Origin of the sequence: Fibrobacter sp. (genome assembly GCF_045131395.1) — a bacterium.
GTDB lineage: Bacteria > Fibrobacterota > Fibrobacteria > Fibrobacterales > Fibrobacteraceae > Fibrobacter.
The window spans coordinates 57,672-115,342 of the sequence record NZ_JBGUQY010000046.1 but is presented as its reverse complement, the minus strand read 5'-3'; the positions used below and the strand labels follow the sequence as shown (position 1 = coordinate 115,342).

General features: G+C 52.1%; 48 protein-coding genes and 1 tRNA gene (2 of these 49 cut by a window edge). 18 read left to right on the top strand and 31 right to left on the bottom strand.

The genetic code is table 11. The features are described 5' to 3' along the window. The 5 genes from ACJMNB_RS11675 to ACJMNB_RS11655 form a co-directional block, all read left to right on the top strand. Positions 1 to 982, top strand: partial view of a hypothetical protein gene (locus tag ACJMNB_RS11675; RefSeq protein ID WP_405342635.1) — the 3' portion only. 77 nt of this gene lie to the left of the window's left edge; 982 of the gene's 1,059 nt are visible here — the last part of the coding sequence; the start codon falls outside the window, past its left edge; the stop codon is at positions 980 to 982. 12 nt (positions 983 to 994) lie between these two features. Further along, positions 995 to 1,981 carry a YihY/virulence factor BrkB family protein gene (locus ACJMNB_RS11670; protein WP_405342633.1) on the top strand — a complete coding sequence of 329 codons (987 nt, stop codon included), beginning with the start codon at positions 995 to 997 and terminating at the stop codon, positions 1,979 to 1,981. A gap of 102 nt (positions 1,982 to 2,083) precedes the next feature. After that, positions 2,084 to 2,665: a hypothetical protein gene (locus tag ACJMNB_RS11665; protein ID WP_405342631.1), complete on the top strand. Its 582-nt coding sequence runs from the start codon at positions 2,084 to 2,086 to the stop codon at positions 2,663 to 2,665. Beyond that, a complete protein-coding gene (locus ACJMNB_RS11660) occupies positions 2,665 to 5,049 on the top strand; it encodes an ABC transporter (RefSeq protein WP_405342629.1) in 2,385 nt (794 codons plus the stop codon). The genes ACJMNB_RS11665 and ACJMNB_RS11660 overlap by 1 nt, the downstream gene beginning before the upstream one ends. A 196-nt stretch (positions 5,050 to 5,245) precedes the next feature. Beyond that, positions 5,246 to 5,692: a hypothetical protein gene (locus ACJMNB_RS11655; protein WP_405342627.1), complete on the top strand. Its 447-nt coding sequence runs from the start codon at positions 5,246 to 5,248 to the stop codon at positions 5,690 to 5,692. A gap of 102 nt (positions 5,693 to 5,794) precedes the next feature. Here ACJMNB_RS11655 and ACJMNB_RS11650 read toward each other — a convergent pair whose 3' ends face one another. From ACJMNB_RS11650 to argJ, 4 genes are all read right to left on the bottom strand, one after another. Beyond that, positions 5,795 to 6,868, bottom strand: coding sequence for a hypothetical protein (locus tag ACJMNB_RS11650; RefSeq protein WP_405342625.1), 1,074 nt, complete (start codon positions 6,866 to 6,868; stop codon positions 5,795 to 5,797). 69 nt (positions 6,869 to 6,937) lie between these two features. Then, positions 6,938 to 7,954: an SDR family oxidoreductase gene (locus tag ACJMNB_RS11645; protein ID WP_405342623.1), complete on the bottom strand. Its 1,017-nt coding sequence runs from the start codon at positions 7,952 to 7,954 to the stop codon at positions 6,938 to 6,940. A 4-nt stretch (positions 7,955 to 7,958) separates the two neighbouring features. After that, positions 7,959 to 9,137, bottom strand: coding sequence for an iron-containing alcohol dehydrogenase (locus ACJMNB_RS11640; protein WP_405342621.1), 1,179 nt, complete (start codon positions 9,135 to 9,137; stop codon positions 7,959 to 7,961). Positions 9,138 to 9,256: 119 nt separating this feature from the next. After that, the gene (gene argJ / locus ACJMNB_RS11635) at positions 9,257 to 10,474 is read right to left on the bottom strand and encodes a bifunctional glutamate N-acetyltransferase/amino-acid acetyltransferase ArgJ (RefSeq protein ID WP_405342619.1); all 1,218 of its coding nucleotides are present in this window, start codon (positions 10,472 to 10,474) and stop codon (positions 9,257 to 9,259) included. 98 nt (positions 10,475 to 10,572) lie between these two features. Here argJ and greA point away from each other — a divergent pair, with 98 nt between their 5' ends. Next, positions 10,573 to 11,037, top strand: a complete 465-nt coding sequence (gene greA, locus ACJMNB_RS11630) for a transcription elongation factor GreA (RefSeq protein ID WP_163438246.1) — start codon at positions 10,573 to 10,575, stop codon at positions 11,035 to 11,037. A 3-nt stretch (positions 11,038 to 11,040) separates the two neighbouring features. Then, on the top strand, positions 11,041 to 12,012 hold the full coding sequence (gene holA / locus ACJMNB_RS11625; protein WP_405342617.1) for a DNA polymerase III subunit delta: 972 nt from the start codon (positions 11,041 to 11,043) through the stop codon (positions 12,010 to 12,012). A gap of 147 nt (positions 12,013 to 12,159) precedes the next feature. On the opposite strand, the gene ACJMNB_RS11620 is transcribed toward holA, so the two are convergent. The 9 genes from ACJMNB_RS11620 to pyrR form a co-directional block, all read right to left on the bottom strand. Then, the gene (locus tag ACJMNB_RS11620) at positions 12,160 to 13,704 is read right to left on the bottom strand and encodes a secretin N-terminal domain-containing protein (protein ID WP_405343335.1); all 1,545 of its coding nucleotides are present in this window, start codon (positions 13,702 to 13,704) and stop codon (positions 12,160 to 12,162) included. A 5-nt stretch (positions 13,705 to 13,709) separates the two neighbouring features. Continuing rightward, complete coding sequence (locus ACJMNB_RS11615) at positions 13,710 to 15,653, bottom strand: hypothetical protein (RefSeq protein WP_405342615.1); 1,944 nt, start codon at positions 15,651 to 15,653, stop codon at positions 13,710 to 13,712. After that, complete coding sequence (locus tag ACJMNB_RS11610) at positions 15,650 to 16,249, bottom strand: type 4a pilus biogenesis protein PilO (RefSeq protein WP_405342613.1); 600 nt, start codon at positions 16,247 to 16,249, stop codon at positions 15,650 to 15,652. The genes ACJMNB_RS11615 and ACJMNB_RS11610 overlap by 4 nt, the downstream gene beginning before the upstream one ends. Further along, positions 16,242 to 16,859: a PilN domain-containing protein gene (locus ACJMNB_RS11605; protein ID WP_405342611.1), complete on the bottom strand. Its 618-nt coding sequence runs from the start codon at positions 16,857 to 16,859 to the stop codon at positions 16,242 to 16,244. The genes ACJMNB_RS11610 and ACJMNB_RS11605 overlap by 8 nt, the downstream gene beginning before the upstream one ends. Continuing rightward, positions 16,859 to 18,004 (bottom strand): pilus assembly protein PilM, encoded by a 1,146-nt coding sequence (gene pilM, locus ACJMNB_RS11600; RefSeq protein WP_405342609.1) that lies wholly within the window; start codon positions 18,002 to 18,004, stop codon positions 16,859 to 16,861. Before pilM ends, ACJMNB_RS11605 begins: the two co-directional genes overlap by 1 nt. Before the next feature lie 98 nt (positions 18,005 to 18,102). Beyond that, on the bottom strand, positions 18,103 to 19,119 hold the full coding sequence (locus tag ACJMNB_RS11595) for a PilZ domain-containing protein (protein WP_405342607.1): 1,017 nt from the start codon (positions 19,117 to 19,119) through the stop codon (positions 18,103 to 18,105). A 2-nt stretch (positions 19,120 to 19,121) separates the two neighbouring features. Further along, positions 19,122 to 20,402: a dihydroorotase gene (locus tag ACJMNB_RS11590; RefSeq protein WP_405342605.1), complete on the bottom strand. Its 1,281-nt coding sequence runs from the start codon at positions 20,400 to 20,402 to the stop codon at positions 19,122 to 19,124. Next, on the bottom strand, positions 20,389 to 21,345 hold the full coding sequence (locus tag ACJMNB_RS11585; protein ID WP_405342603.1) for an aspartate carbamoyltransferase catalytic subunit: 957 nt from the start codon (positions 21,343 to 21,345) through the stop codon (positions 20,389 to 20,391). Before ACJMNB_RS11585 ends, ACJMNB_RS11590 begins: the two co-directional genes overlap by 14 nt. 1 nt (position 21,346) lies before the next feature. Next, positions 21,347 to 21,928 (bottom strand): bifunctional pyr operon transcriptional regulator/uracil phosphoribosyltransferase PyrR, encoded by a 582-nt coding sequence (gene pyrR, locus ACJMNB_RS11580; protein ID WP_405342601.1) that lies wholly within the window; start codon positions 21,926 to 21,928, stop codon positions 21,347 to 21,349. A 113-nt stretch (positions 21,929 to 22,041) separates the two neighbouring features. Between pyrR and ACJMNB_RS11575 the strand changes: the two genes are divergently transcribed. The 4 genes from ACJMNB_RS11575 (at position 22,042) to mqnE (ending at position 25,991) form a co-directional block, all read left to right on the top strand. After that, on the top strand, positions 22,042 to 22,587 hold the full coding sequence (locus tag ACJMNB_RS11575) for a peptidylprolyl isomerase (RefSeq protein WP_405342599.1): 546 nt from the start codon (positions 22,042 to 22,044) through the stop codon (positions 22,585 to 22,587). Between the two features lie 151 nt (positions 22,588 to 22,738). Beyond that, positions 22,739 to 22,811 (top strand) — tRNA-Ala (locus ACJMNB_RS11570). A 110-nt stretch (positions 22,812 to 22,921) separates the two neighbouring features. Then, the gene (locus tag ACJMNB_RS11565) at positions 22,922 to 24,949 is read left to right on the top strand and encodes a M23 family metallopeptidase (RefSeq protein ID WP_405342597.1); all 2,028 of its coding nucleotides are present in this window, start codon (positions 22,922 to 22,924) and stop codon (positions 24,947 to 24,949) included. A gap of 1 nt (position 24,950) precedes the next feature. Next, positions 24,951 to 25,991, top strand: coding sequence for an aminofutalosine synthase MqnE (gene mqnE, locus ACJMNB_RS11560; RefSeq protein WP_405342595.1), 1,041 nt, complete (start codon positions 24,951 to 24,953; stop codon positions 25,989 to 25,991). 127 nt (positions 25,992 to 26,118) lie between these two features. On the opposite strand, the gene ettA is transcribed toward mqnE, so the two are convergent. Further along, on the bottom strand, positions 26,119 to 27,813 hold the full coding sequence (ettA, locus tag ACJMNB_RS11555) for an energy-dependent translational throttle protein EttA (protein WP_405342593.1): 1,695 nt from the start codon (positions 27,811 to 27,813) through the stop codon (positions 26,119 to 26,121). A 90-nt stretch (positions 27,814 to 27,903) separates the two neighbouring features. Here ettA and ACJMNB_RS11550 point away from each other — a divergent pair, with 90 nt between their 5' ends. Beyond that, positions 27,904 to 28,947 (top strand): BamA/TamA family outer membrane protein, encoded by a 1,044-nt coding sequence (locus ACJMNB_RS11550; RefSeq protein WP_405342591.1) that lies wholly within the window; start codon positions 27,904 to 27,906, stop codon positions 28,945 to 28,947. A 77-nt stretch (positions 28,948 to 29,024) separates the two neighbouring features. On the opposite strand, the gene htpG is transcribed toward ACJMNB_RS11550, so the two are convergent. The 3 genes from htpG to ACJMNB_RS11535 all read right to left on the bottom strand — a co-directional run bounded on the left by htpG (position 29,025) and on the right by ACJMNB_RS11535 (position 33,311). Further along, positions 29,025 to 30,911, bottom strand: coding sequence for a molecular chaperone HtpG (gene htpG, locus ACJMNB_RS11545; RefSeq protein ID WP_405342589.1), 1,887 nt, complete (start codon positions 30,909 to 30,911; stop codon positions 29,025 to 29,027). 125 nt (positions 30,912 to 31,036) lie between these two features. Next, positions 31,037 to 32,386, bottom strand: coding sequence for a metallophosphoesterase family protein (locus ACJMNB_RS11540; RefSeq protein WP_405342587.1), 1,350 nt, complete (start codon positions 32,384 to 32,386; stop codon positions 31,037 to 31,039). An 82-nt stretch (positions 32,387 to 32,468) separates the two neighbouring features. After that, positions 32,469 to 33,311, bottom strand: coding sequence for an undecaprenyl-diphosphate phosphatase (locus ACJMNB_RS11535; protein WP_405342585.1), 843 nt, complete (start codon positions 33,309 to 33,311; stop codon positions 32,469 to 32,471). 59 nt (positions 33,312 to 33,370) lie between these two features. On the opposite strand from ACJMNB_RS11535, the gene ACJMNB_RS11530 reads away from it, so the two are divergent. Both ACJMNB_RS11530 and ACJMNB_RS11525 read left to right on the top strand, forming a co-directional pair. Continuing rightward, a complete protein-coding gene (locus ACJMNB_RS11530; protein ID WP_405342583.1) occupies positions 33,371 to 34,087 on the top strand; it encodes a polysaccharide deacetylase family protein in 717 nt (238 codons plus the stop codon). Between the two features lie 71 nt (positions 34,088 to 34,158). Next, positions 34,159 to 35,043 (top strand): phosphoribosylaminoimidazolesuccinocarboxamide synthase, encoded by an 885-nt coding sequence (locus tag ACJMNB_RS11525; protein WP_405342581.1) that lies wholly within the window; start codon positions 34,159 to 34,161, stop codon positions 35,041 to 35,043. 110 nt (positions 35,044 to 35,153) lie between these two features. On the opposite strand, the gene ACJMNB_RS11520 is transcribed toward ACJMNB_RS11525, so the two are convergent. The 5 genes from ACJMNB_RS11520 to rapA form a co-directional block, all read right to left on the bottom strand. Further along, on the bottom strand, positions 35,154 to 35,657 hold the full coding sequence (locus tag ACJMNB_RS11520) for an HD domain-containing protein (protein ID WP_405342579.1): 504 nt from the start codon (positions 35,655 to 35,657) through the stop codon (positions 35,154 to 35,156). A gap of 7 nt (positions 35,658 to 35,664) precedes the next feature. Then, positions 35,665 to 38,277, bottom strand: a complete 2,613-nt coding sequence (gene mutS / locus ACJMNB_RS11515) for a DNA mismatch repair protein MutS (protein ID WP_405342577.1) — start codon at positions 38,275 to 38,277, stop codon at positions 35,665 to 35,667. Beyond that, the gene (scpB, locus tag ACJMNB_RS11510; protein ID WP_073055697.1) at positions 38,277 to 38,984 is read right to left on the bottom strand and encodes an SMC-Scp complex subunit ScpB; all 708 of its coding nucleotides are present in this window, start codon (positions 38,982 to 38,984) and stop codon (positions 38,277 to 38,279) included. The genes mutS and scpB overlap by 1 nt, the downstream gene beginning before the upstream one ends. 63 nt (positions 38,985 to 39,047) lie before the next feature. Continuing rightward, complete coding sequence (gene proB / locus ACJMNB_RS11505) at positions 39,048 to 40,187, bottom strand: glutamate 5-kinase (protein ID WP_405342575.1); 1,140 nt, start codon at positions 40,185 to 40,187, stop codon at positions 39,048 to 39,050. 48 nt (positions 40,188 to 40,235) lie between these two features. Beyond that, positions 40,236 to 43,220 carry an RNA polymerase-associated protein RapA gene (gene rapA, locus ACJMNB_RS11500; protein ID WP_405342573.1) on the bottom strand — a complete coding sequence of 995 codons (2,985 nt, stop codon included), beginning with the start codon at positions 43,218 to 43,220 and terminating at the stop codon, positions 40,236 to 40,238. 40 nt (positions 43,221 to 43,260) lie between these two features. Here rapA and ACJMNB_RS11495 point away from each other — a divergent pair, with 40 nt between their 5' ends. Continuing rightward, the gene (locus ACJMNB_RS11495) at positions 43,261 to 44,049 is read left to right on the top strand and encodes an RDD family protein (protein WP_405342571.1); all 789 of its coding nucleotides are present in this window, start codon (positions 43,261 to 43,263) and stop codon (positions 44,047 to 44,049) included. Positions 44,050 to 44,088: 39 nt separating this feature from the next. Continuing rightward, positions 44,089 to 45,366, top strand: coding sequence for a UDP-N-acetylglucosamine 1-carboxyvinyltransferase (murA, locus tag ACJMNB_RS11490; protein ID WP_405342569.1), 1,278 nt, complete (start codon positions 44,089 to 44,091; stop codon positions 45,364 to 45,366). A 78-nt stretch (positions 45,367 to 45,444) separates the two neighbouring features. On the opposite strand, the gene ACJMNB_RS11485 is transcribed toward murA, so the two are convergent. The 9 genes from ACJMNB_RS11485 to ACJMNB_RS11445 all read right to left on the bottom strand — a co-directional run bounded on the left by ACJMNB_RS11485 (position 45,445) and on the right by ACJMNB_RS11445 (position 53,920). After that, complete coding sequence (locus tag ACJMNB_RS11485; protein WP_405342567.1) at positions 45,445 to 46,383, bottom strand: tetratricopeptide repeat protein; 939 nt, start codon at positions 46,381 to 46,383, stop codon at positions 45,445 to 45,447. A gap of 78 nt (positions 46,384 to 46,461) precedes the next feature. Further along, the gene (locus tag ACJMNB_RS11480; RefSeq protein ID WP_405342565.1) at positions 46,462 to 47,049 is read right to left on the bottom strand and encodes an OmpA family protein; all 588 of its coding nucleotides are present in this window, start codon (positions 47,047 to 47,049) and stop codon (positions 46,462 to 46,464) included. After that, the gene (locus tag ACJMNB_RS11475) at positions 47,046 to 48,335 is read right to left on the bottom strand and encodes a translocation protein TolB (protein ID WP_405342563.1); all 1,290 of its coding nucleotides are present in this window, start codon (positions 48,333 to 48,335) and stop codon (positions 47,046 to 47,048) included. The genes ACJMNB_RS11480 and ACJMNB_RS11475 overlap by 4 nt, the downstream gene beginning before the upstream one ends. A 70-nt stretch (positions 48,336 to 48,405) precedes the next feature. After that, complete coding sequence (locus ACJMNB_RS11470; protein ID WP_405342561.1) at positions 48,406 to 49,161, bottom strand: energy transducer TonB; 756 nt, start codon at positions 49,159 to 49,161, stop codon at positions 48,406 to 48,408. Further along, positions 49,162 to 49,572: an ExbD/TolR family protein gene (locus ACJMNB_RS11465; RefSeq protein ID WP_405342559.1), complete on the bottom strand. Its 411-nt coding sequence runs from the start codon at positions 49,570 to 49,572 to the stop codon at positions 49,162 to 49,164. It lies immediately after the preceding gene. Between the two features lie 8 nt (positions 49,573 to 49,580). After that, positions 49,581 to 50,246 (bottom strand): MotA/TolQ/ExbB proton channel family protein, encoded by a 666-nt coding sequence (locus ACJMNB_RS11460; RefSeq protein WP_405342557.1) that lies wholly within the window; start codon positions 50,244 to 50,246, stop codon positions 49,581 to 49,583. Between the two features lie 161 nt (positions 50,247 to 50,407). Then, positions 50,408 to 51,145 (bottom strand): ribonuclease HII, encoded by a 738-nt coding sequence (locus ACJMNB_RS11455; RefSeq protein WP_405342555.1) that lies wholly within the window; start codon positions 51,143 to 51,145, stop codon positions 50,408 to 50,410. Then, positions 51,145 to 51,735, bottom strand: coding sequence for a phosphoribosylglycinamide formyltransferase (purN, locus tag ACJMNB_RS11450; RefSeq protein WP_405342553.1), 591 nt, complete (start codon positions 51,733 to 51,735; stop codon positions 51,145 to 51,147). The genes ACJMNB_RS11455 and purN overlap by 1 nt, the downstream gene beginning before the upstream one ends. Positions 51,736 to 52,012: 277 nt before the next feature. After that, positions 52,013 to 53,920, bottom strand: a complete 1,908-nt coding sequence (locus ACJMNB_RS11445; RefSeq protein ID WP_405342551.1) for a SulP family inorganic anion transporter — start codon at positions 53,918 to 53,920, stop codon at positions 52,013 to 52,015. 92 nt (positions 53,921 to 54,012) lie between these two features. On the opposite strand from ACJMNB_RS11445, the gene ACJMNB_RS11440 reads away from it, so the two are divergent. Both ACJMNB_RS11440 and ACJMNB_RS11435 read left to right on the top strand, forming a co-directional pair. Then, positions 54,013 to 57,159 (top strand): cellulase family glycosylhydrolase, encoded by a 3,147-nt coding sequence (locus ACJMNB_RS11440; protein ID WP_405342549.1) that lies wholly within the window; start codon positions 54,013 to 54,015, stop codon positions 57,157 to 57,159. 38 nt (positions 57,160 to 57,197) lie between these two features. Beyond that, positions 57,198 to 57,671, top strand: the beginning of a protein-coding gene (locus ACJMNB_RS11435) for an aconitate hydratase (protein WP_405342547.1). 1,800 nt of this gene lie beyond the right edge of the window; 474 of the gene's 2,274 nt are visible here — the first part of the coding sequence; it begins with the start codon at positions 57,198 to 57,200; its stop codon lies beyond the right edge, outside the window.

Sequence of the window (57,671 nt, the reverse complement as noted above, 5' to 3'; positions counted from 1 at the left end):
GACCCTCAAGGGCAACGTACAGACCCAAGTCACCAAGTCCATCGCCGACGAAGACAACAACTTCAGCAGCGGCTGGATCCGTGCCAACATCGGCGGTCAGTACAAGAGCGAAAACTTGGATGGAACCATCATGCTCCGCATTTTCGCCCCGGAATTCGGCAACAAGGTCAAGGATGGCGACGGTAAGACCACTTACTATGACAAGATTCTGGCCGACCTCTACTGGGTGAACTACAAGTGGAACCTTAACGAAGACAACCTCCTGAACCTGAAAATTGGTCGCTGGAAGACCGACTGGTCCCAGTCCACCAACTTCGGTACCTATATTGACAAGGATTTGACCAAGCGCGGTCTGTGGATGCGCGATTACAGCCACAACGCTCTTGAACTGGGCTGGAAAAACGGCCTCAACCAGTTGAACGCCATGGTAGCCACCAAGAACGGCAACGCCAACCAGGGTTACGTGCGTATCGAAGACGACATGAAGTTCACCTTCCCCCTGGAAGTCAAGGTGGCCTACCGTTCTAACGCCATCGACGTGGTGCAGAACACCGCCTATATCACCCACCGCGTGGCCGCCTACGCCAGCTACGGATTCCTCCCGATTCTCCGTGCCTACGGTGAATACGCCTGCATCTACACCCAGGACGACGACCTGGATGTTAACGCCGAAAACTATATCGCTCCCGAATCCAAGTATTTCCAGCCGGGCATCTACTACCAGCCGTTCTACCTGGGCCTGGACTTCGCACCGAACAGCGGCATCATGAACACCCTCATGAGCCACCTCATGGTGGAATGGGAATACATCAACAAGCGTGACAACCTTTACGGCGCCCCGAAGGGCACCTACGACGACTGGGCATGGACTGTTGCCTACGTCAAGAGCATCGGCAAGTCCAAGCTTCAATTCAGCGTCTACAGCGAAAACGAAATGAGCGATGTGGGTCTCGCCTTCCGCCTGACCAGCACCATCAAGTAATTTTTGATTGTAATGCCAAATTGGTTTAAAGAATTCTCTTGGGAACGGATGTTCGACGCCATCGCCGAACGTTCCGTTACTCCGGTAAAGGTTGCTGTCATCGCCGGCAAGTCATTCCTGTATTTCCACGGACTGACCCGCGCAGCGGCCCTCACCTATACGACATTCTTGGCCGTGGTCCCGCTCCTGATCTTGTTGACTTCGATTACGCTTGCAGTCGGATTCGGCAACTTCTTCTCGGACTACTTGCCGCACCTGCTCTCGTTCCTGGATCTCGATTGGCCTGTTGACCCGATCATTACCATCGTGCAGAACGCCGAACACGTGCCTATCGGCAAGCTTGGCTTTATCGGCGCCATGGGTCTTTTCATTACGTTCATCCTGGCCTTCGGTAGCCTGGAATCGAACTTCAACGTAGTGTGGGAAAACAAGGTCTCTCGTCCGTTGCACAAGCAGATTCGCATCTACACCCCACTGTTGCTAATCTTCGCGGGCATCATCGGTCTCTACGCCGGTTTTGTGAACCACATGCAAAATGCGCTTTCGATCATCGTCGTCGATGGCCTGCATTTTGATCCGTCGGTCCTCAAAACACTCATCAACGCGTTCTGGTACATGACCTTCCATGGAGCATTCCTCTTGATTATCTTCTTGACCCTGTACGCGCTCCCCGCAAGACCGGATCCCAAGAACTACACCAAGAAGAAACTGCTGGTATCGTCTATCGGCATCACCGTTCTTGCTTGGATTTGCATTATCATCTACGTGAAGATCCTGATGCTTATCCAGACCATGCTGGTGACCCGTATGTCCATCTTCTACGGATCCCTCGCCTTTATTCCTCTCATCCTCTTCTTGGTGTTCGGCATCTGGACCATCGTTCTCTGCGGCAATTCCGTAGTTTGGACGATTTGCACCTGGCCGGAATCCAAGGACCGCATCTGGAACTGGGAAGGAAGCCCTGCAGAAGGCCTGAACATGACGAAGGACAGACTATAATTCGGAAATAAAAAATTCAAGCAAAACACAACGCAACACGGCAATCTGGTCTAGAGCCATTTGCCGTTTTTTTATACATTGTATAAAAAAAGGACTTTGCTTATGAAAAAGATTCTATTGCTCATCGTGGCCCTGGTGGCCTTTGCAAACGCCGAACTTCAGAGCGTGAAGTACACCCCCGAAGAAAAGACCAATGACGGTCTGAAGGCCTTCATCGGCGTGAGCGGCGGTAACGTCCTCGTAGCAGACGATGGCGCCATCTTTGCAAACCTCCGCATCGGTCTGGACATCAACCCCCTGTTCTCCACGGGTGTGTGGGTTTCTAGACTTTTAAGCGATGTGCGCAACTACAACGTCCCCGAAAAGCAGATGATCAAGTACATGTCTGTTGGCGGCTTCGTGGAGCTCTTCCCGGTGCGCATTAACGACTTCTCTATTTCCGTTCCGATTGAAATCGGCGGCGGAGCCCTCTACGTGATGGAACCCGACGACGAAGCATTCGAATCTGAAGATTACTTCTTTACTGCCGACATGGCCGTGCACTTCAACTACCGCGTAACCAAGATGCTCGAAGTGTCTATCGGTGGCGGCTACCGCATGTTCACCGGCATCGAGACCAACAACCTCGAAAATCTCGACTTCTGCACCCCGTTTGGCGAACTGCGCTTCACCATTAGGGAGTAATGACCGAATTCATTTCCATACGCGGCTGTCGCCTGCACAATCTTAAGAATGTCGATGCCCAGTTCCCGCTGGGCAAGATTTCTGTTGTATGCGGACCTTCGGGCTGCGGAAAGTCGACGCTTGTGCTTGACACCCTGCACGGGGAATCCAAGCGCCGTTATTTGGAAACACTCTCGCCCTTTGCCGCCGAACTTTTGGGCGGTCGCCGCATTATTCCGCTGGACAGTGCCGAAGGTTTGCCCGCAAGCCTTGCTGTAGGCCCGAGCCATGGCGAAGCGCCTGCGAAGGCTTACGCCTTGAGCCTTTCGGAATGCGACAGCACGCTGCGAGGTTTATTTGCAAAGTATGCAAGACCCGCCTGCCCTATTTGTGGGAAGCCCATGGCAAGCCAGAGCCGCGAAGAAATCATTCGCGAGATCGCCAGCTTGCCGCAAGGAAGTAAGCTACAGTTTTTTGCAAGGATTGATTCCGATAAACGCACGAGCCTAGATAAGCTTTCAGCGGTATTCCTAGCGCAAGGTTTTACGCGCGCGATGGCTGACGGCGTCAGCTATTCGCTGGCCGACTTGACAGCGGCCGAGCGCGAAATTGTTCCGCAAGAATTCTTTATTGTCGTAGACCGAATCATTGTCCGCGACAACACCCGCACCAGAATTGCCGAAGCCGTCGATGGAGTCTTGAAGCTCACCCACGGCGAACTGATTCTGGACATCAACGGGAGCCGCAAGCTTTTCAGCACGGCGCCGCGTTGCCCTGAGCATGGAGAACAGCAGTCTCGCCCGCTCCAGCCCGAAGACTTGTCGCCTTATTCCCGCACCAGCGCCTGCCCTACTTGCGGCGGCGCAGGAATGATTGAAAGCGAAGAATCTTCCGAAGATTGCCCCGACTGCAAGGGACTTCGCCTGAAGCAGAATGTTCTGGGCGCGGTTATTGATGACACCACTTGGCAAGACTTGCTCGGGACTTCTTTTGCTAACCTTGAAACACTGCTGCACAAGCTTTTTGACAAACGCTTGAATGCGAACCAAAAGCCCGCCTTCAATGCGCTCCTCGACCGAATCGAAGCCATCAACGAGCTCGGTATCGGTTACTTGACCGCCGGAAGATCTGCCGCCACCCTTTCGGGCGGCGAAATCCAGCGACTTCGACTTTCAAGCCTTTCTACCGGACACTTGAACAACCTTTTGATTGTGCTTGACGAACCCGCCAGCGGTCTGCACCAGTGCGATGTGGAATCCCTCTGGAAAGTCCTCAAGAAAGTCCAGTCTCGCGGAAACACCCTCGTGTTAATCGACCACAATCCCGCCCTCATCAAGAAGGCTGACTGGGTGATTGAAATGGGTCCGGGCGCCGGCGAAAAGGGCGGCAAAATTCTGTTCCAGGGAACTGCGAAAGAAGTGCTTGGCAATCCGGTTTCGCCCACGGGGAATTGGATTAAAATATTAGACACCCATTCTAAGGCGAAGAAAGGAGATCCCCGGTCGGAGCCGGGGATGACATTAGAGCATGACAAGAAAAAACGTCATTGCGAGGAGCGCAGCGACGAAGCAATCCATATCAGCAACTTCGCACTGTTCGACATGAAGCCGGTCTCGGCAGAATTTCCAGTGCAAAAATTCAGCGTCATCACGGGCGCGAGCGGCAGCGGCAAATCTACCCTCCTGTTCAAAAACCTCGCCCCTCGCGCAAGCAAGGGCGAATTCGAAAACCTCGGCATCCAGGCGCTCTCCATTCTTTCGACAGGCGACTTCCACGGCAACCGCCGAAGCACCGTGGCCTCGGCTATCAATTTGAATACGCAGCTGCGCGATTTGTTCGCCAAGCTCCCCGAAAGCAAAGTCCGCGGTTATAACGCCACCAAGTTCGCGACACACGCTCCCGGCGGCCGCTGCGAAAACTGCAAAGGCGAAGGCGTGCTCTACGACCCCGCCGGATACGAAGAAACGGAATGCCCCGTCTGCCTCGGCAGGCGATTCAAAGACGAGATTCTCGAAGTCCGCTTCAAGTCCCTTTCCATCGCCGACATTCTGGATTTGGAAATTGGCGAAGCCTACAAGTTGTTCATCAACATGAAGCCTTTCGCAGACAAGTTGAAGCCCTTGGTAGACACGGGCCTCGACTACCTGAAACTCGGGCAAACCACATCGCACCTCTCCGGCGGTGAACGCGCTCGTTTGCGCCTTTCCATCGCGCTCGCTCGCGCCAAGGCACCTAACACACTATTCTTATTCGATGAACCCGCCCGCGGCCTTCACAGAACCGATATCGAGCATCTGCTCAAACTGATTCACGACCTCACCGAAGCGGGCCACACCGTCATCGCCATTGAACATGCGCAAGACTTCGTGAACGCCGCTGATTACGTGGTGGAATTAAGCCGATAAAAGAGTCCCCAGATATCGAAAATCGGGGTTTTTACTCCCGACGGGGCAATTTCGCCCGTTTTTTCCCATGCTTTTTTCTTCACCCCAAAGAAATCATTGGCATTTTTGCGAAAACTGAGCTAATTTTTACACCATAGAGGAATTTGGCACGAATCTTGCTTCAACAGGAGCAAACACTTTAACCAAGAGGTTGATTATGAAAACCAAACTGATTCCCATATTGGCACTGTCCCTGATCGGAGCTTTCACTACGGAATCTTTTGCACAGGAAGCCGTCACCGAAGATGTTACGACCACTGTTTCCGAAGATGCCGTGAAGAAGGAAGATCCCAGGGCTGACCGCGCCAAGGAACGCTTCGAACGCAAGGATGCCAAGAAAGAAGAAATCGCCAACCACAAGGCCGAAATGAAGGCGTTGAAGGAAGAACGTGCGGCTGCCCGCGAAGAGCGCAAGGAAGCCAAGATGGCCGAAAAGGAAGCCCGCAAGGCTGAAAGACAGGCCACGAAAGAAGACATGAAAGCCCTGAAGGAAGAACGCGCCGCCGCCCGTGCCGAACGCAAGGAAGCTCGTGAGGCCGAGAAAGAAGCTCGCAAGGCTGAAAAGAGAGCCATGAAGGAAGAGCGCAAGGCCAAGAAGGGCTAGTCACTGACAAGAACTCCCAAAATAACCCCAAAGGATGCGGAAACTCCGCATCCTTTTTTTATACCGTTCGCTTATATCGCTCGCGCTAAATTCAAGTCAAAACTAGATGTTACACTTGACACCCGCTTTCAGCTCGGTAAGGAAGCTCCAGCGGGGATACGGGAAGCTGTATTTTATCGGAATCGTGTCGTAATGTCTGTAATACTGTTCCGCTCCGATGTACAGGCCGAAAACTCCTGGATTCCACGCTAACGTGCTCGCCCAAGAAACACTTAGTTTCTTGACCTTCTCGAACTTGGAATCGGGACCGTCTACGACATACCCATAGAAATAGTGTCCCTTCGCCTCTATGGAAATATCCGACCGGAAACGGAACGAGAACGTAGGCTTGACGGAGGGCCCCAACCAATACACCCAAGTCGAATTACCAAGAGTATCCGCCTCGAAACGCCCACCCGCATAAAGGGAGGCTCGCCAGCCGTACTTGACATGCCGTTGCCAGGAAAGATAGGTAGTAGCGTACAAGGGGCCATCGAGATAGTCAAAAGCGCTTAAGGAAGCCCCGAACTTGTGCTTACCGATACGGGCAAAAAATTTTTCCACCCAAACAAAGAAATCGGGATTCCAATCGTCATTTTCCGAAACGTTTAGATCCGCACCGACATCAAGGACAAGGGATTTCCCGACAAGGCTGTACTCCACGCCTACGGAAGCATCCCAGGCATTCATGGTCAAAGTCTGCAAGTCATCATTGTCGACCCTGTTTCCCGAAAGGTTCAATTCAAAAGAATGAATCCAGTCCTTAGCGTTGTATTCCGCAGAAGCGCTTATTGACGAAGTGATTTTCGTCCCCATCTCACCCGTAGAAGCGCCTTTACTCCTGTAATGGATTCCCTGCAAACCGAGGATTCCGCCCGTATGGAACTCCCAGGGATTCGCGGTATCGTCATCTAATGAATCAGCGTCGCCATAGCCGAGCGCATTCCGATAATCGTCGACAATTTCCTGAATTTCTGCCGTGTACTCGCCGCCTTCCTTTATGGCAGCCTCGAACAGGTTTAACGCCAGGGAATAATCCCCCGACTCTTCCGCCTTCAACGCACGATAGTAAAGCTCCTCCTGCGATTCGGCTATCACAAGAGAAACCATCAGCAATAGGAGCGATACAATTCTCATACCCACAATCTACATTTTTATCGCAGGCACTGCCGAAAAAAATATTTAATCGTTATTTCCATCACAAAATCACTTGAACGAGGCCTTGGCCTTTTCAAGTGTATCAATGACCTTGTCGCACCAGGCGTCAAATTCAGGATCTTCCTTCTGAAATTCCGGATGGGCCAGCACATAATTTACCGTACGGCGAATGCCTTCGTCAAAGCGGACTTCGGTGCGGAACGTCGGCACGGCGCGCTTGAGTTTCGTATTGTCGAACACGACGGAGTTCGCCTTGTCGCCAATCAGACTCCCGAGCAAATCGTAATCGCTGACATCGGCAAGGAATTTCGACGACACATAATAAGGCTTCAGTTCAACGCCCAGCGCATCTGCCACCGCCTTGTAAATCTGATTCCAAGTGAGCGTTTCGTCGCTGGTAATCTGGAATGATTCACCGATGGCATGCACGTTGCCCATCAGACCTACAAAGCCGCGAGCAAAGTCGGTGTTGAAAGTCATGGTCCAAAGGCTCGTGCCATCACCGTGAATAATCACGGGTTTACCCATGAGCATACGCCGTGCAATCTGCCAGCTACCGTTCTTGCCGTGAACACCCAGCGGAATGTGGCGTTCGTCGTAAGTATGGCTTGGCCGCACAATCGTTATGGGGAAACCTTCTTCGCGGTACTTGCGCATCAGGAATTCCTCTCCCGCAATCTTGTTGCGGGAATATTCCCAATACGGATTCGAGAGCGGCGTCCCTTCGGTAATGCGGTAATCAGAAAGCGGCTTCTGGTAAGCGCTCGCCGAACTGATGTACATGAACTGCTTGGTTTTGCCCTTGAACAGGCGGTAATCGCGTTCCAAGGCGCTCGGGTGGAATACGATAAAATCACAGACCACGTCGAATTCCATGCCCTTGATCTTTTCGGCGACGACAGCTTCGTCATAAATGTCGGCGTTGATGATTTCAACACCGGCGGGAATATCCTCTGACGGACGATTTCCGCGATTCAAAAGATAAAGTTTCCAGCCTTGAGCCACCGCTAGGCGCGTAATCGCCATGCTGATGGTTCCCGTTCCGCCGATAAAGAGTGCTTTCATAAGATTACTCCAAAGTGGCGTGGGCGGCAATGGTGTAAATCGCCGTGACATCCTTGGCCTTCAGCGGCACGAATCCCCAGCCGTCGCCCGGATTCAGCTTTTCAACCAATTTCGGAATATCTTCTTCCTTGGCGCCGAGTTCTGCAAAGTTGATGGGCATGCCAATGGAATGCAGGAACTTGCGGAAAGCCTTGATGCCTTCGAGGGCGGTAGCCTTCGGGTTTTCGAAATTCATCTGGCAGCCGAATACGCGAGTAGCCATCTGGGCAAAACGCATCACATTGTGATCCACCACGTATTCCATCCATGCCGGCATGATGACTGCGAGACCCGCGCCATGGGCGCAGTCGTAAAGTCCCGAGAGTTCATGTTCAATGGCGTGGCTGTTCCAGTCCTGACTGCGCCCGCAGCCCACAATGTCATTGTGGGCTACCGTACCCGCCCACATGATGTTGGCGCGAACCTGGTAGTTGGACGGGTCGGCAATGGCGCGGGGGCCTTCCTTAAGCATCGCGAGGAGCAGGCCTTCGCAAAGACGGTCCGTCGTTTCCACTTCAAGCGTATTGGTGAAATAGCGTTCAAAAATGTGGGCAATAATGTCGGTAATACCGCAGGCGGTCTGGTAAGCAGGCAACGTGCAAAGAAGCGCCGGGTTCTGCACCGCAAACTTCGGGCGAATCACATCGCTACCGATATCGCGCTTGAGCATTCCATCTTCCTTGGTCACCACAGAAGCGCCACTGCCTTCGGAACCGGCAGCCGCAATGGTCTGCACCACGCCGATCGGGAGAGCCTTCGTGACCGGCAGCTTTTTCGCATAAAAGTCCCAGAAATCGCCATCGTAAAGGCTACCCACGGCAATACCCTTGGAGCTATCAATGGTAGAGCCACCACCTACGGCCAAAATAAAGTCTACACCGTTTGCGCGAACCATTTCGATGCCCTTGTAAATGAGCGTATCGCGAGGGTTCGGCTTCACGCCGCCAAGTTCCACATGGGCAATTCCAGCCGCATCAAGAGATGCCTTCACGCGGTCAATCAGTCCCGAACGCACAGCAGAGCCGCCACCGTAATGGATCAGCACCTTGGTGCCGCCGTACTTTTTCACGAGCTCACCGCATTCATTTTCGCGGTTCATGCCAAATACAAATTCTGTCGGGCTGTAAAAGTTGAAATTATCCATGTTTTTCCTCTTGTTTCCCTTAAAAATAAAAGAAAATCCCGCCAATAAGCAGGATTTTCTACTAAAAGCCGTTCACAAGAAGAACCAAGCGGTCCCCGCGGCAGGGCCGAGCGGTCTTATTACGTTGTATACTCGGCATTGATCTTAACGTAATCATAGCTCAAGTCGCAAGTGAATGCGCTTGCGCTAGCATGACCGATATTCAACACAAGCGTTACTTTGTATTCACGCTGGCGGACTACCGCATGCAGAGCCTTGGTCTGTTCTTCGTTGAGCTGCACCGGGCGGCCGTTAGACAGCACCTGCACATCGCCGAAGAAAAGGTCCGTATGTTCGGCAACCATGTTGCAGCCGCTGGAACCTGCACTGCTGAGGATACGGCCCCAGTTCGGGTCTTCGCCGAACATAGCGCACTTGGCCAAGTTAGACGTACCAATGAAACGGGCCATGCGCAAAGCCTCTTCGTGGCTTTCGGCCTTTTCGATGCAAAGTTCAATGAGCTTGGTTGCACCTTCGCCGTCGCGGACGATATCCTTGGCAAGTTCCTTCATCACGAGCATGAGTGCTGCGCGGAACTCACCCTGTTCAGAGAGCGTCAAGTCTTCGTACTTGACACCGCTCATGCCGTTGGCAAGGAGAATGCAGGTGTCGTTGGTGCTGGTGTCGCCATCCACCGTGATTGCATTGAAGGAATCAGCGATGTCGGCGCGGAATTCAGCAAAGAAGTCAATGGGCAAAGCCAAGTCCGTGGTAATAAAGGCAAGCATGGTGGCCATGTTCGGGTGAATCATGCCCGAGCCCTTGCAGGCGCCACCGATAGTCACCACACCCTTTTCGGTCTGGATTTCCACGGCGTGGCTCTTGAGAGCAAGGTCAGTGGTCAGAATGGCGCGGCCAAATTCTTCAGAAGCGTCGGCACGGAGCTTTTCCACCAGTTTCGGAATGCCGGCCTCGATCTTGTCCATGGGCATCAAGTGACCAATCACGCCCGTGCTGCAAACGAGCACACTCTTCGGAGTAAGCTTCAAGGCTTCTTCGGTAAGGGCAGCCATGCGTTCTGCATCGCGCAAACCCTGTTCGCCGGTGCAAGCGTTAGCGTTACCGCTATTCACCACCACGGCAGAAGCAAAGTGAGCATGTTCCAGAGCAGCTTTATCGTAAAGCACCGGAGCGGCCTTCACCTTGTTCGTGGTAAACACGGCAAAGCAACGTGCAGCCTTTTCACTCTTAAGAAGAGCCATGTCAGCGTTGCCACTGGCCTTAATGCCTGCGCAAATTCCAGACGCGGTAAAGCCCTTGGGGGAGCAAACGCCGCCTTTTTCCAATACAGTGTACATTGTAACTCCTATTGTTTTTACGTCTTAAATTATAGAAAAATGCGACTATGTTGAACAGCCCCCATACCTGCCCTGCAAAAAAATTCTAATTTAAGGCCATGGCTAAAACACCCTGTACTAAAGAAACTTACGACAAGATGGTTGAACGTTACACCTTCCTCAAGAAGGTCGAACGTCCCCGCGTTGTAGATGAAATGGAAGAAGCCCGCAAGCAAGGCGACCTGAGCGAAAACGCTGAATACCATGCCGCCAAGGAAATGCTGGCTCATATCGATCTGGAACTTCCCAAGCTGGAAGACCAGATTTCGAATGCAATTATCGTGGAATTTGACGCAAACTCCGACACCGTCCGTTTTGGCGCCACCGTCACTGCCAAGAATCTCGCCACCAAGAAAGAAGTTGTCTATCAGCTGGTGAGCCCCGAAGGCGTTGACCCAATGAACGGCAAAATCAGCTTCAAGAGCCCCATGGGTTCTGCGTTCATGGGCAAAAAGAAGGGCGAAATTGTCGAAGTCGTGACCCCCAAGGGCAAGAACCGTTTCGAAATCGTCGACTTCAAGTAAGCTATGATTCTAGCCCTCATCGGCAAAGACCAGTTCTCCAAGGACAAGCAGACTGACAAGTTCCTGACCGATGCCCTCGGAGACCGCAAGAACGATCCGCTTTCGAAGCAGATCGTGTACGCCTCTGACACCAACATTCCGTCGGTGGCGGGTCTCATCATGGAAAGCTGCGGCGCCGTCTCCATGTTCGCTCCAGAACAGGCGGTGGTCGTCCGTAATGCCGACGCCATGAAGGCCGATGAATCCAAGGCTCTCGCCCGCTGGCTCAAGGACGCCCCCGACTGCAAGCTGTTACTGGATTTCGACGAGCTCCGAGCCAACTCGGAACTCTACAAGATCCTGCAGAAAGTCGGCAAGATCGAAAAGTACGAAGAACCCAAGCAGTACAAGATGCAGGAATGGATTGCATCCAACGTACCCGCCCACTTCGGAAAACCCATCGAACCCGCCGCCAGCCAGTACCTGGCAGACGCCTTAGGTACCAACACCAAGTTGGTTTGCGAAGAACTGGAAAAGGCTTTAATCTACGATCCCGACTGTACCAAAATTACCTTCGACCTCGTGAAGACCATGATTACGCCCCGCCGCGAAATCCCGCCTTACGAGATCCTGAACTATTTTGGAATGCGTGACGCCGTAGGCTATACGCGCAAGCTGCACGAAATCCTTTACGGCAACAAGGACAACGATGCCATCCGCATCGTGAACGCCCTCTACGGCCATGCCGTGGACCTGCTCAACTTCATGTCCCTTACCGCGAAGAAGATGAGTGCCGAAGACGCCGCCCAGGCTCTAGGCAAGAACTACTTCATGTTCTGCAAGCAAGGCAACGCCGCCGAATGTTGCCGCCGCTGGGGCAAGCCCCTCCTCTGCCGCGTCATTCGCCGCCTCGCCGAACTCAATTACGAATTCAAGAGCAGTAGCTGGACCGTTACCAGCCAGGAGCTGGCCCTCGCCGCCTTGGTAGTGCGTTAACCCGCCGCAGTCATTCTCGACCAAGCGCAGCGCGGGAGGGAATCCATACACATCCAACCTTCGCATGTTATAACTAGAAAACCCCAGACATTTGTCCGGGGCATTTTCATTTAAAAGTAGATTACTTCGCAATGACGTGGGTGGAGATTAGTTCCAGCCTTCTTCCTCTTCTTCAGCAGGAGCCGGAGCGGCAGGTGCCGGGGCGGATGCCTTTTCGGAAGAAGCCTTTTCAGCCGGCTTTTCCTGGGCAGGTTCCTGCTTCGGCTTAGGTTCCACAATCGGGGTTTCGTCGTCACCGGGTTCTGCAGCCGGAGAATGTTCCACCTTCTTAGCCTGCGGGGCATTGCCATCCACAGTATCAGAAGCTTCAGAAAGTTCCACGGAGCCCACATAGTTGCGAATGATACGCGGAGTCACGAAGATAATGAGGTCACGCTTGGTGACTGCCTTACGGCTGTACTTGAAGAGGTTACCCAGCAGCGGAATATCCTTCAGGAACGGAATACCGGATTCACTTTCGGTATTTTCGTTACGTGTCAAGCCACCGATCACCACCGTTTCACCGTCAGCCACCACGACCTTGGTCTTGGCTTCCTGAGTACTGATCACCACCTGGCCCTTTTCGTCGTAGCCATAGGAGTTGTTTTCGGGGTGCAGGTCAAGCAAGATGCGGTTGTCGCCAGAAACGTGAGGCGTTACCGTCAGCTTGATACCGGTTTCCACCAGCTGCGTAGAAGATTCACCGCTATCGTCAATCACACGGATAGACACCTTGTCACCCATGAACACCTGAGCTTCGGTGTTGTCGAGGGTAGAAACCTGCGGGCTAGCAAGCACTTCGGTAGAAGCGTCACCCATGATGTTGGAAATTGCGATCTGCAGGTTGTTGTCCAGCAAGCTTGCGGTAATGGCCGTCGTTGCAGAACCCACAGCCGGAGAAGCACCGCCATTGGGCAAGGAGTGAATGGCTGCGCTGGTACGGGTATCGCCAGCACCACTACCCTGCGGAGTCGTCACCGTACCCGGAGTCAGAGCCGTAGTACCCATTCTTGCGGTCCAGTCCACACCCAGTTCGCGAGCGCGTTCGCTGTTCACGACCACGAGCTTTGCGGTAATCATGATCTGGAGGGTTTCCACGTCAAGTTCGGTCAGGGCCTTTTCCATCTGCTCGATCTTGCCATCGGTATCGTACACGATAATGGAGTTCGTACGTTCCACCGTCGTAATGCGGCCGCGGTTAGACTTCATGCTTTCGAGAACCTTCACGAGTTCTTCGGCCTTGGCATGGTGAACCTGGAAGTTCTTACGGACCAGCGGAGCATTCTGTTCAGCCTGAGCTTCTTCGTCGGCAATCTTCTTCTGCTTTGCCTGATAAGTTGCAGAGCGCTGGATCAAGATGTACTTGTCTTCGATGATCCAAGTCAAGTCGTTCATGCTACAAACGATGTCAAGAGTTTCTTGCCACGTTTTCTTGGTCACCTTGAGGCTCGTCTTACCCTTGACTTCGGGAGCAAGGATAATGTCCACACCGGCAATTACGGAAACAGAGCTGAACACAGCTTCGAAGTTCATGTCAACGAAACTGAAATCGTACAACTTCTTATTCGGAGTCGATACAGAACCTTCAGCAGGAGCACTCCATGCAGTAGTGAGACCCACCACCAAGAGAAGAATAGTAAGGATTTTTGTCATATTTTTCACTTTTGACCCCCAAGTTTATCGGGAAGACCCATGGAGTAGCGACGGCTCACCCCGAATTCCTGAATCAGGAAGAGTACGTCAGTTTGTGTGATTTTTAAAACTTTACCGTTGAGAATCTTGTCGCCTTCTTTAACGGTGTACGAAATAGACGGATTCTTGGATTCAACAAGAATGGCTACCGGCACATCCGATTCCCAAATGATACCCACCAGTTCGACCTGGTCAATATTGATGCCTTCTTCCACAAGGCCATCCACTTCCACGAACGGGTCGCGACGACCAAAGGAGCTATAAGTCACGCGGTCTTCATAGAGACCATCGAGCTGGCTACCGATCTGCGGAGTATTTGTAGTAAGAGTCGTACCGCGTTCCTTGTCCACCTGTTTCAGGCGTTCTTCCTGCACAGAAGAAAGTTCATCAAAGAAACCGACAGCACGACGATCCACATAGCCAACCCTGTTACCATACTGGACTTTGCGATACAGGCCCTTCATGTCAAGGCTTACCAGACGGTCGCCAAATACGAGACGCTGCATCACCTGTGAATTTTCATTGGGAGCGGCGTAGAATTCAGTTTCGTCGGCAACCACGATCAGTTCGCGAACCACAGGACGCAGGTGGAAGGTCTGGGAACCCGAAATAATCTTCTTGCTGCCCTTGTCGAGATTCTTCACAAAGGCATCGAAGTTCGGTTTTTCGTCGACAGCCTTCATCCAGTCACGCACAAAGATTCCCTTGGGCTGTGCAGACCAGAATATAAAGCCGTCCTTGTTGATTCCCTTTTCGGCAATCTGCAACACAAGCACACCGTCCTGCACCAAGATTACCGGCTGGACAGCGCCCTTCAACTGGACCTTAAGACCGTTTGCACCCCAAGTCACGGACTTCACCAGAGATCCGGCACCAATCCTGAATATGGGAGACTTTTGCGGACCGGCAAGGCCAATGGTCAAGGTGTAGTTTTTGTCGATGGTAGAAACGTTCTGAATTTCAATAGGTTCTTCGGCCACAAGGCGGAACTGTTCCATGCCAGAACCGATGAGAACCGTCATTTCTTTCAGTTTCGGAAGCAAGGCAGAAATTGCACCGCCTTCGAGAATGGCCTTGTCAATCTGCTTCTGCTGTTCAGCCATGAGCTTTTCGGCTTCACGGGCAGCCTTTTCAGCAGCCTTCTTCTCTTCGGCCAAGCGCTTCTTTTCTTCGAGAGCGGCCTTCTCGGCGGCCTTCTTTTCTTCAAGAGCGCGGCGTTCCGCTTCTTTCTTTTCGGCAGCTAAACGCTTCTTTTCTTCAGCAGCAGCTTTCTCGGCAGCCTTTTTCTCTTCGGCAGCGGCCTTGGCGGCGGCCTTCTTGTCGAGAGCAGCCTGCTTTTCTGCGGCTTTCTTTTCTTCAAGAGCACGCTTGTCGGCGGCCTTCTTTTCTTCAGCCAAGCGCTTCTTCTCTTCGAGGGCGGCCTTGGCGGCAGCCTTCTTGTCAAGAGCAGCCTGCTTTTCGGCAGCCTTCTTGCGTTCTGCAAAAAGCTTGGAAAGGGTCCAGGACTTTCCGCCCTTGTTCTTGAGCTTAATCAAGAAGTTGGACTTATCCAGGGCGATTTCGTTTTTATCCGAAGCGATAGATGCGCCCACATTCATTTCGATCTTCAAGAATGCCGTACCCTTGTACGCATCCTTGAACACCTTCATGGACTTAACGAACTTGGAATTGGCATCGATGTCGTAATCACCTTCGCCAAGAGCAAAAGTCGTTTCAGAGAAGCCCACCGTCAACTTCTTGGAAGCAGCATCGTACTTCTGGAAGAATGTGGGCAAGTTCTTGTCAGATGCAAAGGCAAACACCACTTGGCAACCCTTTGCACTGCAGTCAAAACGCACATCCTTAATCTGGGCGGCACTAGCAAAAGCCGTAAAGGCAAGCAACAAAAGAAGAATCTTCATTTTCATCATTTGCCCACCTTCTTAGACGTGTACGTTGTCAGGTTGAAGGTCACCGACATGGTAATCGGAGTCCAACCGTGAGTTTCAGACTTTTCCACTTCAGCCTTGATACCCGAATAACGGTTCAAGCGAAGGTTCGTAATGGCCGTCGGGTAATTGAAGTTTGCAATTTCTGCAAACAGGTAGCCCAACATGTGGTAACCCGAATTGACCGCAATGGAATAGCGGTTTTCGATGTAGTGTTCCTTTTCGGCACGACCTTCGGGATTGAACTTCTGGATCTGCACCATGGAGCTGCGGATAACCGCGTAAAGGTCCTGCAAGCGCAGCGGCACCTTTTCTTCTTCAGGGAACATTTCCTTCAGCTTTTCGAAATCCTTTTCGGCCTGGGCCAACTGCATTTCGAGTTCTGCCACGCGATGCTTCTTGGCGTTGATCTTGTCCAATTCCGACTGAGCCGACTGGAGATCACGTTCCAGAGATTCACGCTGATACGTAAACGGATCCCATACATAGTTGTACACTAAATGGGCTGCAGCCATAATCAGGAGACACACGACTATGGCATAGACGTTTCGTTTATCTTTTAGATCTATCTTACCCATTATCACCCTCCCCAAGATCTCGCTTGAGAACTATCTTGATGGTGAAATTATAGGCTTCTTTTCCATCCACTTTTGCAGTAGAGATGGTCACCAGCGAAACCGATTGGATACTCACCTGCTTTTCGAGTTTCACCATGTATTCGGCTACTTCCGAGAAGTCGTAAGTGACGCCGCGCATTTCGAGATCGAATTCACCCATCTGGTTAATGCTTGTGATCCACATGTTAGGCGGAAGCACCGACGAGATGTTTTCGAACAAAATAACCCAGCGTTTCTTGCTCACCTGGATGGACTTGAGAGCATTGATCTTTGTATTGACAACGCCCTGCTTCTGTTCCAGGTCGCTAATCTTGGAAAGCAGCGGACGTTCGCGTTCCACTTCTTCCTGAACACGGTTCAGTTCCTGGCTCAAACCGCTAATGGTTTCACTGACATAACCTTGCAACATGACCACTGCAACGATTGCAACGAGCAATGCGACAGTAGGCCAAATGATGCGACGGTCAGTTACCCATGAAAAGTCTTTCTGCTTCTTGCGGAATTCCGGCGGAAGCAGGTTAATGGAAATGGCCAAGGCATTTCTTGTGGTTTCTTTTTTCGTAGACGCCATTAGAACTTCCTCATTGCCAAGCCCAACGCAGGGGCGTAAATATTGGAGAGAGCAATCGAGAGACCGCCCTCGCCAAACACCTTGGAATCACAAGGCACGAGCCTGAACGGGTTCACCGTGTCAGTTTCGATACCGGAGTGTTCTGCGATAAATTCCCTCAGACCAGGGGCGGCGGCTCCACCTCCACCCAACAAAATTTTGTCGAGGGGTTTGGAATCTTCCGAAGACGAGAAGTAGCGGATACCGATATCGATCTGCGCCATCAGGTCCTCGTATGCCAGTCGGAGCGCGGCTTCGACTTCTGCTTCAGAGAAACCGTCCACCACGGACAGGTCACCATTGCTTAAAATTTCATGACATTTTTCGGAATCAATGCCCAGGTTCATGCAGGTCTTGCTGATCACCATATCCAAGGAACCACCGGCCATGGCACGCATGGAGTGGAACTGGCCGTCCTGCACAAAGGCAACGCTCATCTTCTTTTCGCCGATATTGAAAATTGCAACCGTCTTTTCTTTTTCGGCATCTTCGACCGTCGCCACATAAGCATTCAGCATGCCGAAAATATCGACATCCAGCGCCGACAGTTTGAGCCCGCGGCGATTGAAGAACTGCGCCCAGGAGTCCAACAGTGCGCTCTTTGCGGCCACCACGTTCACCTTGACGTCTTCGTTTTCGCGGGAATAAATCTCGTAGTCGATCACGTTGTCCTGGTCATCGAAGGGCGGACGGGACTGGGCGGTCTGAAGAATAATTGCAGCTTCATTTCCGTTTTTCGGCACCTTGACCGACACTCGGTCCATCAGCACACCACCGGCACCGGCACCGCAGTTCACCGATGCAACAATATCGCAGGAATCGTCGATGGGGTGACGAATCATCAGCTTTGCCATAGCCTCGGCAAGCAGTTCAGCCCCATCCTTTTCGCGTTTGCCGTCCTTATCGGTGGGGGCGTCCCCTTCGCGCACCTGAATTTCGCCATTGACGATACATCCATCAGGCACCCGTTCCAAGTCGGCGTCTAAAACAATCTTGTTTCCGCTCGCGCCATGCAAGACCTTGACATACTTGATGCTGTAATGACCAACATCAATGCCGACGGTCTCGCGCAAGCCACGGATTTTAGAAATCAATCCTAAAGCCAAAGTTAACTCCGATTGTAAAACATTTCCTTACTAATTCTACCTTTATAAAAGCAGAATGTCAAGCGAAAAATTCATCTAAGTCATTGAAAATGAACTACTTAGGCCTGTTTGGTCCACTTTTTCGTCTGTTTTTTTGACTTACTCAGTTCAAACAGGTACTGGAGCACCCTTTCCTGGGTCCAACCGAACTTACCACGGAAAGAGGCTGTAAGGCAATAGTAATTGGGGAAATCCTTGTTTCTTTGCCCTAAATTGCGCAAAATCTCAATTTCCACGTCTTCGTCACCGAAGCTGGGAAGCTCAAACTGGATACGCAAATGCTGTCCCGGATAGCATTCCTGGGGCAGTCCGATCATGATACCGCCTGCAGAAAGGTCCAGCAGGGTGCCTCCAACGGTATTTCCGTTCTCAAAAACGGCCGTCACAGGGAAGGCAACCTGTTCACGAACCCAGCGACGCAACTGGCGTTTATCCAGGGAGGAGGAATGAGTCAAGACAAGATTATTGGTTTCATCCACACGTCGAACAGGAATGGTCGTAGAATAGATGGCGTCGTCGGGTCGAGTCCAGCGGATTCGAATAGAGCGCCCCACCAGCGAAGTGGCAGGACCGTCACTACCATCGTAAGAAATAGCCCATTCCTTTTCTGTACGCCACACGATATCGGAGCGCTTGATCAGCGTTCCGTTTTCAGGAATCAAGTCAATGCGGTCGCCCACATTAAACTGTCTGGTAGAATAAACTTCAGACAAAGGATTCGACGCCGTAAAATTCATCTTGTGGCGAAGCGCTTCCACTGCCGCAAGAGTTTCGTCACGGACATCGAACACATCACGGATATAGTAGAACGCAGCAACCGCCTGTTCAAAGAGGCCAGATGAATTCAAGATGGCGTCTTTGTTTTCGAAGGATGAGGTTCTAATTATTTTGTCCAAAGTCCTCTTTTCTTTAGGAGAAAAACCGAGTTCGGCGACCCTGTCATCAAAAGCCTGGGTTCCAAACATATCCTCGTTTTCACGACGATCATTGATGCGATGGACTTCCAACAGCACCAACAGCGCTATGCACAAGCATATGATAAATGCAAACCAAACTATTTGAAGCGGGTCAATCATGATTACTCAGTCCAGACTCCGTTGATGTAGGTTCCCAGGATGCTGGAAGGAAGTTCCTTGCCCAGGAACGGAGAATTGCAGACATGGCCTGCAAAGTCCTTCTCGGTCACCTTGCTCGGCTTGTCCGGATCGATGACGACGAAGTTCTCGAAGTTTTCGGGCAGGCGGGCACCCACCAAGCGGGCAGGGGCAAATGCCAGCAATTCCAGAGCGCGAGCGACACCGACACGGGCACTCAGCTTCTTCCAAATCGCAGGAAGTGCAATTTCAAGAGCAAGGGCTCCCGGAACGGAATCTTCAAAATTCACTTCGGTATCCTGAAGAAGCACCGGTGTATGGTTCATGCTAATCGCAGTCACCGTACCGTCTTCCAGACCCTTCCACAAGGCTTCGCAATCGGCTGCAGAACGGAGAGGCGGAATCAGGTGATATGCAGAATCCAAAGTTTCAAGGCAGGAATCATTCAGCAACAAGTGGTAAAGTCCCACATCGCAAGTGACGTCGATTCCCTGCTTTCGGGCGTTGCGGATAAGATCCAGCGTTTCGCCACAGGTAACCTGCTTGAAGTGCACCGGCACCTGCAAGAATCGTGCCGTTTCAAGCACCGTGTAGGCAGCAATGGTTTCTGCAATGCGAGGAATACCCTTCATGCCGAGCATGTCGGAGTAGGCACCCTCGTGAACACAACCGCTATGGCGCAGCGTCTTGTCCATGGGCTGGAAGAAGAAACGCTTACCCGTCATTTTGCCATATTCCATGGCAAGGCGAAGGAACCTGCTATGAGGTATAGACGCACCACCGTCACCGAAGCCCACGGCTCCAGCATCGGCCAAGTCCAGCATTTCGGCGAGGCTATCAGAACCAAAGCCCTTGCTGTAGGCGCCCAAGAACTTGATATCCATACCGTCGTTCTTGCCGCAATTGCCAAAGCGCAACTTCATCGCCACCATTTTGTCGGCGTCGTCAATGGGGTTTGCTGCACTTTCGTAGAGACCGCCATAGAAGCCGCCGCGGCGCATGGCGTCAAGACCGTTCTTGAAGGTATAGACGTCGTCACGGAGCGGTTCCATAAAGTCAAGGCCAAGGCCGAACAAGGCCGGCAGAACCAGGGCCCCATTGCAGTCGATTTCCTGATCGGCCTTAAAATCTTTTTCTTCTTTAGAAACAAGCTTTCCATTGGCATCGATGCGGATATCGGTGCTAACAAACTCTTCACCCTTGTTCCAGAGTTTCAAATTCTTAAGAACGCGCGATGCGCCTTTTGCGCCATTAAGCGTTTTCATTGCGACCTCCAGCCAAAAGGAAGAGTACTGCCATACGGACGGCAACCCCGTTGGTTACCTGATTCAAGATGACGGAATGTTCACCGTCTGCAATTTCACTGTCCAGTTCCACGCCTCGGTTAATGGGACCCGGGTGCATGATCAGCACCTTGTCCTTGGCCGATTCCAGAACCTGTTCGGTAATACCGAAGAAATTGCGGTATTCGCGCATACTGGGAAGAAGAGCATCGTCCATGCGTTCCTTCTGCAAGCGAAGGGCGATCACCGCATCGGCATCCTGCACCGCCTTGTTCACATCGGTTTCCCAAGAAACGCTGCCGGCGAGTTCCTTGTACTGCAACAGTTCCGTATTGCGGGGCACCAGGGTGCTGGGTCCGCAAAGAGTTACATGGGCACCCATGGTGGTCATGCCCCAAATGTTACTGCGAGCCACACGGCTATGGCGGATATCGCCAACGATTGCCACCTTCTTGCCTTCGAGCGTTCCAAGCTTTTCTTCGACCGTGAGCATGTCAAGGAGAGCCTGGGTCGGGTGTTCATGGGCACCATCACCTGCGTTCACGATAATAGCGTTACTGTGTTCGGCCAGGAACTTGGGAACACCAGTCCCCTTGTGGCGGACCACCACGATATCGATCTTCATGGATTCGATGTTGCGGAGCGTATCTACCAGGGTTTCACCCTTCTTGACGCTGGAATTGGAACTTGCGAAGTTTACCGTATCGGCGGAGAGGCGCTTTTCGGCAAGTTCAAAACTGGTGCGGGTACGTGTGCTGTTTTCGAAGAACAGGTTCACCACCGTAAGGCCGCGAAGAGACGGAACCTTCTTGATGGGGCGTTCCAAAATTTCGCGGAACTGCTTGGCATTATCCAAAATGGTGCGAATGTCCTGCTTGGATACGCCCTGTAGTCCGAACAAATGCTTGATCTGTAATGCACCCATCTTAGGCCTCCACCTCTACGAGATAAACGGAATTTTCTTTGTCAATCGGTTCAATTTGCACGCGGACTTCCTGGTCCTGTGCGGTTTCCACCGTAAGTCCGACGCAGTCGGGGGCAATGGGAAGTTCCCGGTGACCGCGGTCCACCAAAACGCAAAGGCGAATGGCCGCCGGGCGTCCGAGATCCAAAATGGCCTGCATGGCCGCACGAACCGAGCGACCCGTGTAGAGCACGTCGTCCACCAGGATTACCGTTTTACCTTCCACCGAAGCAGGCATTTCGGTAATGCGCATTTCGCTGGAACCCATGTGGGTACGGTAATGGTAATCGTCGCGATAGAAGGTGGCGTCGAGGCTCCCCATAGGGACGGTCTTGTTAAACTTTTGACTTAAACGCTCGCAGATCTTTTTAGCGAGAGGGATTCCGCGGCTGGCCATGCCGAGCACCACCACATCATCTGCAGTAGGATGCATCTTGGCAAGCTTTGCAGCCATTTCGTCGAGAGCGAATTCCATCGCCTGGGCAGACAGAAGCTCTCTGATTTTTTTACAGTTGTCTTTCATATCTGTGCTTGAATCTAGCATTTTTTGCCCTTTTTTGCCAAATTAATTTCAAAAACACCCTCAATATTTGTATATATAAGAAAAGAAACATCAAACCCCGGCAAAGCCTTGCCGGGACATTAACAGGAGATTTTATGTTCAATCAGTTGGCAAAACCCGAAGCCGGCGAAACCATCGCCATCATGAAAACCAACCACGGCGTGATGAAGCTCCGCCTTTTTGAAGAAATCGTAGGCGAATGCGCCACGAACTTCATTGAACTTGCAAAGCAGGGCAAGTATGATGGCGCCCCCTTCCACCGCATTATCAAGGATTTCATGATTCAGGGCGGCGACTTTACCAACCGTAACGGTACCGGCGGCCATTCCGCCAAGGGCCCCCACACCACTATCGGCGACAAGTACGATCCGCGCCTCACCCACATGCGTGGCGCCCTGAGCTGGGCAAAGACCGCCATGCCGAACTCCATCGGCAGCCAGTTCTTCATTGTCCACGGCGACAACGTGCACTTCCTGGACCACGACCAGGTTGGCCCTGGCCCCGCTGACGGCTACTCCGTCTTCGGCCAGCTTTACGAAGGTTTCGAAGTTCTCGACGAAATTGCCGGCGTCAAGACCGACCGCCGCGATGCCCCGTACGAAGACGTAATCATCGAATCCGTGACCATCGAAAAGGCATAAACGAACGAGATAATAGTCTATATCTCTAGAAATTCGCCCGCCCAGAGCGGGCTTTTTTTATGGAAAGGTCGAACCAGCAAAAAAAATCAATTTTTTTCATCAACCACCCTTGACACTTCAAAATATTTCTTCTATATTTGGGCCAGCCCTCGGGGTTATAGCTCAGTTGGTAGAGCGCCTGCATGGCATGCAGGAGGTCAGGAGTTCGACTCTCCTTAGCTCCACTAGGTAAGAACCGTTTGCAATAGCAAACGGTTCTTTTTTTATATCACATAAAACCCGCAAAACAGCAAACCCCTTTCGCTACTTTGTAATAATTTTGTATTTTTGTGGTATGGATACTACAATCTTGAACAAACTCGCTAAAATCACCCGCAAGGGAATGTTCTTGGGAACAATGGCAAGTTTCGCCATGATGCCCACCGCATTTGCTGCCGAATGCAACGAAAAAAACATGGATGCCTTCGCCTACGAAGACTGCATCAATGCACAAGCCGGCGCAAAAGTATCTAACGACAACTTCGGTGCAAGCGGCATCGACAATGCCGACGGCATGCAGCAAAAGAAGGTTCTTCAACCTGAAAAGCCGACTTACCGTCCCTTTGATCGCGACGCCTACTTGACATCCAGCTTTGGCGAAAACCGCGGTACCCGTTACCACGCCGGTTTTGACTATTCCACCCAGATGGAAGAAGGCTGGCCCATTTACGCACCCGAAGACGGCAAGGTTGTAGAACTTAGGGTTTCTCCGTTCCACTACGGAAAGCTGATGCTCTTCAAGGGCAACAGCGGCAAGACCTGGGCATTTGCGCACCAGAGCAGCTTTGGCAAGCTTGACGAACAGGTGATCAAGAAACAGTATTCTTCCAAGAAGAACGATGTAACCATCAAGACCAACGCAAGCTACAAGAAGGGCGACACCTTGACTTTCTCGGGCAGCACCGGTATCGGTAACCCGCACTTGCATTTGGAAGTCCGTCTCGACAACGACCGCATCATTAACCCCGTGCAGGCCGGCGTCGTCATCACCGACACCATCGCTCCGCAGATTTTTGGCGTTGCCGTTTGGCAGGGTAACCACATGGCCATCACCAACCCCGAAGCATTGAACAAGGGTTGTGTCGAAACACCTGTGAAAAACGAATTCAACTTGAGCATGGCCGTAAAGATCGCTGACTACAGCCGCGAGCCCAAGGACAATCCAATGTCCGTACGCCGTCTTACCGTATGGCGCTACGACGAAAAGATTTTCGAAGAAATTCTCGACACCCTGCGCTACAGCAAGATGTCCCTTATTCGCGACCAGCTCTTGTGGGCCGAAGAAGCTGACACGGCCGGCGACTGGCACTATATTAACGCAAAGCTCGCCCCCCTTTCGACCTACACCATCGAAGCAGAAGACTTTAACGGAAACAAGGTGAGCAAGAAATTCACCTTCCACCCTCGCTGCAAGAGCGACAAGCCCATGCAGTTGTTCAAGAACCAGACCACCCCGTTGTTTACGTTCTTGAAGCGTCCCATGCTCGACTTGTTCCGTTGCAAGAACGGAATGAAGTTCACCGCCATGGCAGGCGACAAGGTAATCGAAGAAGACATGTGTAAGGCATTCAAGCCGGCCCCGATTACTATCGGTCGTCTCCTTGAAATTTATCCCGAAATGACCAGCATCCACTACACCGCAGACGCTGGTTCTACGGGCGACGGCATCGCTGCCGACGCAAGCATCGAACTTTACTCCTTCAACCAGTACCAGAGAAGCGTCAACTGGTCTACCAAGATTGGAAACGTGGGCATCACGCAGAAAATCACCGGCATCCCCACCGGTCGCGATACCACAAAGCAAATTCTCGCAGTCACCCGCACGCATACCGACAGCCTGGATTTCTTTGAATTCCACCCCAAGGGCATGCAACTGGGCAACTGGACCGTTTGCATTGACAATCCCGAAAACAACCACCCGCTTTACTGGCTGGGCGAAACCACCCGCAACTGGTTCATCTTTAGCAAGCAGACCAAGGGCAAGAACCGCTGCGCTACCACGAATGAAATTCGCGATATTGCAAACATCGAAAACACCGAAGCCCCGACTCTTGGATTCCCCTACTGGTCAGACATGATGATTAGCGGCGTCCATCAGCCCGCCCTCAAGATTCCGGTGCTGTTCAAGTACGACGGAATTCCTGACGGCAACGCCATCACGGTAATGGTCGGCAAAAAGTGGGTTGCAGCAGAATACGATTCTGAACCTCGCGAAATCGTCATCGAAGGCGCCCAGATTCCCGAAGAAGGATCCATCACCATCAAGATTGTTGACGAAGCCGGCCACAAAGCAAGCTATAACATAGACATCCCCGAAATGTAATATGGCTCGTCTAACCGAAGCTGAAGCATTAGACCTTTTTTTAAACGCACCCCTCGACGAACTCTGCGCCCGCGCCAATGCCGAAAAGGAACGCAGGCACGGGAAGTCCGTATACTGGGTGAACAACCGCCAGATCAACTACACCAACGTATGCGTGTTGCACTGCAAGTTCTGTGCGTTCTCTAAAATCAAGAAGGACTGTCCCACCGCTTACGACTGGGACTACGACACTATTCGTAATAAGGCTGCAGAAGCCATTGCAGGCGGCGCCCGCGAACTCCACATTGTAGGCGGCCTCCATCCGGACCACCCCTTCGATTACTATATCGAAATGCTGCGCAAGCTGCGCGTGGAATTCCCGAAGGTAAACTTGAAGGCGTTTACCGCCGTCGAGATTTGCCACTTTGCCAAGATTTCGGGACAGACTCCGCTACAAATCATGAGCACGCTGAAAGAAGCGGGCCTTGATGCACTCCCCGGTGGCGGCGCAGAAATTCTGGTGCAAGATGTCCGCGACCAGATTTGCCCGGGCAAGGAAACCGGCGAAGAATGGCTGGACGTTCATCGTGCGGCCCACAAGATTGGAATCCCGACGAATGCGACCATGCTCTTTGGCCACATTGAAAAGATTGAAGACCGCATTGCGCACATGAAGATGTTGCGCGACTTGCAGGACGAAGCTCCGGGCTTTTTCGCATTCATTCCGCTGGTGTACCATCCGGAACACAATGCCTTGCATAAAATCGTTCCGAATATCACCAGCGAAGAAGACATTCTGCGCACGGTTGCAGTCGCAAGACTTTTCCTCGACAACTTCCCGCACATCAAGGCCTACTGGATTCAGATGGGAATCGAGACGGCCATGAAAGCGCTCCACGCCGGCGCCTCTGATTTGGACGGCACGATTATCGAAGAAAAGATTACGCACGCCGCCGGCGCCACGGTTCCCGTGGGCATGAGCCCCGAGCGCATGAAGAACCTCATTTTGAATGAGGGCTTGGAACCGGTCGAACGCGACGCTCTTTATGAACGATTCTCTTAACGAGAATCGTTCAATAGACTAGGAGAGGCTCCGCCCCTCCTAAGACCTTCCTTTTCCCAATATGGCGGATTCTCTTAAATAGGAAAGGCGGCACATGGCCGCCTTTTTTTATTACTGTCTCACCTAATTACTGACGTGTGAGAGTCTTGTACTTAATGGGTTTCGGATTGTCGGCGTCTTCGCCAAGGCGCTTGCGGCGATCGGCTTCGTATTCGCTCCAGTTGCCTTCGAACCACACCACCTTCGAATCGCCTTCGTAAGCGAGGATGTGGGTTGCGATACGGTCAAGGAACCAGCGGTCATGGGAGATAATCACGGCGCAGCCTGCGAACTTGAGGATAGCCTGTTCCAATGCCTGCAGCGTTTCAATATCCAAGTCGTTCGTCGGTTCGTCGAGGAACAACAAGTTGCCCGGCTTCTGCAGGTTCTTGGCCATGAGCACGCGGTTGCGTTCACCACCAGAGAGCGTGGTAAGCTTCTTCTGCTGGGCGGCACCCGTGAAGTTAAAGAGTCCGCAGTAGGCGCGGCCGTTCATCTTGCGGTCGCCCACCATGATTTCATCGTTACCGCCGGTGATTTCTTCCCACACGGTCTTGGAATCGTCGAGGCTGTCGCGGCCCTGTTCCATGCTGATGATTTCAACGGTTTCGCCAATCTTGAGCGTACCGCCATCGGGCTTTTCCTGGCCCGTAATCATCTTGAACAAAGTCGTCTTACCGGCACCGTTCGGACCGATAATGCCCACGATGCCAGAACGCGGCAGGCTGAAGTTCAAATCGTCGAAGAGCACCTTTTCGCCAAAGGCCTTCTGCAAGTGTTCCGCCTGAATAACGATGTCGCCCAGGCGCTTGCCGTTGGCAATATGAATCTGAGCCACCTTGATCTGTTCGCGAGAATCTTCGGCCAGCAAGTCTTCGTAAGCCTTAAGACGAGCCTTGCTCTTGGCCTGTCGAGCCTTCGGAGAAGCCTTCACCCATTCCTGTTCGCGAGCGAGGCGCTTCTGACGGTCGGATTCACCCTTCTCTTCGTTCTTCATACGTTCAAGCTTCTGGTCGAGCCACTGGGCGTAATTGCCTTCCCAAGGAATGCCGCGGCCGCGGTCGATTTCCAAAATCCAGTTGGTCACGTTATCCAGGAAGTAACGGTCGTGGGTCACCAGAATCACGGAGCCCTTGTATTCGCGAAGGTGGCGTTCGAGCCAGGCAACCGTTTCAGCATCCAGGTGGTTCGTCGGTTCGTCGAGCAACAGCAAATCCGGTTCTTCGAGGAGCAGGCGGCAAAGGGCCACACGGCGCTTTTCACCGCCGGAAAGGTTCGTCACCGGCCAGTCGCCCGGCGGGCAGCGAAGAGCATCCATGGCAATTTCGATATTGCGATCGAGGCTCCACAAGTCCTGAGCGTCGATGATGTCCTGAAGCTTGGCCTGTTCGTCCAAGAGCTTGTTCATTTCGTCGTCTTCCATGGGTTCGGCGAACTTCATGGAGATTTCATTAAAGCGGTCAAGAATGGCCTGCTTCTTGGCCACGGCCTGCATCACGTTTTCTTTGACGGTGAGGTTCGGGTCCAGCTGCGGTTCCTGCGGCAGGTAACCTGCGGTGCGGCCCGGTTCAATCCAAGCTTCGCCCTGGAATTCCTTGTCGATACCCGCCATAATGCGGAGCAAGGTAGACTTACCGGCACCGTTCTGGCCGATAATACCAATCTTTGCGCCATAGTAAAAGCTCAAAGAAATGTCCTTCAGCACCTCTTTGTTAGGCGGATAGGACTTGGTCATCTTGTACATGTAGAAAACGAATTTTTCTGCTTTATTCTGTTCGGCCATAAGTGTTTTTCGGGGGTTGTGGCGACTTTCACGTCGCCTGATTCAGTTCTTTCCAAAATATAACAAATAAACCTTTACTATACTTGTGCCATGAAGTTCGTATACGCCATAATCGCAAGCCTAGTCTTTGCCATCTGCGCTCATGCACAAGACGAATTTCAGCGATTCTCGGTACTCCCCTTCGGCGCTTACACCGAAGAAACCAAGATTCAATACGGTGCCGTATTCGTTTTGTTCTTCAAGCCGTTCCAAGAAGGCGAAAACATTTCGTCCATGGACTTTATCGCACGCGGCACCACTCGCGGGCAGTACCAATTCCAATACGCACCGAACATGTGGCTGCTCCACGACCACCTGCATATTTCCGCCAAGCTAAACTTGAACAAGTGGCAATACTCGCTTTTTGAACGAGGCGCTCGCGGAGACTTCGAACCGATCGACGAATATAACAGTTCCTTCGTTTACGCTCGCATCCCCTTCGAAATGAACTTCGGCATTCCGAACAACATTCCATTCCGTTACGGCGTCGTTATCGAAGGCGAAGCCCGCGACAACGAGCTGGACAAAAGCTACCCCAAGACTTTCCGCGACGGGTACTTCTTGGGCGGCGGCTACCTGTTTGTCATCGACAAAAGCGACAACAAGAACTGGCCCACCAAAGGCTACTACGCAAGCTTTGAAGAAGTATTCTTCGGCGGAGATTTCTGTCACCACACCGAAACGCTGGATGCAAGATTCTACTCTCCCCTCTTCTGGGAGACATCGCTTGCCGCAGGCCTTTACGCAAGGCAGAGCCGCGGCGAAAACGTTCCCCTCGGAAGACTCGCCGGCCCCGATGGCACCAAGCGTTTCCGCGGTGTAGAATCTGGAATCTGGAGCGACACGCAAGCCCTAATCTGGCAGCTGGAATTCCGCCGTCCGCTCTTCTGGCGTTTTGCAGGAGTCATCTTTGGCGAAGCATTGCAATCGGCGCCCTACTTTAGTGAACTTTTCAACCGCCAAGTGCATTACTCCGTAGGCTTTGGCGGCCGCCTGGCCCTGAACAAGAGCGAAAAGCTTTACGCCCGCGCAGACCTTTCGCTCGTAGACGGCAAGCACATCGGCATTACCATTGACCTGAGAGAAGCGTTCTAAAATTTATCCGTATTACAAAAAAGGCCGCGAATGAATCGCAGTCTTTTTTCAATGGATTGCGCTTTGCGCAATGATACTTACTTCACGCTGGCGGTCAGCAATTTTGTAATTGCAGAGACGTACTCAGCAGGGTTCGGCAGCGGAGAGCCTTCGGCAAGCAAAGCCTGACCGTAGAGGGCCTTCGGCCAATCGCCCAAGTCTTCGTTTGCTTCGGCCTTCTTCTTGAGCATTTCGCAAATCGGGTGCGTCGGGTTGATTTCCAAGATGCGCTTGGACTTCGGCAAGTTCTTCTGGCCCATGGCCTTCATCATGCGTTCCATCTGGGCGCTCATGGCGTCTTCGCTTGTCACGAGGCAGCAGGGGCTATCCTTCAGGCGGCTAGACACGCGGACTTCCTTGATGTCTTCGTCCAAGACCTTCTGCAGGTTTTCGCAGAGGCCCTTGAAGATACCCTTGTTGGCTTCTTCAGCCTTCTTTTCGTCTTCAGTCTTTTCGAAGTCCACGTCGCCGCGGGCGATGTCGTGGAACTTCTTGTCGCCGAATTCCTGGAGGCTAGACATCATGAATTCGTCGATGCCATCACTCATGAGCAAGACTTCGTAACCCTTGGCCTTGAAGGCCTCGAGCATCGGGTTAGACTTCACGGCGTTCTTGTCGCCGATGAGGTAGTAGATTTCCTTCTGGCCTTCCGGCATGCGCTTCACGTATTCGTCGAGGCCCACGAGAGCGTCGCCTTCGGTCTTGGTGCTTTCGAAACGGAGCAACTTCTTGAGTTCGTCAAGATGTTCCCAGTTCATGTAGAAGCCTTCCTTCAGCACCATGCCCAGTTCACGCCACCAAGCGTTGTACTTGGCGGCATCCTTGTCGGCCATGTTCTGCAAGGTATCGAGCACCTTCTTAATCACATGCTTACGGATGTTGGTGATGATCTTGTTGTTCTGCAAGATTTCACGGGAGACGTTCAGCGGCAGGTCTTCGCTATCGACCACACCGCGCACAAAGCGCAACCATGGCGGCAGCAAGTCCTTGCAGTCGTCCATGATAAAGACTTTCTTCACATAGAGTTTCAGACCATGCAAAGCATCGTTGTGCCAAATGTTGAACGGAGCCTTAGACGGAATGTAGACCAAGCTCCAGAATTCCTGGGAACCTTCGGCGTGGCTGTGGTTCCAGGCAGCCGGTTCGTCGGCTTCGTGGCAAATGACATTGTAGAAGTCCTTGTACTGTTCTTCGGTGACTTCCTTTTCGCTCTGACGCCACAGGGCCTGCTTTTCGTTCAAGCGTTCTTCGGGCTTTTCTTCGATTTCGCCCTTGTCGTTCTTGGTCGGTTCCGGGTGGAAGTAAATACCGTAGCTTACGAAGCCGCTGTACTTCTGCACGATGTCACGGATTTTCCATTCGCTGGCGAAGTCTTCGGCGTCTTCGTCATCCTTCAGGTAAAGCGTAATCTTGGTACCCACCTTGTCGCGGGGGGCTTCAGAAATTTCGAAATCGCCCGTACCTTCGGAGGACCACATGTAGCCCTGAGTTTCGCCGGCCTTCAGGGTCAGCACTTCGACCTTCTTGGCGACCATGAATACAGAGTAGAAACCCACACCGAATTGACCGATGAGATCCACAGAACCCTTGTCGCCTTCCTTGAGGCTCTTGATAAAGTTCTTGGTGCCGCTACGAGCGATGGTGCCCAGGCAGTTTATCAGGTCTTCCCTGTTCATGCCGATACCGTTGTCTTCTACAACGATGCGTTTGCCTTCTTTATTCACCGAAAGGTCGATGCGCAGCTGCGTGCCCTGGGGCAAAAGGTCTGCATTGGAGAGGGAAAGGAAACGACGCTTGTCGAGAGCATCCGCCGCGTTGGAAACTAGTTCGCGGAGGAAGATTTCCTTGTTGCTATAAAGGGAGTTGATCATCAAGTTCAGCATGTCGCGAACTTCGGTCTGGAATTCCATCTTCTCTGTTGCCATTATTTATCTCCATTTATCGTTAAAATTTGAAGCGAAAGAGCATTATTGCGTTTCATTTTGAAACAAAAGCTGCTTTTCCGCTTTGTTTTCGCGAAAGAAAATGCAATATCCGTGCCAAAGAATTGTCATTCGGCAGGAAAAAGCGCTTCCGAGGTTCCATAATTGATACTCATGCTTTCCTTAGGGCGCTCGTATCGATCTCTGTCGGCTCCAATCCTGACAAACCGTACAATTTTTTCGAATCGGTCTATGCCAATCAAGGTAAAACAATCCTGGGACTTAGTCCCAGCATCTCTCCAAGAATCATTCCAGCCAGTCCAATTCATGCTGGACTGGTCTCCAAGGAAAATAATTTGTTTGGGAAAGTTGGGCAACCTACCAACCGCATCCTGATGACCATGACCGCCGAGCCATACGACAAACTCACCTCCGTTCTGCATAAACTCGTCGACGGCGATTTGCGCTTCTTGGAGAGATGTGGCGGAGCCAATATGTTCAAGAGAAGAAAAGGGATTGTTTTTTAATGGTATTGCGTCAAAACCTTCATGCCGACAAATAATAACTGCAAAGTCATTTACCCTTGCATTCTCCAAGACATTTGTCAGCCAATCAGCTTGCGCGCCGTCCCAGTGGTATTCGTCAAGAACGATAATTCTGAGTTTCGCGCGTTCAAGCCCAGACCCCTTATCAATGTCCTTGTAATAATACATTAGAGCTTTCTCTTCGGCATTTTCCGGTTGAAATACTTTCCAAGAAGAAACGAATGGCGCAAAAAATCTGTTATATACTTCTTGAGTCGAGACTTCCAAAGGTTTCCATGATTTGTCAAAAAAATTTACGTCATGGTTGCCAAGTGTGTTCAAAAATTCGTCTGCTCCTGCTCTTGACCAAAAATCAAAAGAATCGGCCCAAACTTCATAAAGAGCGTCACCTGTATGAACAACTTCGTCAATGTATTCTGAATACGCGTCCTTAAACTCTTTTATCCGCTTAAGGTTTTCTTCATCGCCATGGATATCTGTAAAGTGAAGTAGAACGATTTGCTGTTGCAGCGGTTTGTATCCAGCGGATCTCTTTTGATGCACTAGATTTTCCATAATGGGGATGATGGTAGAAGGGGGATTAAAATCCAGTATGCCCGTGCCGGATGGAGAAGTGTTGTCAATGACGATTGTGTCGGTTTGTGTTATCACCAAAGTATCTTTCTGCAAGACAACGAGAGTGTCGTTTTTTTCGATGCGCAAGGTATCCTGTTTGTGGACTATAATCGAATCAGTCTTGCTTATGAACAGAGTATCTGTCTTGAATACGTAAACGGAATCAAATTGCATTGGACTTGAAAAATCCGTTCCAGTAATGGATTCTTCAACTTCGACCGTTTCTGCAAAGACGATGTCATCAGTATCGGCCATATTACTACAGCCCGACCAAAGCAATGCAAAAATTTGCATTGCTGCAAAAAACTTGGTATTCATATTTTCCCTCTTCTTTTTATTGTAAAAATAAACAAAAAATACCCCTATTAGGGGTATTTTATTTAGAAAAATCACTTACTGCTTAGATGAAGATCAGTCCGAGGATACCCACGGCCCAGACGTACCAGGCAAAGTGCTGGAACTTGCCCTTCTGCAAGAAGGTCATAAGCCATTTGAGGGCGATAATGCCGAAGATAAACGAGACGACCATACCCACCAGGAGTTCCGGGGTAAAGCCACCGGCATCAGCGCACTTCATGGCCTTTTCGGGGTCAAGGAGAGCCTTTTCCGGGGTCATGGTCTGGCACTTGATCCACTTGATGCAATCGAGGAGTGCAGCACCGCCCACGGCAGGAATGCTCATGAGGAAGCTGAATTCGCCAGCGTACTTGCGGTTCACGCCCATGAACATCATGGCGCTGATGGTAGAGCCGCTACGGCTGATGCCCGGGATGCAGGCAATGCCCTGCACAACGCCCGTCACCAAGGCACGCCACCAGTTCATCTTGACGCCTTCGTTATCGGGGTGCTTGGCACCGGTTGCGCCCCACTGGGACGTGAAAAGCAGAATACCGGTAAAGAGTTCGGCCACGCACACGGCGCGGGGATTTTCAAACAGGCCTTCCAGCAGGTCCTTGAAGCCAAGGCCAATCATCGCTGTGGGGATACTGGCAAGAATAATGTATCCCGCTTCGCGCAGCTGTTCGGGGTTACGGCGGATACAACCCACGATGATGTCGGTAATCTTCTTGTGGAAGACCACGAAAATCGAAAGGAGAGTGCCGGCATGGAGCATGATATCGAAAAACATGCCCGCTTCGTTCATGCCTAAAAGTTCGTGCCCGATCACCAGGTGGCCGGAGCTAGAAATGGGGAGAAATTCGGCGAGGCCCTGCAAAAGGCCGAGAATGATAGATTCGAACATAGTAGCGAAAAGATAAAAAAATAAGTAGCCATCAACCACTTTTAATCTATATTAGGAGCATGGCTCGCAAGTTTCTCCTATGCTTTCACGATTTCAGCGTATGGAACTACCAGAAGGTAGCTCCTATTCTTGAAGAACTCAAGGATCTTGCCGGAGCCCCCTTTAGCGTACTGGTCATTCCCGATACCGAGAACGCAACGCCAGACGCCATCGATGGCTTTAAAAAGACTTTACAGCAACTGAAAGCTGACGGATTTGAACTAGCCCTCCACGGCTACAAGCACCAGGCCGAATTCAGCCAGGGCCGCAGCTACGCAGGCCTTATCGGAATGAACTTGACCAATGGTGAAGCCGAGTTTGCAGGCCTCAGCGAATTTGAATCTAGCAGGCTACTGCACGCCGGCCTAGACGCCTGGAACACCCTTTTGGGCGATTCCGCCGAACGGCCACCTGCATTTATTCCGCCCACCTGGTACAGCAACAAGTTCTTGCCGAGCCAGGTTCACGCCGAAAAGATGCTTTACGAAGACCGCTACGCCCTCGTTACGGCAAAAGGCAAGCGCTATTCCTCCCCCGTCGCCAGTTTCGCAGGCATCCCGAACTTCATGCAAAAGACCGCATTCAAGTACGGAGAAACCATTCTGAAACTCCCCGTCGGGCTCCCGCGAATCGCACTCCACCCGGTAGACTTTCCGGAACGGAAAGACAGAATTCACGACCTGATTCGCGTCGCCTTGAACTGCGGACGCCAGCTTACGCTGTACAGAGAACTTTAATCGCCAAGCGATTGCGACAGAAACAAGTAATCTTGCCTTATTAGGCAGATTTTTCTAAATTGCTCTGCACTATGAGCTTAAAATTCGAAACCCCCATTACCGAAGTTCCGCTGTTCCACCAGGGTAAAGTACGCGACATGTACGACCTGGGCGACAGCTTCCTGATGGTCGCTAGCGACCGTCTTTCCGCTTTTGACGTGGTGCTCCCCACCCCGATTCCTGGTAAGGGCAAAATCCTCAACCAGCTTTCGCTGTTCTGGTTCCAGCACCTCGGCATGAAGAACCACCTCATCACCGCCGACGTGAATGAATACCCGGCCGTGCTCAAGAAGCACGCCGACTACCTCCGTGGCCGTTCCATGATCGTGAAGAAGGCCAACCGCCATTCCGTGGAATGCATCGTGCGCGGTTACATCGTGGGTTCTGGCTGGAAGGATTACCAGAAGACCGGTAAGATCTGCGGCCATGTTCTCCCCGAAGGCCTGCAGCTCTGCCAGAAGCTCGAAAAGCCGCTCTACACGCCGAGCACCAAGCCCGACGTTGGCCACGACGAAAACATCAGCTTCGAACAGACTTTCGATATCGTTGGCGAAAAGGTTGCAACTACTCTCCGTGACATGTCCCTCGACATCTACACGAAGGCTCGCGACTACGCCGCCTCCAAGGGCATCATCCTCGCCGACACCAAGTTCGAATTCGGTGAAATCGACGGCGAAACCATCCTCATCGACGAAGTGCTGACTCCGGACTCCAGCCGTTACTGGCCGGCAGACAAGTACCAGGTGGGCAAGAACCAGGAAAGCTTCGACAAGCAGTACGTTCGTGACTGGCTCGAAACTCTCGACTGGGGCAAGACCTATCCGGGTCCGGAAATTCCGGCTGACGTCGTGAAGAACACGCTCGCCAAGTACGAAGAAATCTTCGTGCGCCTCACCGGCAAGCAGCCCGAACTATAAAGACTGCTCGGCTCTATCGCATAAACAAGAATGTGATATCGCCTCGCTCTCGCAACCGCCCTCGGTTAACACCCGAGGGCTTTGTTGCTCACAGATTGAAAAAATTAATTCTATAGCGCGATGGTTTTAAGCCACTCGCGCATTTTGTAGACATCAACATTCGCCCGCAATGACTTGTGGGCGATTCTTGCACCCGGAGCTGTCGCCATCTTTTTCGGATTAAGCGACATGCCCACGCGGCCGAGATCTAGACGGTCAGCGTCGTAGCAGGTGTTGATAGTCGGATCATCGGTCTGATGTTCCTTGGTGTGGTAAAAGCAGGCGTGATACAGTTTGTCGAACTGTTCCTGCGTAATTTCGAGAAGGCCTTTTTCGAAGCATTCCTTGGCAAAGGCGGCTCCACGCTCGCCATGTTCGCCATCGTAGCCATCATCTTCGCGCTTGCAGTCATGAAAGAGTGCGAACAGACGCACGACCGTCACGTCGGCACCTGTAATAGGCGCGAGAAGCAAACCGTTGAATTCCACCTGCCGCCAATGAGAAAGTCCATGAATCGTCGAATCCACGATTCGGTTGCTATAGACAAACTCTTGTAAAGCGGCGAAGTCGATCATGGCAGACTCACTTGCCGTAATGTTCCTTGAGGTCCATCAGGCACTGGAGAGCCTGAATCGGGGTCATCTCTTCGGGCTTTAAGCGACGAATTTCTTCCTTAAGGAGCTGCGTGGATTCGTCAGGAGGAGCAAATAGGTCCACCTGCGGTTTTTCCATAAGCTTCTTGTGTGTAGCGCCATCGCTGGGGTCAATCTTCTGCTTTTCAAGGCGCAGCAGAATCTTGCGAGCGCGACGGAGTACGTTGTTCGGGAGGCCCGCCATTTCGGCCACGTGAATACCATAGCTGGAATCGCAAGCGCCTTCCAGAATCTTGTGCAAGAAGAGCAGCTTGTCGCCCTTTTCTTGAACGGCCACCTGGAAGTTTCCGGCGTGTTCAAGGCTATCCACCAGACCCGTCAATTCATGATAGTGCGTTGCAAACAGCGTGATGGCGGCACGGGCGGGTTCGTCGTGCAAGGTTTCCACAATGGCCCAAGCAATGGAAAGTCCGTCGAAAGTACTGGTACCGCGACCGATTTCATCGAGAAGCACCAAGCTGTGGGAAGTGGCGTTGCGCAAGATGTTCGCCGTTTCAATCATTTCGACCATGAAGGTCGAAAGGCCGCGGCTCAAGCGGTCACTGGCACCCACGCGGGTAAAGATGCGGTCCACTACACCGATGCGGGCACTTTCAGCAGGCACGAAGCAACCGATTTGCGCCATGAGCACAATGAGTCCCGTTTGGCGCAGGTATGTGGATTTACCGGCCATGTTCGGGCCCGTAATGAGCATGAGGCGCGTGGCTTCGGGAGAAAGGTTCACATCGTTGGGGATAAAGTCCAGATCGGAATTCACCGCGACGATTACCGGATGGAAACCGCCCTTGATTTCGATACCGGAGCCTTCGAAGACTTCGGGGCAAACGTAATTGTACTTGCGGGCGGCGCGGGCAAAGCTGTAGAGCGTATCTACGTGGGCGATGGCGTTAGCGATTTCTTGAAGTTCGGCACGCCAGCCGTTCACCCGTTCGCGGAGTTCGCAGAAAATCTTGTATTCGAGAGCGTGAATGTTGACTTCGGCGTTGCTGATGATGGATTCACATTCCTTCATCTCGGGCGTAATGTAACGCTCGCCGTTTACCGTCGTCTGCTTGCGGATATATTCATCGGGAATCGGGGCCGTGGCCTTCGCCATCTGAGCCTTGGTGATTTCGATGTAGTAACCGAACACGCGGTTATAACCCACTTTAAGGCTCGGGATGCCGAGGCGTTCGCGCTCGCGAACTTCCAAGGAAGCAATCCATTCGCGGCGTTCCTTGATGTCTTCGTTCATCGCGTCGAGTTCTGCGTTAGCACCCGCGCGAATCATGCCGCCCTCGCGCACAGTCAGCGGCAAGTCATCGTTAAACTGCGAGAGGAGTTCTTCACCGCGGCCGCGGGCGGCAATGAGGGCCGTCCGCATGGGTTCAAAAATCGGCGAATTCAATCCTTCAAGAACATCGGCCACCTTAGACGCTTGCGAAAGCGAACGGCCCATGCCCGCCAAGTCGCGGGCATTCGCGCGGCCAGAACCGACGCGGCCCATGAGGCGTTCCATGTCGAGAATCGAAGTCAGCGATTCCTTAAGCTCGTCAAGAGCGACCGGATTGTTGACCAGTTCATCGACAGCTTCCTGGCGCTCACGGATGCGGTCCACCGAAATCAGCGGATGGCTCACCCAATCCTTCAAGTTACGCCCGCCCATGGCTGTCACCGTAAAGTCCAGCACATAGCAAAGGGTACTGCTGATATCGTCGGCATTCAGCGGACGCACCAGTTCCAAGTTACGCAGCGTACTCGGGTCGAGAGTCATGTAGTCGTCGAGATTCAAAATCTCAAGCGTCGTAAAATGCGACAGTTCGGACTTTTTCTGGTCCATCAGGTACTGGAGCAAAGCGCCCGTCACCTGGGTTTCGACCACTCGCCCATCCAGGCCAAGGCCATCCAAGGCTTCTACCTTGAAGTGCGCAAACAGCACATCTTTCGCCTGGTCTTCACCAAACATAAAGGCCGGCAATTCCGTGACCAGAATGTTTTCGGAGCGGATCAAATCCATGACACCAGAAGGTATCACGGTCCCTTCGGGCACCACCACTTCTTTAGGCATGCGACGGCAGAATTCGCATTCAAAAGCCTGCACCGAGCTCTTGCAAGCCGACAGGTAACCGGTGGTCACATCGGCAATGGCAAACGAGACGCTTTCCTTTTCAGGAATAAAGGCACAAAGGTAGTTGGCCTCTTTCGCATTCAGGTTGGATTCGTCCATGGCGGTGCCGGCACTGATGATTTCAACAATGTCGCGCTTGACGATTCCCTTTGCAAGCTTCGGGTCTTCCACCTGTTCGCAAATGGCAATGCGGTATCCGGCTGCCACCATCTTGGGCACGTAACGGTCCGCCGCATGGTGCGGGAATCCACACAAAGGGGTCGCTCCCGAGGCGCCGTTGTTGCGGCTCGTGAGGGTAAGTCCTAAAATCTTAGAGGCAATGACAGCGTCATCTTCGAAAAGTTCGAAGAAGTCGCCCATTCTAAAAAACAAGATGCAGCCGGGATTCTGTTTCTTGATCTCGTAATACTGCTGCATTAACGGGGTTACAGCCATTAGGCATCTCCCATCGACAATTCAACCTGGTCCGGATTTTCTTCGGGCTGCTTGGGTTCTTCGGGGCTAACCGATTCGGGCTTCGCATACTGCGGTACCAAGGCACCCGCTTCCAAAAGTTCGCTGAATTCGCGGAGTCTCGGCAAATCTTCGGGAATGCGATTGATGCCGAAATACTTCATGAATTCTTGCGTGGTCACATAAGTATAGGGGTTGCCCACCGTATCGGCGCGGGAACCCAGAGCAATAAAGCCTTTGTCCAACAAGTTACGGATCGGGCCGTCCACCGACGACACACCGCGCACCTGTTCAATGGCAGCCTTGGTAATCGGCTGCTGGTAAGCAATCACCGCCAACGTTTCAAGAGCGGCCTGGCTCAAACGGCGTGCGTTTGCTTCGGGGAACAACTTGCGCACCCAAGGGTAATACTTGGCGCGGGTTCTAAAGCGGTAACCGCCCGCCTGTTCCACAATCTCAAACGGGGAATTAATCTTGTTCAGCGAATCGTTTGCCGCAATCAGGGCGTCAGACACCAAGCGGGCATCCAAGAAGTCGCCCAGAATTTCGCGAAGCTTCTTAAGAGTCACAATGTCAGGAGACGCAAACACGAGCGCCTGGATAATGCGGGCCAAGTCCTCTTGGCTCTCGACTTTCGGGAGTTCCGCCGATTCTTCGGCCAAATCGTCCAAATTCTGATTTTCTTCCATACGCTTACCAAGATACTAAAATTGCTGAATAGATTCCGGCTCGAAGGCCGGAATGACGATCGATTAAAAGACTACCAAATCGTTCTTGTGGATGAGTTCGTCGGGAACGTTCTTGCCCAACAGCTCATGCACCTGGGCAGTCTTTTTGCGGAGCACCAGCTTCAAAGTTTCGCTGTCGAACTTCGCAACGCCACGGGCCACCGCTTCGCCTTCCGGGCTCAAGACTTCAATCAGGTCGCCCTTGTCAAAGTGCTTCTTCACGGCACACACGCCAACGGGGAGCAAGCTCGAATGCTTTTCGCGCAGAGCCTTCACGCCGCCTTCGTCAACCACCACGGCACCGCGCGGAGTCGTCACGAAGCTGAGCCAGCGCTGACGGCTATTGAGCTTTTTCTTGGAACCCACGAACAGGGTTCCTTCGGCGTTTTCAAAAATCACCTGGTGCGGCAACACCTTCATGCCGCTGGCGAGGAACGCATTGCAACCGCTCTTGGTCACGTTGCGGATAGCTTCCAGCTTGCTGCGCATACCGCCGGTACTTACGGCAGAACCCGTTTCACCGGGCTTACCGGCAAGGGCCAAAACGGCAGGCGTAATTTCGGGCACAAAGCGGAGCAAACGGGCATTCGGGTTCTTCTTCGGATTGTCATCGAAGAGACCGTCTTCGTCCGTGAAAATCAAGAGCAAGTCGGCATCCAAGAAGAGAGCCACATCGCTCGAAAGCTTGTCGTTATCACCCACCTTGATTTCTGCCACGGCCAGCGAATCGTTCTCATTGATAATCGGAACAATCTTACGGGCAAGCATGGCCTTGATAGTGTTCTGCAAATTCTTGTAACGGGTGCGGTCGCGGAAGTCTTCGGCAGACAAAAGAATCTGGCCTACAGAAAGCTGCATCCAGCGGAACATTTCGCGGTAGGCATACATCAAGTCAATCTGGCCCACGGCAGCGCATGCCTGCTTTTCGGCGAGCACCGTCGGCTTTTCCTTGTAGCCCAACTGGCTCATGCCCGTACCCACGGCACCGCTAGTCACCACCACAACTTCTTTGCCCGCTTCCATAAGGCGAGCCACAGAATCGGCAAGCTTCTGGATATAGCGAGTGCGCACGCCGCCCTTTTCGGAATCCACCAAAATACGGGAACCAATCTTTACGACAATGCGACGAGATTCATCTAAAATGTTCTTTCTTAATTCGCTCATAATAAACCTATTGAGACCCTTCGACTGCGCTCAGGGTGACACCTTTATTTACCTACACACCAAGAGCCTAATAGCATCTAGGCGAAGTTGCGGGTTCGAAATCACTTTTTTCCATTCCTGGGCATTCTTGCGGAGCTGTTGCAGCTGGGCGTTATTGCCAGCCTTGCCACGCATGCTCAACAAATGGTTCATGCGCTGGTATTCCTGTTCGGCGCGGGCTTCCACAGCGGCAGCGGCACCTTCGGCAATTTCCTTTGCCTTGGCAGACACCACGCGGCGTGCGATAGCCAAGCCTTCTTTACCGAAATACTTGAGCGTCATGTTCACGGCAGCGTTGCCCTGCGGGACAGGCACATCCTTAAAGCTTGCGGTCTTCAGTTCCGGTACCTTTTCGGTCAAGTCTTCACCAGACGGGTTCACGAGCACGCTAATGTAGCGCGGGCCCGCCAGGTCAGACACGCCCCATTCTTCGGCCACCGAGAAGTCCACCGCGAAATTGTACTGCATCACAAGTCCGCGCATTCCGGAGTTCTGCCAAATGTTGCAGGCCACGGCACCGTTATCCAAAGACGTTTCAAAGTCAATGACGCCCTGAGAAAGCGGGTGTTCCAAGCTCACAAAGTCCACTTCGTCGTGGACCATGGCCACGTTGCGATCAAAGGTCACCGTCAAGCTGGACGTATCGCAGAAGCGAGCGTCTTCGTCGCCACCGCCCGAGCTTTCTTCAAAATTACCCACAGCCTGAGTCACACGGCCGCCACCACCGGCGCCAGCCATGCCCACGGTTTCCGGCATGCCAGGAATCGAGCCCGATTCCACCTGGGTGCCCATGCTAATCACGTAGCAGCCCTTGATCTTGCTTTTTTCAATTTCAAGACCGCGGTCCATGAGCGAAGAGAATACCAACGTTTCCAAATCCTTGTCGGCGTCAATCTTCAAGATGGCATCGGTAATTTCTTTTGCCTTCGCCGGGTTGCGGGAGTTGAATTCCAGTAAGCGGTCGCGGCCCTTTTCAATATTCTTGCGCATGGTGTCGCAGTCTTTCTTGACCTGCGGAATCACCGTGTCCATAAAGTTCTGCAAAAGTGCCTGAGGTTCGGCAAGAGCGGCAATCAGTTCGTCGGTGTACTTGAGGAAGAGTTCGCCACCACTCATCATCGGTGTGCCGAATGCATTCAAGCCATTGTGGTACCAGCGGAACATGACTTCCTGGCCGGAGCCCTTCACGTAAGGCACGTGAATGATGATGTTTTCGGTCTGACCGATACGGTCCAAACGACCGATACGCTGTTCCACGAGAGCGGCATCCAGCGGCAAGTCAAAGAGAATCAAGTGATGGGCAAACTGGAAGTTACGGCCTTCGGAACCGATTTCAGATGCAATCAACAGGTTCGCGCCATTTTCCTTACTGAAGTTTGCGGCGGCCTTGTCGCGGGCCATAATGGTCATGTTCTCATGGAACATGGAGAAGGCTCCCTCGCCCATGTATTCGTTCAAGAGCGTTTCGAGAGCCTGAACCACCTGGATCGATTCGCAAATCAGGAGCACCTTGTCGTTAGCGTGTTCCTTCAAGAATCCCTTGAGCCACACATAACGTTCGTCCAGCGCCCAAGCGTCGGAATAGCTGGTGCAGAGGAGGCCGTTTTCCTGAATGTCGGTAGACATGTCCAGGTCGTTTTCGGCGGCCACGTTCACCATGTCGCGGTAGTTCTTGTTGGGTTCCAGCGGAATTTCATCCAGCACGCGCTTCGGGAATCCGCCCACGCCCTTACGGGTGTTGCGGAACACCACGGAACCTGTACCCACGGCATCTACAATGCGGCGGATCCATTCGTCGGCAGGCATGCTCTTGGCGCTTTCCTGTTCAAGCCAGGGACGAATAATGGATTTCTTCGGGACACATTCATTCAAGTCGTCCCAGCTCATGGTCTGGCCCGGGTCGGTGGGCAATTTCGAAAGTTCGTTCACCAACTTGCGGTAAGCGTCCTGGTCCTTGATAAAGCTGTTGTAGTCCGCAAAGCGCACGGGGTCGAGCATCTTCAGGCGGTTGAACTGCGATTCCGGATGGAACTGCAGCGGCGTACCCGTCAAAAGCAACACACCCTTGGAACGCTGGATAACGGCATTGGCCAGCAGGTATTCGTGGCTGGTAAATCCGTCTTCGCAAACCAGGTGGTGGGCTTCATCAATAATCACCATGTCCCAATTGGTCTTGAGCAAGTCTTCAATCAAGGCCGGCTGCTTGATCAAGAAGTCGATGGAACAGATAATATCGTTTGCAATGGTAAAAGGATTCGGGCGGTCGTCGTCATCGTTCACAAACAGGCCCTTGATGTAGCCTTCGTCCACCAGGGTAAACAGGTGGTTAAAGCGGCGCTTCATTTCCACGAGCCACTGGTGCTTGAGGGTTTCGGGCACAATAATCAAGGTACGGGTCAGGCGGCCACGAGACTTGAGCGCATGCCAAATCATGCCGGCTTCAATGGTCTTACCGAGGCCCACTTCGTCAGAAAGCATCAGGCGCGGGAGCGTAGAACTATCGCAAGCGCGCTGGCACAGGTAATACTGGTGCGGAATCATGGAGGTGCGGGGGCCAATCATGCCGCGCACCGGCGAAGAAATCCACTTGCAAGAAAGTTCCATGGCCGATTCGCGACGACCGAACTGCACATTGTTCGACACGCGATTTTCCATGAGGGCCTTGAACAAGTCGGCCGGACGGGCAATCGAAATTTTTCCGCTCAGTTCGGATTCCTTCATGGAACGACCAGCACGTCCCGTATAAACGAGCAGGCCATCCACTTCTTTTACAGATTCAACGGTAAAAGACATTCCCTTTTCGCTCTTGGCGGTATCGCCTACCGACAGTTCAAAGCGGTCCACTGGAGCACCCATGGAACGATAGCAACGGACATCACTTACAGCGGGGAACGAAATTCTAACAATACGGTCTTGCACCTCGGTCACAATGCCTAGGCCGAGTGCAGGTTCCGATTGACTTACATAGCGTTGGCCAATCTTGAAATTCATCATACCTCCAAAATGTAGCTTTTTTTCTAAATTATGGCTCATCATGATTTGGTACTATATAGATGAAACCGTTACAGACGGAGAAAGACGCAAAGGTCCCTATAATATCGACGAAATCAGGGACTTTGTAAAAGACGGCGTCATCAAGGATGAAACTTTAGTATGGCATTCGGGCATGGAAGCCTGGGTCGCCTGGAAAGACACCGAAGAATCCAAGGAAGTTCCGCTTTCCGAAGAAGAGCAGATCAAGGCCGCCCTGGAAGCCATTATTGCCGAGCATAACAAGGGCAAACGCTACGCGGGATTCTTTATCCGTGCCATCGCCTACGTTGTCGACAACGTTATTTTGTCCGCAATCGGCGTCTTGATTCTGATGATTATGAATTCAATTCAGGCAATCGACTTGAACACTCTTGGCGATGCCATGAATGCATACATCAGCACCCCCACTTCCGAAGAAGCCCTCAACAAGGTCATTGACATTCCGGGCGTACACCTGTTCCTGGTTATTTGGGGTGTAATCCAGGCCGTTTACTTTGTGGCCTTTACGGCCTTCATGTCGGCAACTCCCGGCAAGATGCTCATGAAGATTCACGTAGAAGCCGCCCACGACGAAAAGATGAACGTAATGGTTTCTTCGATCCGCTTTATCGCAAGCCTGATTACGCAAGTCACGCTCATGTTCTACGGTATCGGCTACTTAATCGTGATGGTAGACCCCAAGCGCCGCGCCCTGCACGACCATATCGCCCGCACGAGAGTCGTGTACAACAGGCGACAGAGCGTCGTTTCGGACCTGCAACCGAAAGACGAAAGCAAAAAGGATTGCTAATTTTTCAAGCAGAAAATTTTTTCGAAATCTGAATCAAATATGTATCAGTTTATTGTTCCGCAAGTCAAAAAGCCGCTCGACGGCGAAGTTGAAATTTCCGGCGCTAAAAACGCAGTCCTTGCCGTGATGGCAGCAGCTCTCCTCGCCGACGGCGTTTCCGAAATCACCAATGTTCCGCACCTCAAGGATATGAAGACCATGTCCGATGTGCTGCGCGTGATCGGTTGCCATATCAGCGGCGAAGCTCACACCTTAAAGATTGACACTCGAAATGCAGACCACCTGGAAGCCCCCTACGAACTGGTGAAAACCATGCGCGCCAGCTTCTATGTGCTTGGTCCTCTGGTGGCACGCTTTGGCCGCTGCCGCGTTTCGCTCCCGGGCGGTTGCGCTTGGGGCCCGCGTCCTGTGGATTTGCACCTGAAGGGCCTGGAAGCTCTCGGTGCCAAGATTACGGTGACTCACGGTTATGTGGAAGCCACTTGCGACGGCCGCCTCCCGGGCGGTACATTCCATTTCCCGATTTCCAGCGTGGGCGCCACGGTGAATGTGCTGATGGCCGCAACGCTAGCCAAGGGCACCAGCGTCTTGCAGAACGCAGCCTTGGAACCCGAAATTGACAACCTGGTCGACTACCTCATCGGTATGGGCGCCAAGATTCAGGGTCGCGGCACGCGCACCCTTACGGTGCAGGGCGTAGAAACTCTACGCCCGGGTAATGGCGTCACCATTCCCGACCGTATCGAAGCAGGCACATTCCTTTGTGGTGCCGCCATTACGCGTGGCCGCGTTCGCGTGAACAAGATTATTCCCGAACACATCGCCTCCACGCTTGACGCCTTCCGCGACATGAACTGCAAGGTGACAGTCGGCCCCGACTGGGCCGAAGTCGATGCCCGCGGCCAGGAGCTCAAGCCGATTACTATCCAGACGCTTCCCTTCCCGGGCTACCCCACCGACATGCAGGCGCCGCTCATGGCAACGCTCCTTTCGGTCCCCGGCAACAGCGTCATCCAGGACACTGTCTACAACGACCGCTTTAAGCATGTGGCCGAAATGCAACGTCTGGGCGCAAATATTTCGCTCAACGGCAATACCGCCACCATCAAGGGCGGAGAAAAGCTCTCTGGCGCCGACGTGATGGGCTCCGACCTGCGCGCCTCTGCCGCGCTCGTCCTCGCCGCCCTCATTGCCGAAGGCGAAACAAAAATAAGCCGCATCTATCACCTAGACCGCGGCTACGAAGATTTCGAAGCGAAGATGGCTACCCTCGGCGCCAAAGTTGAGCGAGTCATCATCGACGCCGACGAACCGTAATACAATCGTTGAACTTGATAAAAAAAGCCCGGCTAAATTGCCGGGCTTTTCTCATATTCAAAACGTAGTTTTGCTTGTTTACAGGGCTGCTTCCGTAGATTCAGCCGTTGCGCTGGCAGTGGGCTCCGGAGCCTTTTCCGTCGCGGGTTTTGCGCGGGAAGTCGGGTTTACCGGTTCACGAACTACAGGCACGCACCTTTCTACAGATTCACCAGCAGATTTTTTGTCTTCCTTCTCCAAGATTTCCTGCAACATTTCGGCAGCCTGCTCAAATTCGGCAGACTTTTCGCAAGACTTGATAGAAAGAATCTTCTGCAAATACTGCTTTTGCATATTGATGTCGCATTCATCGCCATACAGGCCAGCAAGCTTGAACAACGCAGGACAGGTCTTCTGTCCGTCGGGGAAGGCTTCCGACATGCGAGCAAAGACCTTTTTAGCCTTGTCCACCTGGTTCACATCAATTAAGCAAAGAGCCATCCAGTAAAGCGAATTTTCAGCAAGTTCGCCTTCTTTCATTTGCTCATAAACCTGCTTGAATCCGCTGTAGGCCAACTTGAACTCACCGCGATGGTAATCGGAGCGAGCCGTGTTGAACATGGCTTCGGCTTCCACCAGCTTTTCGGCTTCACGTTCCAGGCTATCCATAGATACCGGAGCCGGAGCGCCGCTTACCACCACCTTCTTCGCCAGGATCTTGTCGGACTTGCCGAGCAACATATCCAAGCGGTAGATGATTTCTTCCTGTCTGGAATCATTGCGTTCAGACTCGTCTGCGACACGGCGAGAAAGCATAGTGATTTCGGCCTGCATACGCTTTTGCGCAAGCTGAGACGCATCCAGCTCTGCACGCAAAGAATCGTTCTGAGCCTGAAGCTGTGCAGCCACAGAATCCAAACGCTGTTCGACCTCAGAGCCTACAGCTTTCATTTCCTGTGTACGGAGCACCGTCATCTGGCTGCACCCCGCGAAGACAAGCGCGGCAAAACCCGCAGTAAGTAGTTTCAAGTTAGTCATGAGCTTTTATTTAATTTTGAATTCGGAGTTTGGAATTAGGAGCCATCCAGTTCCTAATTCCTCATATCTAATTCTGCATTACTCTTTGATATTCACGCGGAAATTGGCGCGACGGTTCTGGGAGTAGGCTTCTTCGGTAGCACCTTCAACCTTCGGGGCTTCCTTACCATAGCTCACAGATTCCATACGCTTGCCATCGATACCGTAAGCGATCAAGAATTCTTTCACCTTCATGGCACGCTTTGCACCGAGAGTGAAGTTGTAGTCTTCGGTACCGCGAGCATCGGTGTGGCCTTCAATCGTAATCGTGAAGCGTTCTTCCTTGATCAGGAGTTCGCCCACCTGAGCCAGGAGTTCCTTAGCCTTTTCGGTGAGTTCAGAACGGTCGAAGTCAAAGTACACGTCTTCGCTCATGATCTGGTTGATGAGGGCTTCGAGACGAGCGCGTTCAGCTTCCAAGCGGGCGCGTTCGGCAGCCAGGCGTTCAGCTTCCAGGCGAGCCTGTTCAGCAGCCAGAGAATCAGCATTGGGTTCTGCAGCCGGAGCAACGGCGGCAGGAGCCGGTTCTGCTTCCGGTTCGGTCTGAGGCTGCTGCTTCTTTGCACAAGCAACGAGGCAGAGGGCTGCGGCAGATGCCACTACAGCGAGTTTAACAAAGTTCTTCATTTTTTACCTTCCTTTTTTGGTTGTTTAAAATCGTCATAGAAAAAGGACCACGTCGGAGAAGTATTCTCACCGGAATTGGTGATTCTCGTAACGTTGGAGCCATCTTTTCTCATAATGTAAATCTGGTACGAACCGCTACGGTTGCTGGAGAAAGCAATCAGCTTGCCATCGGGCGACCAAGTAGGATGTTCGTTGTTACCGGCGTTGCTGGTGAGCTGCACGATGTCAGAACCATCGAGAGCGCAGGTATAAATGTTCATGTGACCGCCATCCATAGAAGTGTAGGCGATGCGATCACCTTCAGGCGACCAGCTGGCACGTTCATTGTAACGGCCCATAAAGGTCACGCGACGCAAATCGGAACCGTCCTTGCCCATGGCAAAAATCTGCGGGCCACCGCCACGGTCGCTGGTAAAGAGCACTTCAGAAGCGAAGGGACTCCAGGCAGGACTGGTCTGGTTGGACTTCAAATAAGCAAACTTTTTAGCCTTGCCCGTTTCCGGGTTACCGATATACAAATCCGTCTTGCCGTCAACCGTGCTGGAGAACAGGAGTTCACCCGTCTTCGGGTTCACAGCCGGGCTGTATGTTTGGTCCAAATGCGGGAACACGGCACGTTCAACACCGCCAAAAGTCTTGGAATAAAGCTTCGGGCGGTGGGTCTTGAAATTCACATAGTACAGTCCGACATTGCCCTTCATCCAGACAGGCATCATGCTGATGGTCGTGTCGCGGGTAATCTGGCTGCGATGGAAACCATCGTAATCAGAGACCACCACCTGCTTAATTCCGTCCATTTTGGACACATAGGCAAGTCTAGTCGTCGCCACGCCCCGTTCACCCCAAAGACGATAAATCACCTGGTCAAAGAACTGGTGCAGGGCACGGCGCATATCCTTCTGTTCCACCAAGTAAGATTCCCCAAGCATCAGGTCCTTGGTTTGCGAAGCGTACAGGAAACATTCCACCTTCAGCATCTTGCCGACGGGAGTCACCTTGCCCGTAATATAGTGCTTGGCATGGGTCTTGCTGAACAACGGCAGGTCAAACTTGTCCGAAGAAACAACGTCAAAACGGCCCGAGAGGTTGGCATCGCGTGTCACAATCAGGTGCGGTTTTTCTTCGATCCAGTCAATGGATTTCTTTTCTGCAAAGGGAACAACGCCTATGGGCATCGTCTTGAACACCGAAATACCCACGTCAACGGCAATCGTATCGATGGTCGCATACGATGCAGCCGGCAGCAATGCCAGCGCAAGGGCGGCGACTCGTACAAAAAATTTCATCTTATCCATTCTAATCCACTCGTTTGTTCAATATAATACAATTTTATTACGTTCCAAACCACCCAACACCTTAATTTGGTGTAAAATTAAAGTGAAGCACCAACGAAGGGGCTCTAAAATTAGGCGGAAGTTCAGGAACCTTAGAAATTTGTACTGCACGAACTGACAAATGATCCCAAGTCTTGTTACCGGAACTACGCTTGAGCGTAATCGCCGTAATGCCGCCAAAACGGTCCACCGTAAACTGCACCGTGGTTTTTACGTCGCGACGCACGTTCAGGTTGGAGGGCGGATTAAAATTGCTCATGATAATTTGTTTCAAACGTTCCAAATAAACTTGCATCAGCGGGTCCATGTCTACAGACCCCACCGGATTCAAGCTGGGCGCTTCAACGGCTGCGGGCAAGTCCAGGTCGTCCACTTCAAAATCATCCTGCGGTTCCGGTTCTGGTTCGGGTTCCGGCTGCGGTTCTTCCACCGGCTCCGGTTCAGGAGGCTTTTCCTCCACCTTGGGTTCCGGCGGCAATTGCTGGTCGACCTTGGGCTTCGGTTCCGGCTTGGGTTTGGGCTCAATAGGCTTAGGCTGTTCCGGCTTTGGCTCCACCGGCTTGGGGCGGGGCGGCTGCGGACGCGGCTGAACAGGCTGTTGCACCTGCACCATTTCGAACACCGGAATCGGTTCCGGTTCATGCTTGAAATTCACAAAATGGAACGCAATGCAAATGCCCGCAATGAGCAAATGGAAAACCACCGCACACACGATGATTTTCACCATCATTCCGTCATCATCAGACGAAAAATACTGGATGTTTCTCTCTGCGCTCACCTATCTCTTTCCCGGTTTTTCCTTGGGATTCATCGTCAAGAATCCAAGCTTTGTCACACCGAGCTTTTGTACCTGGGTCACCACCTTCATCACAAGGCCGTAGTTCACGGACTCATCGGCATTGATGACCACGGCCATCTCGCCATTCCAGAGCGACTTGAACACGTTATTAAAACTCTTAAAGTCCACCATCATGTCGGCGATATAGAGTTCCTCGTTCTTAGTGATCGAGACCTTCAAAAGCTTTTCTTGCTCCATGGTCGGGGCTTCTGCCTTAGGCAAGTCCACCTTGACACCCTGACTCATGAGAGGCGCAGAAATGATGAACACGATAAGGATGGCGAACACGATATCGATCATGTTCGTCAGGTTCATCTCCTGCTTAAGTTCTTTTCCGCGACTGCGCTTCACAAAGCCTCCTAGCCGGCCACTTCTTCAAGGGCGAGCAAGTCACCGCGCTTAAAGAGACTGAGCACCTGGGAGCCAAAGTTGAAGTACGAAATTTCGTTCTGTCCGTTGCGGGCGGTAAAATAGTTATAGCCGGCAGAGGCAGGAATTGCAACCACAAGGCCAGCCACAGTCGTAATCAAGGCCATAGCGATACCCGGAGCGACCACGGTCAGGTCTGCAGAACCATGCTGACCGATCTGGAAGAAGGCAACCATAATGCCCCACACCGTACCCAAAAGACCAAAGAACGGAGAGAGGTTGGAGCATGTGGCCAAGAAACCCAAGTAGCGGTCTTCGGTAAGGCGCAGGCCTTCAATAGAACGCTGAATCGTGTCTTCCAGGAGCGAGGCACGGTGCTGGATAGAGTCGTAACTCACGAAATTACTGAACTTGGAAGCTTCCTTAAGCACTTCAGACGTAAGGCTCCTAAGCGCACTGTCGTCTGCGGTTTCACAAAGGCTCTGCAGTTCCACGAACTGGCGCACATTCACGAACTTGCGGAAAAACACCACGTTGGCACGCTGGTTTTTCATGTTCACGATGTACTTCACGATAATGATGCCCCACGAACCGAGCGACATAACCGCCAAAATGCCCAAAATGACAATCGTCGTGATATCAGACTGCGTCAGCATTTGGAGTAAAGGAACCGAATTGTTCAAAATCACCTCCCATTACAGGAAAAAGCGTAACTTGTTGTTTGGCAAGAATATAGCAAAAAGACGGAGCCAAAGACCCCATGAATAAGGTAAAATTGCAATAAAATCGTAAGAAATAAAAATTTACAAAAAAGGGCCTACAAGTCCAGTTCGGTCTGTAAGCTCTTGGGGTGGAAGCTTTTACGATGTTCAGGGGTCATCCCCTGACGGCGGATAGCTTCCAAATGCGCCTTGGTGCCGTAACCGGCATGCTTGTCGAAGCCATAACCGGGGTAACGCTTTTCCAGGTCATCCATATAGCGGTCACGGAAAACCTTTGCCAGAATGGAAGCCGCAGAGATACTTGCGATGCGGCCATCGCCCTTGACCACGGGAATCTGCAATTCTTCGGGAATTCCATGGATTTTCAAGTTGCCATCGACAACAATCAAGACCTTTGACGCCTCGGGCAGCATTCCTTTCTGAAAAATCGGGATTTCAGGGGCAGATTCTTTTATACCGGGCATTCCAAGGGCCTGCAGGGCTCGGCGCATGGCCAAGAAGTCCGCCTCCAGGATGTTCATGCGGTCAATTTCTTCGACCGAGGCGCTTGCCACGGCAAAGCATTCGCAAGCGTCTTGCACAGCCTGGTACATGGCTTCGCGCTTAGGACGCGTAAGTTTCTTGGAATCGTTCAGGGCCGGCATAATGTCGGCGGCCTTCAGCACGGCGGCGCAAGCCACCACGGGGCCCGCCAAGGGGCCGCGGCCCACTTCGTCTATGCCCACGACCACGGCATTCTCCCCCATCTGGGAGACAGCGAAATTGCGCATGGCGATTTCGCCTTCGATAGGAGCTTCGATTCCTTCGAGAAATGCCGGGACTTTAAACTTCATTACTTGAGCACCTGCTTGGCATAGTCGCGAATGGTACGCCAGTACAACTCATGTTCCTGCACCAGCACGCGAGCAGCCAGCGTTTCCGGCGTATCGCCTTCTTCTACAGGCACACGGGTCTGGGCCAGAATGCGGCCCTTGTCTATTTCTTCGCTGACCAGGTGAACCGTAGGGCCCGATTCCTTTTCGTTGGCGGCAATCACCGCTTCGTGCACGTGAATACCCCAAAAGCCCTTGCCGCCATACTTGGGCAAAAGCGAGGGGTGAATGTTCAAGATGCGATCCGGAAGTCTATTGATAAGACTTACAGGCAAGGCCTTCATGTAGCCCGCCAAAATCAACAAGTCAATGTCGTAGCGATCAATGACTTCGAGCATAGCGGCCTCGTAAGCGGCCGTATCTGGATGAGTCTTGCCAGAGATATGGAAAACGGGAATCCCGTAGGATTCTGCATGAGAAACAGCACCGCAACCCCCGTTATTAGTGATTAAAAACTTACATTGAGCTTCGAGGTCACCCTCGCCAATGCGGTCAATAATCGCCTTAAAGTTGCTTCCGCCTCCGGAAGCCATGACGCCAATTTTAAACATGGCGCCAAAGATAGCAAAAATTTAGCAGAAGCAGTGGATGAGAACCCAGGTTACTCCGCCAAATGCAACCAGATAGTTGAAAGTGAAGTTCCAGAAGATTTTTGCTTTTTGAGCAGACTGTAGAGTAATGTTCTTAGTCATGCCCATAATTTAGATATTAAGCCAATATAATTAAAGAGACGAAAATCACATTGCGATTTCCGTCACAAAATTACTTAAAACTTACAGGCCGTTCAGCTCTATCTCATCAACAAGAATGAGATGTCGCCTCAAGTAATTACTTTGTCTTTTCTTCGATTTTTACGACGGGTTCATCCATCATTTTTTCGGCAATAACTTCAGGAGTTTCTTCAGCAATTGCTGCGTTGGATTCTTCCGGCATCCAAGGTTTATCAAGGTTTCTTTCCCAAGAAACCGTAGGTGCAGGCTGCACTTCGTGAGAGGCGTCCACAATCGGGAGACCAAGGAGTTCGCGGGCGCGGTTGAGAGCAGCATCGATGTTACCGAGAGCGTTTTCTTCGCCGAGCTGCTTAAGCACTCCGGCGCGAGTCAAGGCAACCACCGGCTGGGCATGCACGCCAGAGAGCAACAGCTGCGTACCTTCGCGGTTGCAACGGTTCAGCAAGTCTTCAATCATCTGGATACCGGCAGCATCGATACTGGACACGCTACGCATACGCAGAATAAGAATCTTCGGCTTGTCCGAAATGCGGGCCATGGTATCCTTGAACTTGTCGACCGCACCAAAGAAGAGGGAGCCGGCCAATTCGTAAACCACCACGCCCTTCGGCACCTGGCGGCTAAGATCATTGTGGGCAGCTTCTTCGTCATCTTCCTTGAGGGCGGAAGTCACAGATTCAACTTCTGCCACATCGCTCATGCGCTTAATGAAGAGCACTGCAGCAAGCAACACACCCACTTCGATAGCAACCGTGAGGTCGATAATCACCGTCAAGAAGAAGGCCACGAGCATCACCGCAACGTCGCTCTTGGGAGCCTTGAACATCTTGATAAAGCTGCGGTAGCCGCACATGTTGAATGCGACCTGGAAAAGCACGGCGGCAAGGGCTGCCATCGGGATCATTTCAGCGTACTTACCGAGCACCAGCATAATGAGCAAAAGTACAATGGCATGCACCAGGCCAGAAATCGGGCTCACGGCACCGTTACGGATGTTGGTCGCCGTACGAGCGATAGCACCCGTAGCAGGGATACCGCCAAACATCGGGGAGAGCAAGTTGGCAACGCCCTGACCGAAAAGTTCGGTATTGGAGCGGTGCTTGGTAGAGGTCATACCGTCGGCCACCACGGCAGACAGAAGGGATTCAATAGCACCGAGAATAGCAATCGTCAAAGCCGGCTGGAACACCTTCTGCATCATTTCGAGACTGATGTTCGGGAGATGCGGAACCGGGAAACCGCTAGGAATGTGGTTTTTCATGCCAATGGTCATCACACCGTGGCCCGAAATCGGATCGTCCCAGCCCAGAACCTTCACCAGCACCGTAGCCACGATAATGGCAATCAGGGAGCCCGGAACCTTCGTGGTAATCTTCGGCCACAAGATGCAAACAGCCAAGGCCACAAGACCCACAATCACGGCATAAATGTTGATGGTATCCAAAGAAGAAGCGTAAAGCTTGATTTTACCCACGGCGTCTGCCGGGTCCTTGGAAAGGAAACGCAGACCGAAGAAGTTGGGGACCTGGCCAAGAGCAATGATGATGGCGATACCGGCGGTAAAGCCCACGGTCACCGGGAAGGGAATGAACTTGATGATGGCACCAAACTTGGCAAGACCGAAAATAATCAAGAGGATACCGGCCAAAAGGGTGGCCGAAGCAAGGCCGTCGTAGCCGTACTGGCTCACGATGCCGTAAACAATCACGATGAAGGCGCCCGTGGGGCCGCCAATCTGGAAGCGGGAACCACCCAACAGCGAAATGGTAAAGCCGGCGATGATGGCCGTGTAAAGGCCCTGTTCCGGACCCACGCCCGAAGCGATGGCGAAAGCGATGGCCAGCGGGAGGGCAAGAATGCCCACGATCAAACCCGACATGAGGTCGCTTACGAAGTTCTTTTTGTCGTAGCCCCTGCGAATCGTGCGGAACAATTCAGGAGTAACGGTCGTCTTGACGCCAGCAAGGAAATTCTTGACGGACTCTTTGGCGTTAATATTGGGCATTTGGGGTCTCCAATCTTAGGAACGCGGCCAAATTTAGGAATTTTTACATCAGCTGTTAAGGGTAAAAATGGCCTTTTATTATCTTTCAAGACATGAAACAGTCCATTTTCCCCATTTTGCGAGCCATATCGCTATTGGTTTTGGCTATAGCACTTTCAGCCCATGCGGCCTCCACAGTCGCAAGGCCATCCACAAATGGCAAGCTCCATGTTCAGGGAATCGACCTTTACGACGAAGGCGGCAATCCCGTCATACTCAGGGGAGCATCTACCCATGGACTGGCCTGGTTTCCCCAATTCGTGAACAACAAGCTCTTCAAGCAGCTCAGTTCCGAATGGAACGCGAACCTGATTCGCCTAGCCATGTATTCCAACGACTACGTGCATGGCGACCGCAAAAAGAATCTGGAAATTCTCCACAAGGGTATAGAATACGCCATCGCAAACGATATGTATGTCATTGTGGACTGGCATATTCTAGAAGACAACAATCCCCATGAAAACCTTGCCGAAGCCATAGGATTCTTTAACCAGATTGCCAAGGAATACGCCAACGTTCCAAACGTCATCTTTGAAATATGCAACGAACCCAACGGTGACTGCACTTGGGAAGATATCAAGGAATACGCAAGCATTATCATTCCCGTGATTCGCAGGCACTCCCCCGCCGCATTGGTTTTAATCGGAACGCCCAACTACGACCGAGAAATTCAATTCCCGGCTAAAGACCCGGTAAATTTTGAAAACGTCATGTACACGTTCCATTTTTATGCGACCTCGCACAAAGACGAATTTCGGGCCAAGCTCCGCGAAGTTGTTGGGCAAGGAACACCCATCTTTGTTTCAGAAAGCGGCCTCTGCGAAGAAACCGGTGATGGGGAAATTGATTTTGAAAGCGTAAAAACATGGTACCGACTGCTCGATTCCCTGCATTTAAACTACACGATTTGGAGCCTGTCTAATAAAGAAGAAGAAGCCTCCATGATCAAGGACGATTCGTACGCCACGGACTCCTTGACCGACAAAGACCTTACGCTTTCGGGCCAATTTGCGAAGGCCATTTTCCAGGGAACCGACATAGACAAAATCGAGCTTGCCTACGAACCGAAATCCCAATTCAAGTTAATGGCTCGCACCGCGCCCTATAAGGTTTGGGCCCTATTCGCCATCCCTGTATTCATTATTCTTTTCATCACCCTTCTCTTTCACAAGTTCAAAAAAAGATTCAAGACTCAAAAAATCAAAACCTACGATGACTTGCTAAAGTACAGCCCCGATAAAGACGCATTAAAGTTCAATTCTAAGCCCAGCAAAGTCATTCTGAGCGACCTGTTCCTGTTTTCAAGTTCTTTTTGCACCTTGATTTACCTTTGTTGGCGCGTTTCCTGTTCCATTCCCTTTGCCTACGGCTGGATTGCGATTATCGGAAGCTGCATCTTGCTAGTCATCGAGATCCTCGGTTTTTGCGAATCCATGATTCACTACAGCAGCATGCTCAAATACCGCGAGCACCCGCTGCCTAAAATCGCACCCGAAGACTACCCTGACGTAGACATTTTTATTTCGACTTATAACGAACCGCCCGAACTCTTGCGCAAGACTATTATCGGCTGCAAGCACATGGAATACCCCGACAAGAACAAGGTACACATTTACCTGTGCGACGACCACCGTCGAAGCGAAATGCGTGAACTTGCCGAGGAATTGGGAGTCCATTATTTTGACCGCCCCGACAACGAAGGCGCCAAGGCCGGCAACCTGAACAAGGCTCTGGAACGCACCAGTTCGCCATACGTGGTAACTTTTGACGCCGACATGATTCCGCAGCACAAGTTCCTGCTCAAGACAATCCCCTACTTTGTCGATGCCGACCGCATTAACGCCACACTCCCTGAAGAAAAACGCCGACCGCTGGGATTTATACAAACCCCGCAATCTTTCTATACCCCCGACGTATTCCAGCACAATCTTTACGCCGAGACCAAGGTTCCCAACGAACAGGACTTTTTCTACGACGTCATCGAAGCGGCCAAGACATCTACCAACAGCGTGATTTACGGCGGATCAAACACGATTATTTCGCGCAAGGCACTGGAAGCCATTGGTGGATTTTATACAAAATCCATTACCGAAGACTTTGCCACAGGTATGCTGATTGAATCGGCAGGTTTTGTAAGCCTAGGTCTTTCGGAGCCCTTGGCATCGGGCTTGGCGCCTTCCTCTTTCAAGGAGCATATCCAGCAAAGAACCCGTTGGGGTCGCGGCGTGATTGCCACCGCAAAGCAGCTCAAGTTCCTACGTAACCGCAAGCTGGATTTGTCGCAAAAGCTCAGTTACCTCAGTTCCGTGCTCTATTGGTTCTCGCCCATCAAGAACTTGATTTACCTGATTTCGCCCTTGATGTTTGCCGTCTTCTGCATCCCGATTTTCAAATGCACCTTGGTTGACCTGGCCTTGTTCTGGTTCCCCATGCATTTGCTTTCGATGATAGCATTAAGAATTACAAGCCAAGGAAAAATTTCGTCCCGCTGGAGCGGCATTTACGAGACATCGGTCATGCCCTTCTTGCTCATCCCGATTATCAAGGAAGCTTTGGGAATCACCCTTTCTACCTTCAAGGTCACCAAAAAAGACAAGCCCAACACGCGACAGACTATCGACAAGCGAAGCCTTGTTCCCTTTGTGATTCTGCTAGCATTGACCGTCGCAGGCATTATCCGCATGTCTTATATGTTGATTGCCTTGAAATACATCGGAATTCTCGCCGTACTCTTCTGGCTTTTGCGCAACACGTACTACCTGATTATGTGCATTTTCCTGGGAATGGGCCGAGATACCGATGGCGAAAACGTGAAAGTCCGCGCCGCCGAAATGATTACGGTCCAAAAAGAAGATGGCCGCCAAATCGAAGGCATTACCACAAAGCTTTTGGAACACGGCGTCGACATTTACACCGACGAACTGGAAGCCCTTTATCTGGGTGAGCCCATCGGGCTCAACATTTCCAACCACAAGTACGATTTAAACGTCAAGGGAACCGTCGTTTCGATACACAATTCTTGTAATCCCGGCATTCCCAGCGTCTACACCATCGAAATCCTTGATTTTAACGGTCAAAAGGACGAATATATCCAGATGCTTTACGACAGAAAGCCCACGCTACCGCAACGATTGCGCCTTGGCGGTGGCAACATAGACAACCTGTGGAACAACATTGGCCACCGGATTATGGCAAAATAATTTTCTATTTTTACGCGCGAAAATTTAAAGAGGTAACTATGCTTTTCAATTTCGACATGATCCAGGGCGTCTATGCCCGCATTCCCGCCCGCGTTGAAGCTGCCCGCAAGCAGCTCGGCCGCCCGCTCACCCTCGCCGAAAAGATCATCTACAGCCACTTGATCGACGGCGCCGAGAACAGGACCTACGAACGCGGCAAGGATTTTGCCGAATTCCACCCGGACCGCGTGGCCATGCAGGACGCCACCGCCCAGATGGCCTTGCTTCAGTTCACCACCGCCGGTAAGTCCAAGGTGGCAGTACCCAGCTCCGTGCACTGCGACCACTTGATTATCGCCCGCGAAGGTGCCGAAAAGGATTTGCCCCGCGCTAAGGAAGAAAGCAAGGAAGTGTACGATTTTCTCCAGTCCGTGTCTGCCAAGTACGGCATTGACTGCTGGCTCCCGGGTGCAGGCATCATCCACCAGGTGGTGCTCGAAAACTACGCCTTCCCCGGTGGCATGATGATCGGT

Coding starts and splice junctions, on each gene's coding strand:
- ACJMNB_RS11670 (WP_405342633.1), top strand. CDS start 995: ATGCCAAATTGGTTTAAAGAATTCTCTTGGGAACGGATGTTCGACGCC.
- ACJMNB_RS11665 (WP_405342631.1), top strand. CDS start 2,084: ATGAAAAAGATTCTATTGCTCATCGTGGCCCTGGTGGCCTTTGCAAAC.
- ACJMNB_RS11660 (WP_405342629.1), top strand. CDS start 2,665: ATGACCGAATTCATTTCCATACGCGGCTGTCGCCTGCACAATCTTAAG.
- ACJMNB_RS11655 (WP_405342627.1), top strand. CDS start 5,246: ATGAAAACCAAACTGATTCCCATATTGGCACTGTCCCTGATCGGAGCT.
- ACJMNB_RS11650 (WP_405342625.1), bottom strand. CDS start 6,868: ATGAGAATTGTATCGCTCCTATTGCTGATGGTTTCTCTTGTGATAGCC.
- ACJMNB_RS11645 (WP_405342623.1), bottom strand. CDS start 7,954: ATGAAAGCACTCTTTATCGGCGGAACGGGAACCATCAGCATGGCGATT.
- ACJMNB_RS11640 (WP_405342621.1), bottom strand. CDS start 9,137: ATGGATAATTTCAACTTTTACAGCCCGACAGAATTTGTATTTGGCATG.
- argJ (WP_405342619.1), bottom strand. CDS start 10,474: ATGTACACTGTATTGGAAAAAGGCGGCGTTTGCTCCCCCAAGGGCTTT.
- greA (WP_163438246.1), top strand. CDS start 10,573: ATGGCTAAAACACCCTGTACTAAAGAAACTTACGACAAGATGGTTGAA.
- holA (WP_405342617.1), top strand. CDS start 11,041: ATGATTCTAGCCCTCATCGGCAAAGACCAGTTCTCCAAGGACAAGCAG.
- ACJMNB_RS11620 (WP_405343335.1), bottom strand. CDS start 13,704: ATGACAAAAATCCTTACTATTCTTCTCTTGGTGGTGGGTCTCACTACT.
- ACJMNB_RS11615 (WP_405342615.1), bottom strand. CDS start 15,653: ATGATGAAAATGAAGATTCTTCTTTTGTTGCTTGCCTTTACGGCTTTT.
- ACJMNB_RS11610 (WP_405342613.1), bottom strand. CDS start 16,249: ATGGGTAAGATAGATCTAAAAGATAAACGAAACGTCTATGCCATAGTC.
- ACJMNB_RS11605 (WP_405342611.1), bottom strand. CDS start 16,859: ATGGCGTCTACGAAAAAAGAAACCACAAGAAATGCCTTGGCCATTTCC.
- ACJMNB_RS11595 (WP_405342607.1), bottom strand. CDS start 19,119: ATGATTGACCCGCTTCAAATAGTTTGGTTTGCATTTATCATATGCTTG.
- ACJMNB_RS11590 (WP_405342605.1), bottom strand. CDS start 20,402: ATGAAAACGCTTAATGGCGCAAAAGGCGCATCGCGCGTTCTTAAGAAT.
- ACJMNB_RS11585 (WP_405342603.1), bottom strand. CDS start 21,345: ATGGGTGCATTACAGATCAAGCATTTGTTCGGACTACAGGGCGTATCC.
- pyrR (WP_405342601.1), bottom strand. CDS start 21,928: ATGCTAGATTCAAGCACAGATATGAAAGACAACTGTAAAAAAATCAGA.
- ACJMNB_RS11575 (WP_405342599.1), top strand. CDS start 22,042: ATGTTCAATCAGTTGGCAAAACCCGAAGCCGGCGAAACCATCGCCATC.
- ACJMNB_RS11565 (WP_405342597.1), top strand. CDS start 22,922: ATGGATACTACAATCTTGAACAAACTCGCTAAAATCACCCGCAAGGGA.
- mqnE (WP_405342595.1), top strand. CDS start 24,951: ATGGCTCGTCTAACCGAAGCTGAAGCATTAGACCTTTTTTTAAACGCA.
- ettA (WP_405342593.1), bottom strand. CDS start 27,813: ATGGCCGAACAGAATAAAGCAGAAAAATTCGTTTTCTACATGTACAAG.
- ACJMNB_RS11550 (WP_405342591.1), top strand. CDS start 27,904: ATGAAGTTCGTATACGCCATAATCGCAAGCCTAGTCTTTGCCATCTGC.
- htpG (WP_405342589.1), bottom strand. CDS start 30,911: ATGGCAACAGAGAAGATGGAATTCCAGACCGAAGTTCGCGACATGCTG.
- ACJMNB_RS11540 (WP_405342587.1), bottom strand. CDS start 32,386: ATGAATACCAAGTTTTTTGCAGCAATGCAAATTTTTGCATTGCTTTGG.
- ACJMNB_RS11535 (WP_405342585.1), bottom strand. CDS start 33,311: ATGTTCGAATCTATCATTCTCGGCCTTTTGCAGGGCCTCGCCGAATTT.
- ACJMNB_RS11530 (WP_405342583.1), top strand. CDS start 33,371: ATGGCTCGCAAGTTTCTCCTATGCTTTCACGATTTCAGCGTATGGAAC.
- ACJMNB_RS11525 (WP_405342581.1), top strand. CDS start 34,159: ATGAGCTTAAAATTCGAAACCCCCATTACCGAAGTTCCGCTGTTCCAC.
- ACJMNB_RS11520 (WP_405342579.1), bottom strand. CDS start 35,657: ATGATCGACTTCGCCGCTTTACAAGAGTTTGTCTATAGCAACCGAATC.
- mutS (WP_405342577.1), bottom strand. CDS start 38,277: ATGGCTGTAACCCCGTTAATGCAGCAGTATTACGAGATCAAGAAACAG.
- scpB (WP_073055697.1), bottom strand. CDS start 38,984: ATGGAAGAAAATCAGAATTTGGACGATTTGGCCGAAGAATCGGCGGAA.
- proB (WP_405342575.1), bottom strand. CDS start 40,187: ATGAGCGAATTAAGAAAGAACATTTTAGATGAATCTCGTCGCATTGTC.
- rapA (WP_405342573.1), bottom strand. CDS start 43,220: ATGATGAATTTCAAGATTGGCCAACGCTATGTAAGTCAATCGGAACCT.
- ACJMNB_RS11495 (WP_405342571.1), top strand. CDS start 43,261: ATGATTTGGTACTATATAGATGAAACCGTTACAGACGGAGAAAGACGC.
- murA (WP_405342569.1), top strand. CDS start 44,089: ATGTATCAGTTTATTGTTCCGCAAGTCAAAAAGCCGCTCGACGGCGAA.
- ACJMNB_RS11485 (WP_405342567.1), bottom strand. CDS start 46,383: ATGACTAACTTGAAACTACTTACTGCGGGTTTTGCCGCGCTTGTCTTC.
- ACJMNB_RS11480 (WP_405342565.1), bottom strand. CDS start 47,049: ATGAAGAACTTTGTTAAACTCGCTGTAGTGGCATCTGCCGCAGCCCTC.
- ACJMNB_RS11475 (WP_405342563.1), bottom strand. CDS start 48,335: ATGAAATTTTTTGTACGAGTCGCCGCCCTTGCGCTGGCATTGCTGCCG.
- ACJMNB_RS11460 (WP_405342557.1), bottom strand. CDS start 50,246: ATGCTGACGCAGTCTGATATCACGACGATTGTCATTTTGGGCATTTTG.
- ACJMNB_RS11455 (WP_405342555.1), bottom strand. CDS start 51,145: ATGAAGTTTAAAGTCCCGGCATTTCTCGAAGGAATCGAAGCTCCTATC.
- purN (WP_405342553.1), bottom strand. CDS start 51,735: ATGTTTAAAATTGGCGTCATGGCTTCCGGAGGCGGAAGCAACTTTAAG.
- ACJMNB_RS11445 (WP_405342551.1), bottom strand. CDS start 53,920: ATGCCCAATATTAACGCCAAAGAGTCCGTCAAGAATTTCCTTGCTGGC.
- ACJMNB_RS11440 (WP_405342549.1), top strand. CDS start 54,013: ATGAAACAGTCCATTTTCCCCATTTTGCGAGCCATATCGCTATTGGTT.